General features: G+C 53.5%; 51 protein-coding genes, 6 tRNA genes, 1 rRNA gene, 1 pseudogene and 1 other annotated feature. Of the genes and pseudogenes, 54 read left to right on the plus strand and 5 right to left on the minus strand.

Features of this window, described 5'->3' with window-relative positions; genetic code table 11:
- Positions 1–21: 21 nt before the first annotated feature.
- The 3 genes from GX030_00530 (at position 22) to nagZ (ending at position 2,771) form a co-directional block, all read left to right on the plus strand.
- Positions 22–96, plus strand: a tRNA-Asn gene (locus GX030_00530).
- A gap of 159 nt (positions 97–255) precedes the next feature.
- On the plus strand, positions 256–894 hold the full coding sequence (locus GX030_00535) for a DUF1648 domain-containing protein (protein NLV90870.1): 639 nt from the start codon (positions 256–258) through the stop codon (positions 892–894).
- A gap of 161 nt (positions 895–1,055) precedes the next feature.
- The gene (gene nagZ, locus GX030_00540) at positions 1,056–2,771 is read left to right on the plus strand and encodes a beta-N-acetylhexosaminidase (protein NLV90871.1); all 1,716 of its coding nucleotides are present in this window, start codon (positions 1,056–1,058) and stop codon (positions 2,769–2,771) included.
- Positions 2,772–2,836: 65 nt separating this feature from the next.
- Here nagZ and GX030_00545 read toward each other — a convergent pair whose 3' ends face one another.
- On the minus strand, positions 2,837–4,141 hold the full coding sequence (locus GX030_00545) for a helix-turn-helix domain-containing protein (protein NLV90872.1): 1,305 nt from the start codon (positions 4,139–4,141) through the stop codon (positions 2,837–2,839).
- Positions 4,142–4,312: 171 nt separating this feature from the next.
- On the opposite strand from GX030_00545, the gene GX030_00550 reads away from it, so the two are divergent.
- The 7 genes from GX030_00550 to GX030_00580 all read left to right on the plus strand — a co-directional run bounded on the left by GX030_00550 (position 4,313) and on the right by GX030_00580 (position 11,255).
- Positions 4,313–5,827 (plus strand): aminotransferase class I/II-fold pyridoxal phosphate-dependent enzyme, encoded by a 1,515-nt coding sequence (locus GX030_00550; GenBank protein NLV90873.1) that lies wholly within the window; start codon positions 4,313–4,315, stop codon positions 5,825–5,827.
- Positions 5,828–5,904: 77 nt separating this feature from the next.
- Positions 5,905–7,578 carry an AAA family ATPase gene (locus GX030_00555; GenBank protein NLV90874.1) on the plus strand — a complete coding sequence of 558 codons (1,674 nt, stop codon included), beginning with the start codon at positions 5,905–5,907 and terminating at the stop codon, positions 7,576–7,578.
- 34 nt (positions 7,579–7,612) lie between these two features.
- Positions 7,613–8,242, plus strand: a complete 630-nt coding sequence (gene tmk / locus GX030_00560; protein ID NLV90875.1) for a dTMP kinase — start codon at positions 7,613–7,615, stop codon at positions 8,240–8,242.
- A 72-nt stretch (positions 8,243–8,314) separates the two neighbouring features.
- The gene (locus GX030_00565; GenBank protein NLV90876.1) at positions 8,315–8,644 is read left to right on the plus strand and encodes a hypothetical protein; all 330 of its coding nucleotides are present in this window, start codon (positions 8,315–8,317) and stop codon (positions 8,642–8,644) included.
- Between the two features lie 108 nt (positions 8,645–8,752).
- Complete coding sequence (locus tag GX030_00570; GenBank protein NLV90877.1) at positions 8,753–9,133, plus strand: YaaR family protein; 381 nt, start codon at positions 8,753–8,755, stop codon at positions 9,131–9,133.
- A 74-nt stretch (positions 9,134–9,207) separates the two neighbouring features.
- Entirely contained in the window at positions 9,208–10,191 is a 984-nt protein-coding gene (gene holB, locus GX030_00575; GenBank protein NLV90878.1) for a DNA polymerase III subunit delta', read from the plus strand.
- A gap of 35 nt (positions 10,192–10,226) precedes the next feature.
- A complete protein-coding gene (locus tag GX030_00580; GenBank protein ID NLV90879.1) occupies positions 10,227–11,255 on the plus strand; it encodes a stage 0 sporulation family protein in 1,029 nt (342 codons plus the stop codon).
- Here the strand turns inward: GX030_00580 and GX030_00585 are convergent.
- Positions 11,245–12,750, minus strand: coding sequence for a UDP-N-acetylmuramoyl-L-alanyl-D-glutamate--2,6-diaminopimelate ligase (locus GX030_00585; GenBank protein NLV90880.1), 1,506 nt, complete (start codon positions 12,748–12,750; stop codon positions 11,245–11,247). The two genes, GX030_00580 and GX030_00585, sit on opposite strands and share 11 nt — an antisense overlap.
- 34 nt (positions 12,751–12,784) lie before the next feature.
- On the opposite strand from GX030_00585, the gene rsmI reads away from it, so the two are divergent.
- From rsmI to GX030_00675, 18 genes are all read left to right on the plus strand, one after another.
- Entirely contained in the window at positions 12,785–13,840 is a 1,056-nt protein-coding gene (gene rsmI / locus GX030_00590; protein ID NLV90881.1) for a 16S rRNA (cytidine(1402)-2'-O)-methyltransferase, read from the plus strand.
- Positions 13,841–13,881: 41 nt separating this feature from the next.
- Positions 13,882–14,640, plus strand: a complete 759-nt coding sequence (locus GX030_00595; GenBank protein ID NLV90882.1) for an MBL fold metallo-hydrolase — start codon at positions 13,882–13,884, stop codon at positions 14,638–14,640.
- Between the two features lie 78 nt (positions 14,641–14,718).
- Positions 14,719–14,999, plus strand: a binding site (T-box leader).
- Between the two features lie 56 nt (positions 15,000–15,055).
- A complete protein-coding gene (metG, locus tag GX030_00600; GenBank protein NLV90883.1) occupies positions 15,056–16,999 on the plus strand; it encodes a methionine--tRNA ligase in 1,944 nt (647 codons plus the stop codon).
- Between the two features lie 16 nt (positions 17,000–17,015).
- The gene (locus tag GX030_00605) at positions 17,016–17,774 is read left to right on the plus strand and encodes a TatD family hydrolase (protein NLV90884.1); all 759 of its coding nucleotides are present in this window, start codon (positions 17,016–17,018) and stop codon (positions 17,772–17,774) included.
- Positions 17,775–17,896: 122 nt separating this feature from the next.
- Positions 17,897–17,972, plus strand: a tRNA-Glu gene (locus GX030_00610).
- Positions 17,973–18,064: 92 nt separating this feature from the next.
- A tRNA-Val gene (locus tag GX030_00615) sits at positions 18,065–18,141 on the plus strand.
- Between the two features lie 233 nt (positions 18,142–18,374).
- The gene (locus GX030_00620; protein ID NLV90885.1) at positions 18,375–19,400 is read left to right on the plus strand and encodes a Gfo/Idh/MocA family oxidoreductase; all 1,026 of its coding nucleotides are present in this window, start codon (positions 18,375–18,377) and stop codon (positions 19,398–19,400) included.
- Between the two features lie 76 nt (positions 19,401–19,476).
- Entirely contained in the window at positions 19,477–20,253 is a 777-nt protein-coding gene (gene hisF, locus GX030_00625) for an imidazole glycerol phosphate synthase subunit HisF (GenBank protein ID NLV90886.1), read from the plus strand.
- Positions 20,254–20,333: 80 nt separating this feature from the next.
- A tRNA-Gly gene (locus GX030_00630) sits at positions 20,334–20,408 on the plus strand.
- A gap of 18 nt (positions 20,409–20,426) precedes the next feature.
- Positions 20,427–20,502, plus strand: a tRNA-Thr gene (locus GX030_00635).
- A 129-nt stretch (positions 20,503–20,631) separates the two neighbouring features.
- Complete coding sequence (locus GX030_00640) at positions 20,632–21,327, plus strand: DUF421 domain-containing protein (protein ID NLV90887.1); 696 nt, start codon at positions 20,632–20,634, stop codon at positions 21,325–21,327.
- 107 nt (positions 21,328–21,434) lie between these two features.
- Positions 21,435–21,510 (plus strand) — tRNA-Arg (locus tag GX030_00645).
- Between the two features lie 186 nt (positions 21,511–21,696).
- The gene (locus tag GX030_00650; protein ID NLV90888.1) at positions 21,697–22,668 is read left to right on the plus strand and encodes a sugar phosphate isomerase/epimerase; all 972 of its coding nucleotides are present in this window, start codon (positions 21,697–21,699) and stop codon (positions 22,666–22,668) included.
- A gap of 197 nt (positions 22,669–22,865) precedes the next feature.
- On the plus strand, positions 22,866–23,714 hold the full coding sequence (locus GX030_00655; protein NLV90889.1) for a sulfide/dihydroorotate dehydrogenase-like FAD/NAD-binding protein: 849 nt from the start codon (positions 22,866–22,868) through the stop codon (positions 23,712–23,714).
- Positions 23,702–25,114, plus strand: coding sequence for an NADPH-dependent glutamate synthase (gene gltA / locus GX030_00660; protein ID NLV90890.1), 1,413 nt, complete (start codon positions 23,702–23,704; stop codon positions 25,112–25,114). Before GX030_00655 ends, gltA begins: the two co-directional genes overlap by 13 nt.
- Before the next feature lie 18 nt (positions 25,115–25,132).
- Positions 25,133–25,978: a bifunctional methylenetetrahydrofolate dehydrogenase/methenyltetrahydrofolate cyclohydrolase FolD gene (gene folD / locus GX030_00665; protein NLV90891.1), complete on the plus strand. Its 846-nt coding sequence runs from the start codon at positions 25,133–25,135 to the stop codon at positions 25,976–25,978.
- Between the two features lie 13 nt (positions 25,979–25,991).
- The gene (locus tag GX030_00670; GenBank protein NLV90892.1) at positions 25,992–27,833 is read left to right on the plus strand and encodes a DUF4445 domain-containing protein; all 1,842 of its coding nucleotides are present in this window, start codon (positions 25,992–25,994) and stop codon (positions 27,831–27,833) included.
- Positions 27,834–27,943: 110 nt separating this feature from the next.
- A complete protein-coding gene (locus tag GX030_00675) occupies positions 27,944–28,579 on the plus strand; it encodes a cobalamin-binding protein (protein NLV90893.1) in 636 nt (211 codons plus the stop codon).
- A 112-nt stretch (positions 28,580–28,691) separates the two neighbouring features.
- Here GX030_00675 and GX030_00680 read toward each other — a convergent pair whose 3' ends face one another.
- Positions 28,692–29,972, minus strand: a complete 1,281-nt coding sequence (locus tag GX030_00680; GenBank protein ID NLV90894.1) for a hypothetical protein — start codon at positions 29,970–29,972, stop codon at positions 28,692–28,694.
- Between the two features lie 168 nt (positions 29,973–30,140).
- Here GX030_00680 and GX030_00685 point away from each other — a divergent pair, with 168 nt between their 5' ends.
- From GX030_00685 to GX030_00695, 3 genes are all read left to right on the plus strand, one after another.
- Positions 30,141–31,277: a trypsin-like serine protease gene (locus GX030_00685; GenBank protein ID NLV90895.1), complete on the plus strand. Its 1,137-nt coding sequence runs from the start codon at positions 30,141–30,143 to the stop codon at positions 31,275–31,277.
- Positions 31,278–31,311: 34 nt separating this feature from the next.
- Positions 31,312–31,794 carry a 23S rRNA (pseudouridine(1915)-N(3))-methyltransferase RlmH gene (rlmH, locus tag GX030_00690; GenBank protein NLV90896.1) on the plus strand — a complete coding sequence of 161 codons (483 nt, stop codon included), beginning with the start codon at positions 31,312–31,314 and terminating at the stop codon, positions 31,792–31,794.
- A gap of 177 nt (positions 31,795–31,971) precedes the next feature.
- Complete coding sequence (locus GX030_00695; protein ID NLV90897.1) at positions 31,972–32,232, plus strand: hypothetical protein; 261 nt, start codon at positions 31,972–31,974, stop codon at positions 32,230–32,232.
- Between the two features lie 90 nt (positions 32,233–32,322).
- On the opposite strand, the gene GX030_00700 is transcribed toward GX030_00695, so the two are convergent.
- Positions 32,323–33,495 carry a hypothetical protein gene (locus GX030_00700; GenBank protein ID NLV90898.1) on the minus strand — a complete coding sequence of 391 codons (1,173 nt, stop codon included), beginning with the start codon at positions 33,493–33,495 and terminating at the stop codon, positions 32,323–32,325.
- A 144-nt stretch (positions 33,496–33,639) separates the two neighbouring features.
- Here GX030_00700 and GX030_00705 point away from each other — a divergent pair, with 144 nt between their 5' ends.
- The 7 genes from GX030_00705 to GX030_00735 all read left to right on the plus strand — a co-directional run bounded on the left by GX030_00705 (position 33,640) and on the right by GX030_00735 (position 39,136).
- The gene (locus tag GX030_00705; GenBank protein NLV90899.1) at positions 33,640–34,110 is read left to right on the plus strand and encodes a GAF domain-containing protein; all 471 of its coding nucleotides are present in this window, start codon (positions 33,640–33,642) and stop codon (positions 34,108–34,110) included.
- A gap of 29 nt (positions 34,111–34,139) precedes the next feature.
- Positions 34,140–34,877: a redox-sensing transcriptional repressor Rex gene (locus GX030_00710; protein ID NLV90900.1), complete on the plus strand. Its 738-nt coding sequence runs from the start codon at positions 34,140–34,142 to the stop codon at positions 34,875–34,877.
- Positions 34,878–34,940: 63 nt separating this feature from the next.
- Entirely contained in the window at positions 34,941–35,642 is a 702-nt protein-coding gene (ubiE, locus tag GX030_00715) for a bifunctional demethylmenaquinone methyltransferase/2-methoxy-6-polyprenyl-1,4-benzoquinol methylase UbiE (protein NLV90901.1), read from the plus strand.
- Positions 35,614–36,645 carry a polyprenyl synthetase family protein gene (locus GX030_00720; protein ID NLV90902.1) on the plus strand — a complete coding sequence of 344 codons (1,032 nt, stop codon included), beginning with the start codon at positions 35,614–35,616 and terminating at the stop codon, positions 36,643–36,645. The genes ubiE and GX030_00720 overlap by 29 nt, the downstream gene beginning before the upstream one ends.
- A gap of 82 nt (positions 36,646–36,727) precedes the next feature.
- Complete coding sequence (locus tag GX030_00725) at positions 36,728–38,398, plus strand: formate--tetrahydrofolate ligase (protein NLV90903.1); 1,671 nt, start codon at positions 36,728–36,730, stop codon at positions 38,396–38,398.
- Positions 38,399–38,492: 94 nt separating this feature from the next.
- Entirely contained in the window at positions 38,493–38,897 is a 405-nt protein-coding gene (ndk, locus tag GX030_00730; GenBank protein NLV90904.1) for a nucleoside-diphosphate kinase, read from the plus strand.
- A 47-nt stretch (positions 38,898–38,944) separates the two neighbouring features.
- On the plus strand, positions 38,945–39,136 hold the full coding sequence (locus GX030_00735; protein NLV90905.1) for a hypothetical protein: 192 nt from the start codon (positions 38,945–38,947) through the stop codon (positions 39,134–39,136).
- A gap of 17 nt (positions 39,137–39,153) precedes the next feature.
- Here GX030_00735 and GX030_00740 read toward each other — a convergent pair whose 3' ends face one another.
- Entirely contained in the window at positions 39,154–39,885 is a 732-nt protein-coding gene (locus tag GX030_00740) for a hypothetical protein (GenBank protein NLV90906.1), read from the minus strand.
- 199 nt (positions 39,886–40,084) lie between these two features.
- Here GX030_00740 and GX030_00745 point away from each other — a divergent pair, with 199 nt between their 5' ends.
- The 16 genes and pseudogenes from GX030_00745 to GX030_00820 all read left to right on the plus strand — a co-directional run.
- Positions 40,085–42,520 (plus strand): SpoIID/LytB domain-containing protein, encoded by a 2,436-nt coding sequence (locus GX030_00745; protein NLV90907.1) that lies wholly within the window; start codon positions 40,085–40,087, stop codon positions 42,518–42,520.
- A 106-nt stretch (positions 42,521–42,626) separates the two neighbouring features.
- Entirely contained in the window at positions 42,627–43,469 is an 843-nt protein-coding gene (gene speE / locus GX030_00750) for a polyamine aminopropyltransferase (GenBank protein ID NLV90908.1), read from the plus strand.
- 55 nt (positions 43,470–43,524) lie between these two features.
- On the plus strand, positions 43,525–44,394 hold the full coding sequence (gene speB / locus GX030_00755) for an agmatinase (GenBank protein NLV90909.1): 870 nt from the start codon (positions 43,525–43,527) through the stop codon (positions 44,392–44,394).
- Between the two features lie 4 nt (positions 44,395–44,398).
- Positions 44,399–46,075, plus strand: coding sequence for an arginine--tRNA ligase (locus GX030_00760; protein NLV90910.1), 1,677 nt, complete (start codon positions 44,399–44,401; stop codon positions 46,073–46,075).
- Between the two features lie 138 nt (positions 46,076–46,213).
- Positions 46,214–46,903 (plus strand): YesL family protein, encoded by a 690-nt coding sequence (locus GX030_00765; protein NLV90911.1) that lies wholly within the window; start codon positions 46,214–46,216, stop codon positions 46,901–46,903.
- A 193-nt stretch (positions 46,904–47,096) separates the two neighbouring features.
- The gene (locus tag GX030_00770; GenBank protein NLV90912.1) at positions 47,097–48,710 is read left to right on the plus strand and encodes a CTP synthase; all 1,614 of its coding nucleotides are present in this window, start codon (positions 47,097–47,099) and stop codon (positions 48,708–48,710) included.
- Between the two features lie 44 nt (positions 48,711–48,754).
- On the plus strand, positions 48,755–49,258 hold the full coding sequence (locus tag GX030_00775) for a bifunctional nuclease family protein (GenBank protein NLV90913.1): 504 nt from the start codon (positions 48,755–48,757) through the stop codon (positions 49,256–49,258).
- A gap of 81 nt (positions 49,259–49,339) precedes the next feature.
- A complete protein-coding gene (locus GX030_00780; GenBank protein NLV90914.1) occupies positions 49,340–49,891 on the plus strand; it encodes a hypothetical protein in 552 nt (183 codons plus the stop codon).
- Between the two features lie 328 nt (positions 49,892–50,219).
- Complete coding sequence (locus GX030_00785) at positions 50,220–51,491, plus strand: transcription termination factor Rho (protein NLV90915.1); 1,272 nt, start codon at positions 50,220–50,222, stop codon at positions 51,489–51,491.
- 231 nt (positions 51,492–51,722) lie between these two features.
- Positions 51,723–52,925, plus strand: a complete 1,203-nt coding sequence (locus GX030_00790) for a M23 family metallopeptidase (protein ID NLV90916.1) — start codon at positions 51,723–51,725, stop codon at positions 52,923–52,925.
- A gap of 92 nt (positions 52,926–53,017) precedes the next feature.
- Entirely contained in the window at positions 53,018–53,233 is a 216-nt protein-coding gene (rpmE, locus tag GX030_00795; GenBank protein NLV90917.1) for a 50S ribosomal protein L31, read from the plus strand.
- A gap of 220 nt (positions 53,234–53,453) precedes the next feature.
- Complete coding sequence (gene dusB / locus GX030_00800) at positions 53,454–54,374, plus strand: tRNA dihydrouridine synthase DusB (GenBank protein ID NLV90918.1); 921 nt, start codon at positions 53,454–53,456, stop codon at positions 54,372–54,374.
- Positions 54,375–54,466: 92 nt separating this feature from the next.
- Complete coding sequence (locus GX030_00805) at positions 54,467–54,997, plus strand: transcriptional regulator (GenBank protein NLV90919.1); 531 nt, start codon at positions 54,467–54,469, stop codon at positions 54,995–54,997.
- A gap of 18 nt (positions 54,998–55,015) precedes the next feature.
- Positions 55,016–55,924, plus strand: a pseudogene (locus tag GX030_00810) (quinate 5-dehydrogenase).
- Positions 55,925–56,222: 298 nt separating this feature from the next.
- Entirely contained in the window at positions 56,223–56,693 is a 471-nt protein-coding gene (greA, locus tag GX030_00815) for a transcription elongation factor GreA (GenBank protein ID NLV90920.1), read from the plus strand.
- Positions 56,694–57,044: 351 nt separating this feature from the next.
- Positions 57,045–57,163: ribosomal RNA gene (locus GX030_00820) — 16S ribosomal RNA — on the plus strand; the annotation flags it as partial.

Below are 57,163 nucleotides of genomic sequence, written 5' to 3' on the forward strand. Positions count from 1 at the left end.
ACGTTGCCGAATACCTTTTAATCCTCGGTAGCTCAATGGTAGAGCACGCGGCTGTTAACCGTGTGGTTGTAGGTTCGAGTCCTACCCGGGGAGCCATAAGCATCGACCTTTGCGGTCGGTGCTTTTTTTATTGTGCTTCTCGAAGCCTTTGTACCCGGTAGAGCAGGATGCAACTTCGGGATGGGGTAATAATAAGTATGGTGAAGGGAAAGTATTGCTTATTCAACTACCACGTAGGGACAGGAGGTGAAAGATGTGAAGAAGCTGACGGGAGTGTTGTGGGCACTGATGATAGTATCAATAGTAGCTACCGCACTGATTTACTCCCGATTGCCGGAGGAAGTTCCCCTCCATTGGAATTGGGAGGGTGAGGTGGATCGGGTTGGCGCAAAAAGCAATGTGTGGATGACTGCTTTTCTGCCCGTCGCCATCTACTTGTTGATGCTGGTAGTCCCAAGGATTGATCCCCGCCGAGAGGCCTATCAAAAGCATCGAAGGGCTTACAAGGTTGTGATGGCGGCCACAGTCCTCTTCTTAATTGGGCTGCACTGGTTGACGATAGCTGTGGCCAGTGGGTTGCCGGTAGATGTGTCGACTATAGTTCGGATCGCCGTTGGTCTGTTGCTGATCATCATAGGATGGTATATGCCCCAAGTGCAGCACAACTATATGTTCGGAATCCGAACACCATGGACCTTGGCCAGTTCCACTGTCTGGGAAAAGACCCATAAACATGGGGGATATGCCTTTGTGGTAGCTGGGGTGATCTTTGCCGTTACCGCCCTGATTCCCAGTAAAATCGGAGCTATAATTTCCTTCGGCGTCCTAATGCTGGTGACCATCGGTATTATGGTCTATTCCTATCTTCTCTATCGTCAGGAACAGAATCGGTAGGTGCCAGGACTAAGAAAGGCATATCCTTGGCAGGCTACAAACATCAGCATCGGGTGGGTTATACCGATGCTCTTTTTACGATTAAACCAGGAAGTAGCAGAAGCGCAGACAAGAATTGAGGAAATTCCTTAGCGGTGCTAGTAGGTGATGGAGTGAGGCGGTTGGGTATCAATAGGCGGATGATCCTAGCGGTGTTCTTGGTTTGTATGGTAGTGGGAGTTGGACTGGGAGCCTGGGATGCCATCAAGAGATCGGGCTCAGGCGGCTTAGTAACTCCTTTTCCTCCCGATATGGCAGGTCCGGTGCAGGAGCTAATGGCGGAAATGACTGTTGAGGAAAAGGTTGGTCAGCTAATGGCCATCGGGATCGGTGGTCGGGAATTTGATGAAGCCACCCGCCGTATTCTCTCCCAGATCCGTCCCGGCGGAATAACCTTATTCTCACGGAACATATCCGATTCCCAACAGGTGACGGACCTAATTCAGCAATTGCAGAGGGAGTCTGACATTCCCCTATTCATCTCTGTGGACCAAGAGGGTGGCAGGGTTTCGAGGCTGCAGTTCGATGGAGTAGTCATGCCCAGCCAGATGGCAGTGGGCGCCACTCGCTCCCCGGAGCTTTCCTATGAGGTGGGCGGTGCCGTGGGCGCACATCTGCGCAGCCTGGGGATCAATATGAACTTTGCGCCGGTAATGGATGTTAACAACAACCCTCGAAATCCTGTAATTGGAGATCGCTCCTACGGCGATACTCCTAGCTTAGTTGCTGAGTTGGGAACCCAGTACATAAGGGGATTGCAGTCTGCCGATGTGTTGGCAGTGGCGAAGCACTTTCCCGGTCATGGCGACACCACCGTTGATTCCCATATAGGGTTACCTAGTGTTCCCTTTGACCGAGAACGACTGGATACCGTCGAACTGGTGCCCTTCAAAGCCGCTGCGGAAACCGATATTGGGGGGATCATGTCGGCCCATATCGTCTTTTCTGCCCTGGATTCCAGCCGTGTCCCGGCAACGGTCTCTCGGCCCATCCTTACGGGAATCCTGCGAGAGGAATGGGGATACGATGGTTTGATTGTCACCGACGATCTGGAAATGAAGGCAGTGTCGGAGCGATATGGGGCCATGGCTGGGGTGAAAGCAGTTGAGGCTGGCGCCGATCTGATCCTGGTCTGTCACACTCCTAGCTTCCAGACCCAGGTGTATGAACAACTCCTGGCTGCTGTTAGGGAAGGGCGCATTAGTCAGACGCGACTGAACCAGTCAGTGGAAAGGATCCTTCGGGCGAAGGAACGGGTGGGATTGTTGGCAGAGTCTGGATTTAGCCCAGGGAATGAAGCCCAACAGAAACGTACCTGGCACCAGGTGCAGGCAGTGGCCCAGAAGGTGGCCGATCATAGTGTAACGGTGGCCAAGGATGAGGCAGGCTTGATCCCCTTGCAGAGGGGACAGAGGGTTTTAGTTATTTCCCCTCGGCGCAACCCGCCCTTTGATCCCAGCCAGTTGGGCAGTAGACTGAGACAGTACAGCCAACAGCTGGGAACCCAAATGACTATTACCCCCCAAGTAATCGATGAGACGGTGGCGATTAGTACTCTGTTGGGACAGGCTAAGGCTTGCGATGTCGTGGTTCTAGTCACCGACAATGCCATTGGCTCAAGGTACCAGACCCAGCTTTACCAGAGCCTTCGGGATGCCGGTGTACCCTTGATCCTGGTGGCAACGGGAGCGCCCTATGATGGTAATTACCTCTGGGGATTGAAGACCTTTATTGCGATGTACACTCCGACGGCGGAGGCTGTGGATGCCACCGCCAGGATCTTGTTGGGGGAGGCTCCTGCAAGGGGGAAGCTGCCGGTTTCCCTAGAATTTCCGTGATCTAGAAGGCAAAAGCGGCGATTTGCACCAGGCAGATCGCCGCTTTAGTTATTGGCTGCTATAGATTATGGAGTGATACTTCGATACAGCTCCAAGGATTTACGCAGGTACTCGGCGGCTGTCTCATCCTGGCCCAAGGCGGTGTAGGTGTCCGCCAGTTCCGAGTACAATTCTGCTTGCAATTGCTTTGAAGTCTGAGTTGAGTTCTCATCGCCTTCTAGCCCCTGCAGCACTGTTAGGCTGTCGGCGGTCTTGCCAGCTAGTCTTAGGTATTTACCCACCCGGACTCCAGCCTGGAGGGTTTGCTCGGGACCTTGGGCAAATTCTCGGGCCGTTTCCATCAGCTCTAAGGCCTCGGTGAAGTTCCTGTGATTGGCCGCGATTTCCGCCAGGAGCAAATGTCCCAGATAGGTTTCTTGGGGATACACCCAAAACTGGAGGGTATTCAAGGCATCCCGCAGTTGGCTCTCCATTCCCTCCACCGCTCCTAGGCGAATGCTGATATCCACCGAGAGAATTTGACACCTAGCTTCTTCCTGCTGATTGTCGATACCTTGATAAAAGGCTGCTGCCTTCGACAGAAAGCTCAGGGCTCGGTCCAAATCCCCTTCATCCCGATATAATAGGCCTATCTCCGTTACGACCTGTCCATATCTGACAAAGGTCTTGTACTGCAGACAGGTCTCCCAGGCCCTTTGCAGGCTTTCTAGGGCCTTGGCTGGTTCCTGTCTTTGGCGGTGAATTAGTCCCAAATGGAGCTGGGCAAAGACGCTCCAAAAGCCAGTATCGCCCTCTGTAGGCTCCAGCATGTCATTGGCCTTACTTAAGAGCTCTATAGCCTTGTCTAAGTGGCCTTGGGTATAATAGAGGAGCCCCGCTTCAATTCCTGCCTTCGCGGCGCTGTGGCGATCACAGACTGAAGCAAAGCCATCCATTGCTCGCAGATATTGGTCCAATGCCAGCTGGTAATTCTCCATCGCCGCCGCGGTACGAGCGATATAGGTGAGGATTCGACACCGCAGGTGGGTGGATTCAGTAGCGACTAGTTCCAGCGCTTCCTGGTAATATTGGTGCGCGTCCTGCGGCAGTTTGTTTTCCTCAAGTTTTTGGGCTAAGGTAATGAGATGGAAAACCTTTTCTGGAATTTGCGGAGTGGTAGTTGGTGTTGGGTCTTCGAGAAAATAACTAACGGGCTTTCCCAGTCGTTCTGCCATGATTTGCAGGCTCTTGAGAGAAGGTTTGGCGCTGTCCTTTTCAATCTGACTGATGAAACTTTTGGTAAAGTGCGGTTCAGCCAACTGCTGTTGCGTTAGTCCCTTGGCCTTGCGTAAAGCCCTTATTTTCTGTCCCAGTGTCTGTCGGGCCGACATAGCGTGTTCCCCCTTAATGGACAGCTATCGTTATATTTCACATTACCACATGGTGGGAAAGTGGTCAATTTGCAATGGATTGTTTTCCCTTCCATGTTAAGGTAAGATTAATTGGAATTAGCATACCGTTGACTTTTCTGGTAAAAAATTCAGTTGGAAGATGTGAGCTAGATGACTAGAGAGCTAAAACCAGATCAAAGCCAAGCACCCCTCTATGATGGGATTGTTGCCTATGCCAATTCCGCTGTCATCCCCTTCCATACCCCGGGACATAAATTGGGAAGGGGTCGGCAGATGCCCAACCTAATTCAGGCCCTGGGTACCAAAGCCTTGGCCATGGATGCCTCCGATGAGGTGGAGGCGATTGGGGTCGACCATGAGGTGAATGCTTTGCGGGCTGAGGCGGAGCAGTTGCTGGCAAAGGCCTATGGTGCTTCCCGAAGCTTTTTCCTCGTCAACGGGACCAGTCAAGGGATCCAGGCGGCCTTCTTAGCCCTGGGATCTGTCGGTGGGGCGGAGAAGTCCTTCCGAAAGGGTCATCGGGTATTGGTGCCTCGTAACAGTCATGTCAGTGTGTATCAAGGGCTGCTGTTGTCGGGATTAGAGCCGGAGTTCATCCCCTTTCGCTATGATGCTCAGTGGGGAATCACCTTGCCGCCGACCCCGGAGACAATTACCCAACGGTTGCAGGAAGGTGGCTCCTATCAAGGGGTTCTGGTCACCAGACCGGACTATGTTGGGCTGTGTCTGGATTTGGAACCTGTGGTGTCAGAGGCTCATCAGAGGAGAGTGCCGGTAATTGTCGACGAAGCCCATGGCCCCCATATGGCCTTTAGCTCGCTTTTACCGTCCCAAAGCCTTGATTTGGGAGCAGACCTTGTGGTTCAAAGTCCCCATAAGTTGGGCGGAGCCCTGACCGGCGGCTCCTACCTGCATGTTCGAGGGGGATATATTTGCCCCCAAAGGGTGGCCGATGCCCTGGCATTGATCACCAGTACCAGTCCCTCTCATCTACTCCTGGCTTCCTTGGATGAAGCTCGGAGGCAGTTGGCTACCACTGGCTCTCAGTGGCTCAAGGAGACGATAGAGTTGGCGGAATATGCCCGCCAGGCCATCAATCAGACGGGGGACTTGCGGTGTATGGATAGCCACCAGGCTCGCGCCTTGGCCGTGGACTATGACCCGACGAAGTTGTTGGTGGATGTCTCTGCTTTAGGTCTAAGCGGCAGCAGAGCCGAGGAAATACTGCGCCGGGAATTTGGGATCCAGGTGGAGATGGCTACCACCAATTGCATCCTGGCGCTAATCACCATTGGCGATACCCCAGAGACCGTTAACCAGCTGATCACTGCGCTTGGAAAGTTAAGGGGCTACAGGGCTCTCGGAGAGGAGGGCTCCCAAAGGCTCCAGGAGCAGACTCTGCAAAGTTGGCCCCAGCCCCAAGCCAGTGAGCTGTCGGCCCAGGGGGCATACTGGTCTGACAAGGAGCCGGTGGAGTACATCGCCAGTGTAGGTCGGATCGCCGCGGAGTGGGTGATTCCCTACCCTCCAGGGATTCCATTGTTGGCTCCAGGGGAACTGATTACCGTCGAGATTGTCGATTATCTCCAGGAGCTTCAGGCCTGTGGGGTGAGCATTAGGGGCCTATCGGGTCCTGACGGCAATTTGCTTCCAGTGGTTGTCTAGGGTACCATGGGTTGAGAAAGAAGCTTTTGGGGAAAATAATACCAAGTATTTCAGGAAAGGGCCACTATAGGGGGTGGATGTCGTTGCCGGAAAGGGAAGGACAAAGGGAACAAAATCTTGCGGAAACAAGGTCCTCACAGCAGCAGTGGACGACCACCGACAATTTAGTCGAGATGTTTGACGTTCTACCCCGAGAGATTAGGGAAAGACTGCAGGAGCTTCCCCGTCGGGAAGAGCTGGTAGAAATAATCTTGGATCTAGGGCGCAAACCGGAGGCCCGTTGGGCCGATAGCTGGGAGTACTTATCGGATACCGAGGTGACCAAAGCCGATTTGGAATACGTCCTGCAGCATATCGGTGAATTTGGCTCCGATAACCGGGCCGGAATTGAGCGCACCTTGCATAGAATATCATGCATTCGTAATCGTCAAAATGAAGTGGTGGGACTGACCTGCCGCATTGGCCGGGCAGTCTACGGTACCATCGATATCCTCCGGGATGTGATTGAAACGGGAAAGAGTGTTCTGTTGCTGGGGCGGCCCGGTGTGGGCAAGACCACGATGCTGCGAGAGGTGGCTCGGGTCTTGGCGGGAGAGTTTCAGCGCCGGGTAGTGGTGGTGGATACTTCCAATGAAATTGCCGGTGACGGTGATGTACCCCATCCTGCCATCGGCCGGGCCCGGCGGATGCAAGTGCCCTACGGCAAGGAACAGGCCAGTGTGATGATCGAGGCGGTGGAAAATCATATGCCGGAAGTGATCGTCATCGATGAAATCGGCACGGAATCGGAAGCTCAGGCCGCCAGAACTATAGCGGAGCGAGGCGTACAACTGATTGCCACAGCCCACGGCAACACCCTGGCCAACCTGGTGATGAACCCCACCTTAAGCGACTTGGTCGGGGGAATCCAAGCGGTGACTCTCGGTGATGAAGAGGCACGAAAACGGGGCTCGCAGAAAACGGTGTTGGAACGCAAAGCCCCTCCTACCTTTGACGCTGTGGTGGAGATTCAGGATAAGGATACTCTGGCCATCCATCCCGACGTGGCCTTTACCGTCGATATGTGGTTGCGGGGAGTTATGCCAGAACCAGAGGTGAGACAGCGGACCGCTGACGGGGAGTACGTGGTGGTACAAGGGGCCCACGAGGTTCCGGTCCTGTCCGATGGTGACGACGACACCAACGGTATTCTTGAACCAAGGGCCAGTAGGCACCAAGATTATGTCGTGGATGATCCCGTTGGTGGGCATCTGGTTGACACCATAGATTTGGGATGCGATGGTCCCAAAGTTAGGATCTTTCCCTATGCCGTGAGTCGAAACCACTTGCGGAGGGCCTTACAGGGTCTGGAAGACAAAATCCAAATAGTTAATACCCTAGATGAGGCAGACCTGGCTTTGACTGTTAAAGGACAATACCGAAAGATGCCGAAGAAGTTAAAAGAAATGCACAACCATGGCTTGCCCGTGGAAGTAATTCGCAGTAACACCTTTGCGCAAGTTCAGGAGTTTGTGCGTCGATTGCTTCATGACAGAGGCTCTTCCGCGGAAACGGAAGCCCTGGTGGAAGCCGAAAGAGCGGTGCATCTGGTTCAGCTGAAAAATGAACCCTTGGTGTTAAGACCGCAAAATGCATATATCCGTCGGTTACAACACCAGCTAATCGAAAGGGCTCAGTTGGCCTCCACCAGCGTGGGTGAGGAGCCCCATCGAAGTGTGAAGGTACTACCCACTTCCATTGCAGATTGGTAGTCGTAGTTGCGAGAGTAGGAAGGATTGGACGACGTTGTTTATTACCTTTGAAGGACTCGATGGTACCGGTAAGACGACCCATGGTCAGCTGTTGGTTGGGTGGCTAAATTCTCTGGGAAAGACTGCCCTATATACTCGGGAGCCGGGGGGGACCAAACTGGGGGTCAGCCTGAGGCGAATTCTGTTAGACAGTCAGGAGTATCAAGTGGTGCCGGCAGCCGAGGTGCTGTTGATGGCAGCGGATCGGGCGCAACATGTCCAAGAGGTCATCGCTCCGGCACTAGCCCAAGGACAGATCGTGGTCTGTGATCGGTACGTGGATTCCAGCCTTGCCTACCAGGGTTTTGGCCTGGGCTATCCGCTGGAGTCTGTGCAAAGGGTTAACGTTATTGCCACCGAGGGGTTGGTACCGGACATAACCTTTTGGCTCGATGCGACCACAGAGGAACTTACCGGTCGCTTGCAGAGAAGGGAGTCAGGAGCCGACAAGATTGAAGACCGAGGCCGAGGATTTCACGAGCGGGTACGAGCAGGATACCATCACTTGATCGCCCAAGAGCCAGAGAGATTTTGTGTGGTCAATGTTGGTAAGAGAAAAGTCAGCGACGTCCAAGAGGAAATTCGAGCAGTTGTCAAAGAACGCCTCGGTTTGAAGTTAGAATAAAGTGTCTGCACCTTTTACACCGGTCATCGTCGAGGTTTCCGAGTGTAAGATTCTAAAAGGGAGGGTGCCAAGGTGAAGCTAATTGTAGCGGTGGTTCAGGATCAAGATGTTAATCGGTTGGTGGAAGAATTGTTGGAAGCGGGTTTCGCGTCCACAAAACTGGCCAGTACAGGAGGATTTCTCAAGGAAGGTAACACAACTCTATTGATTGGTGTGGAAGAGGACCAGTTAGATCAAGTCATGGATATCATTCGCCAGACTTGCAAGGCTCGAAAACAACTGATTACCCCATTAGCTGCAGTAGGACGTTCCATTAGCGCCTTCATTCCTCGCCCTGTGGAAGTAACCGTTGGTGGAGCTACGATCTTTATTCTCGACGTAGACCAGTTTGAAAAGATCTAGCCGGAAGCTAAATCAAAATGAGGCGATGAGCGGTAGATGAAAGTAGGCAAAAGTGCAAGGCAAGCTACGGAGAGGGGAAAGGGGCGAAGTACACGCCCAGCAGGCCGAATGGTCCAAGGGAGAGGGGTCTTTTTTGCCACCCTGGAGGCCGTTGAGGAAAAAAGGGTGGAAGAGGCATTATCCGTAGCTTTGGACGAGGTAGACAAGGCAGCGCAACACTTTGTTAAGTCGCCTACCTTCGCCAATCTGCGGCGATACCGCACCCTAGTTCAGCAGTTTATTGGCACCGCGGTTAAGGTGAGTTATCGTGTCCAGCGGCAGTCTACCTTTGACCCTTACGGCAATAGGAGAGTGTATAGGATCGTCCAGATTGTCAATCAGCAATTGGATGAAATGACGCAGATGGTTTTGCAGCGTCATGCGCCGATTCTTGAATTAGTAAGAAGGCTTGATGAAATCAGAGGCCTCTTGTGTGACATATATCAGTAGATGAGATTTCTGGGCGGGACCCCTATGGTCTCGCCTTGCTAATCTCCGGAGACAAATTTTGGGGTGAATGTGCCATGGGGTTAAATAGTATTGTCGGACAAAGCCACGTGGTGACTTCGCTGCAGCGCAGCCTGCGCCGAGGTCGCGTTGTGCATGGCTATCTCTTTGTCGGCGCCGATGGTTTAGGCAAAAGGACCACTGCAGAAGCCTTAGCCATGGCCCTGTTTTGTCCCATTCAGCCCATGGCGGGTTGTGGCAAGTGCCCCACTTGTCTTAAAGTGCGGGAGGACAAACATCCCGATTGGCATCGGCTTCGGGCTGCGGGCACGCAAATTGGCATCGATGAAATCAGACAGCTAAGACAGGCCCTGAGTTTGGAGCCCTACGAGGCCGACTACAAGGTTGCCCTGATCGAAGAGGCAGAGAGGATGACGGTCGCGGCAGCTAACTCCATCCTCAAATTCCTGGAAGAGCCCATTGGAGAGGCGATAATCATCTTAACGGTGAACAATATGGCCCAGGTGTTGCCGACCATTGTTTCCCGATGTCAAGTTCACCGCTTTAGCCCCGTTCCAGGACCAGAACTGGCGCAGGCTCTGATTGACCGGGGAATTCCGGAAACAGAAGCTTGGAAGCGGGCTTTTCGGGCACGGGGCATCACCGGTTACGCTCTAACGGAGGCCTCAGACGAAGCCGATTGGGACTTAGCCAAATGTGGGGCCCTCTGTGACCAGCTAATCAATACCGGTGCCGACTGGCTCTTTAAGCAGACCAATGACTGGGGCTATGATGCCCTTGAGGCCGAGAGGTTAGTAACTGGATTACAGGAGTGGTTTCGACTTATTCTAATCTACAAGGCCACCGGTGAACTGGAAATCTCTCAACCAGAGGTAGCAGAGCAGTTGGAAAGACAGGCAAATAGGTTTACACTAAAGGAGATAGCAGCAATTCAAGAACAACTGGCGACGGCACGACATGCGCTGTCCCTTCATGTTAATACTCGATTGACAATCGATGCCCTATTGGTACAGATTCATTTCCTCGCGACGGTTCGGTGATGAAAAGCCGATGTCGATAAAGGAGTTTTTTATAAATGGTTAAGGTGGTAGGGGTACGCTTTAAGAAGGCCCGAAAGATATATTATTTCGATCCCAATGGTTTGGATCTCGATATAGATACCGACGTGATTGTTGAGACTTCTCGGGGTTTGGAGTATGGTCTGGTGGTGGTTCCCCCTAAGGAAGTACAGGAGGATGAAGTGGTTCAGCCCTTGAAGCCCATCATTCGACTGGCTACCCCCAAGGATCGGGAAGTGGTAGAAAACAACATTAAACGGCAAGAGGAAGCCTTTGCCATCGGTCTTGAGAAGATTGCTAAACACGGCTTACCGATGAAACTAGTGGATGTGGAGTACACCTTTGATAACAGCAAGCTGATCTTCTACTTCACCGCCGATGGGAGAGTGGATTTTCGAGAACTCGTTAAGGATTTAGCGGGAGTTTTTCGGATGCGCATCGAACTGAGGCAGATTGGAGTCAGAGATGAGGCCCGGATGCTCGGTGGACTCGGCCCCTGTGGACGAGAGATGTGCTGCGCGTCCTTCTTGGGGGAATTTGCTCCGGTGTCTATCAAAATGGCCAAGGAACAAAATCTCTCCCTTAATCCCACCAAAATATCCGGGATTTGTGGTCGATTGATGTGCTGCCTCCGCTATGAAACGGAGGCTTACAAGGCGGCCAGGGAGGAACTTCCCTGTGTCGGGGACTGTGTCTGCACCGGGACGGGTCACGGCACAGTGGTTGAGGTGAACCCTGTCAAGGAATCGGTCATTGTCGATGTTCCCGATTCCGGCTTGATTGAGGTCAAGGCGGAGGAGATTGCTGAGTCCTGTGATGAACTGGAGGCCATTACCCCTGAGGAGGCTCAAGAACAGGCACCGGAGCAAGGGCAAGAGCAAGCTGAGGAGACAACTCAAGCGGAAGGTCAAAGTGAATCCCAGACTGAAACCAAGGCCGAAAAGAACAGCAAACCCAGGCGTCCCCGTCGTCCCCGGCGGCGTCGGGTGAAAAGGAACAAACAGGGTCAAAAAAGGCAAAATCGGGATCCAAAGACTACCCAGTAATCGGGGCTAATTCCCCGAGCATGGCAAGGAGCATGTCAGCCCCAGGGTCCATTCCCTGGGCTCCCAAGAGAAGAATTAGGTCCTTAGCTTGAGCCAGCTGTAACGCTTCCTTCAGGGCAGCATCTAACCTATCGTGGACCGATATGGGGCAGGAGAGTGTCTGCAATGCGGCAACGAAGGCCCTTTGTTCTGGCTCTGTAACTCGATCTTTGGCGGCAACCACTTCACTGCTGGCGGTGACGATCACCCTTCGCACATTGGGCCAGGAGTTGATAGCGTCAGCCAGTGCCCTTCCATTTTCCCAGTTTACCTGCTCCCCCCGGCTTCCCCGAACTGCTACCACCAGGGTGATCCCCGGGTATCGGGGGGGAGCAATGGTGGACAAAGCCGCGGCGATACTCCCGGGATTGTGGGCGTAGTCGTCGATGACGGTAATCTCGGAGCGGCACACGGGATGGAGTCTTCGGGGCACACCGGGAAAGGTGTTCAGCCCCTGTTGAACTGTTGCCGGATCAACGCCTAGGGTGAAGGCTACGGCAGCGGCAGCCAGTGCGTTGGAAATGTTATGCCTTCCCGGCAGCGGGAGGTGGCACTCCAATCTTAACAACTGGGCTTCATTGGGCAGTACCAGCTGGAACCGGGAGCTATCATCAAAATCCCTGATCTCCAGGGCCTGAACCTGGGGGGAGCCGGTTAATCCATACTCGACGATCTGGGCCTTGGTTTGGCGGCGAATCTGCTCAGATAAGGGTTCATCCCCATTGAGCACGGCAGTCGCCGCAGCTGGTAAGGAGGCAAAGAACCGGAATTTGGTTTGTACGTAGGCCTCCTGACTTTTGTGTAAATCCAGGTGATCCGTCGAGATGTTGGTGAGCACTGCCAGGTCAAATTCAACCCCTGCAATGCGTTCCAGTTCAATTCCATGACTGGAGACTTCCATCACCACGTGGGTACAGCCCTCGTTGACCATCTGGCTGAGCAATTGCTGCAGCTTCAGGGCATCGGGAGTGGTCACCTGTGAGGGTTCTCGGTGCTCTCCGATTTTAGTTTCCGGCGCTCCAATCAGCCCCGCGGGGATTCCAGCTTGACAGAGGATATGGTGAATCAAACTGGTGGCTGTGGTCTTGCCGTTGGTTCCCGTTACGCCAATGACCTTCAGCCTACGGCTGGGAAAGTCAAGAATGGCAGAGGCTAACAAGCCCAGGGCTCGGCGGGTATTTTTCACCAGGATCACTGGAACGGAAGGCAGCGGTGAGACCATGCGTTCCACCACTACCGCCCGGCATCCCTTGCTCACCGCGGAGGCCAGGTAATCGTGTCCATCGACTTTGAATCCGGTGATGGCTACAAACAGTGCCCCGGTCTGACCCTCTCGGGAATCGGCAGTAATTCTCTCAATCTCGATCTCTTCGAAGGCGCTGGTTTCAAGGCCCTGGGCTTGAATTTGCAGAATTTCTCCCTGAATCTCAGCTAGCAATTGGGCTAGTGGCATCATGATGGCGTCCCTCCCACTGTCAGCAGTTTAACCGATGTCTGACAGGTTTATCCAGCTATCTCACCGGTGGCAATGGCCGGCACTTTGTGTTAGCCTGCGTCGTTGCTGTACCAGTTATTACTTGGGGAACTGGGCTGGGGTACTGACATCGGGATTGTGGACAAGATACAGGATAGGGACAGCAAGTGGGTGGATTGAAGGGAAGGTAGGCGAACCTGTGGGTGTAGTTAATCCCGGTCACCTTTATGTGGTGGCTACTCCGATTGGAAATTTGCTGGACATTACTTTGAGGGCATTGGAAGTGTTGCGGCAGGTGGACTTAATCGCCGCGGAAGATACCCGCCGGGCTCGGGGACTTTTGACACACTACGAGATCAGTACCCCCTTGGTGAGTTATCATGAACATAACGAAGTAGAGCGCACGGAACAATTGCTGGCGAAACTGGAGCAGGGAGTTAGTATCGCCTTGATTTCCGATGCCGGCACGCCGCTGGTGTCGGATCCCGGGTATACCTTGATTTCCGCCGCCACCGATCGGGGGCTGACGGTGGTGCCAATTCCCGGCCCCTGCGCCGCGATCACGGCCTTGATGGCTGCGGGACTGCCGTCGGATCAGTTCGTTTTCTATGGGTTCATCCCCCGCAAGGCCTCCCAACGCCGGCAGTTGTGGACAGAGCTCTTGACCGAGACAAGGACGGCAATCTTTTATGAATCACCCAATCGGCTGATGTCTAGTCTGAGGGAAATGGCCACCCACTTTCCCAGCCGCCGGGCAGCGGTGGCAAGGGAACTGACTAAGGTGCATGAGGAGTTTGTCTCCGGCACCGTGGAGTCCATTGCCGAGGAACTAGGGCAGAGGGAGAGAATCAGAGGCGAGATTGTGCTGGTGTTGGCCGGTGCCAATCGGGATACTGCTAGGGACCATGGGGTGTATAACGATGCCGAGATTAAACAGATGGTTGCCGATCTGATGGCAATGGGAAGTACCAAGAAGCAGGCGGTGAAAGAGGTTGCGGCCATGGTTCAGCGGCGCCGACAAGAGGTTTATGCCTTAGCCGTTGACCTAGTAGTAACAAAGCCAGAGGACTAGTGTGTACAGCGGAACAGAAGCAAGACTTGGGAGGGAGTAGAATGCGGTTAAGGATCGTAGGGTGTCATTCTCCCTTTGCCCTTGCCGGGCAGGTGACACCGGGTTATTTGGTGGAGAGTGATGGGACAAGGATCTTGCTGGATTGCGGTTTCGGTGTTGTATCTGGGCTATCAAAATACATAGCTGTGGAGTCTTTAACGTCCGTTGTTATCTCACATTTGCATCCGGACCACAGTGCCGACCTGATTCCCCTAGGTTTTGCCTTGATGGTGGCTAAGTCGGAAGGGAAACTAGAGCCACCGATGAAGGTTTTCGTCCCCCAGGGCGGCAGCGAGATATTTCACAGTGTGCTGCAGGTACAGGGGAATCTGGCCCGGGAAGTTCTCAGTGGAATGGAACTGATTGAGTATCAAGGGGAAACCATCGAAGTGGATAACCTCACCCTGCAGCTAGCTCCCACAGGGCATAGGATGAACTGTCATTGTGTTCGGATCTCCACTGGGACGAAGAGTTTGGGATACACCGCCGATACCGCGTACCAGGAGGAGCTGGCGTCGATTTTTGCCGGAGTTGATCTGCTCTTGGCGGAAGCTGGAGCAGTCAGTGAAGAGCAAGCCAAAGCTGCCAGCCACATGCTGCCCGAAGAGGCCGGAAAACTAGGGGAAGAGACGAAGGCTGGCAAGCTGGTGTTGACTCATTTCCTGCCGGGAACGGACACCGAGGATGTTGCCAAGCGGGCCAGAACCACCTATTCGGGAGAATTGATCATAGCCGAAGAAGGGCTGCTTGTTGAGGTGTAGCGGCGGCCAGATCCTTCTGATCTTTGGGTTGACGGAAGCCCGCGGAATAGGTAATATGGTAAATGACAGATTATTAGATTAAAGGCGATGAGGAAGAGGAGTAGCTGTCAGGGTACTGGCCCAGCGAGCCGGGGAGGGTGGGAGCCCAGCGCAGGAGATGACAGTGAACATGGCTTTGGAGCCGTTGCCCGAAGGCCAGTTTGGTTTGTAGGGTAAGACGGGAGTGCCCGTTACAGCACTAGGGTATTAAAGCAATGCCGTAGGGTTTGCTGCGTACCCGAGAGAGGCCGTTGGTGGGCCAATTGGCGGCATCAATGGTGAATTTGGGTGGTACCGTGAGAAGACCTCTCACCCCAATGGGGTGTGGGGTTTTTTGTTTATTCGGCAGGCAAACTATTGGTTGGAGGGATGAAATATGGGAAAGGGCAAGTTTTACATCACAACGCCGATCTACTATCCCAGTGCCGATTTGCACATCGGGCATGCCTACACAACTACCGTGGCCGATGTCCTGGCCAGATGGCATCGGTTTGAGGGCGACGATGTCCTGTTTCTGACGGGATCCGATGAGCATGGACAAAAGATTCAGCGGGCGGCGGAGGAAAAGGGAACCAGTCCCCAGCAGTACGTTGATGAAATCGTGGCCGGATTCAAGGAGCTATGGCAGCGACTAAACATTACCTACGACGACTTTGTCCGGACCACACAGCCGCGGCACCAGAAGGTAGTCCAAGATGTTTTTCGGAAGCTGTATGAAAAGGGCGACATTTACAAAGGTCATTACGAAGGCTGGTACTGCACCCCCTGCGAAACCTTTTGGGTGGAAAGCAGGCTAGAAGACAAGAATTGTCCCGACTGCGGGCGGCCGGTGGAATTGGTGAAAGAGGAAAGCTACTTCTTTAAGCTCTCCCGGTACGCGGACCGGCTGCTGGCCCACATTGAGGCTAATCCGGAGTTCATTCAACCGGAGTCCCGGCGCAACGAGATGGTCAGCTTTATCAAGAGCGGACTCGAGGATTTGGCGGTATCCCGCACCACCTTTAGTTGGGGAGTTCCTGTTCCCCAGGATGAAAAGCACGTGGTCTACGTTTGGGTAGATGCCCTGCCAAACTACCTCACCGGTGCCGGCTACCTGTCGGATCTTGAGAAATTTGCCAAGTTTTGGCCGGCGGATCTGCATCTTGTGGGTAAGGAGATAATGCGGTTCCATACCATTATCTGGCCGATTATCCTGATGGCTCTGGAGCTACCCTTGCCCAAGACGGTATTTGGTCATGGATGGCTGCTCTTTGATCAGGAGAAAATGTCCAAGTCCAAGGGCAATGTCGTCGATCCCCACGCCCTCATCGATGAATTTGGCAGCGACGCCCTGCGTTACTTCTTAATGAGGGAGATTTCCTTTGGCCAAGATGGCAATTTCTCCCGCCGAGCTTTGATGGAGCGAATTAACTCCGACTTGGCCAATGACCTGGGCAACTTGCTGCATCGGACTTTGTCGATGCTGGAGAGGTACAGAGATGGTGTTATTCCTGAGCCTGGGGTGCAGACGGAGCTCGATGGGGAAGTTGTCCAACTCTTTGAGGAAACGGTGGCCAATTTCCGAGAGCAGCTAAACAGCTACCAGCTGAACACTGCAGTGGCTACCCTTTGGCGCTTCGTGGGGAGAATGAACAAGTACGTCGATGAGACGGAACCCTGGACCCTGGCTAAGGCCCCCGAGAAAAGGGAGCGCCTCGATACGGTATTGTACAATTTCTTTGAAGCCCAACGCCTGATCTGTCTGCTGATTCAGCCCATTATGCCGGAAACCGCGGCCAAGATGTGGCAGCAGCTTGGCATCGAGGAACCCCTGTCGGAACAAACTTCCGAGGCTCTGACCTGGGGACTGCTGCCGGCGGGAGTAACTACCCAGAAGGGTGATCCCCTCTTCCCCCGCCTAGACCTTGATGCGGAGTTTGGCAAGCCGGATGGGAAGCCGCAGAAGGCTCCGGCCAAGAAGAGCAAAGACCAGGGCAAGGAGCAGGAGACTGGGGTTAATCTAGTGGATATCAGCCACTTTGGCCAGCTAGAACTGAAGGTTGCCGAGGTTCTGCAGGCAGAGCCGGTGAAAAAGGCCGACAAACTTCTCAAACTGCAGATTGATCTCGGAGGTGAGACTCGGCAAATCGTGGCCGGGATCGCCCAGCATTACCGACCGGAAGAGCTGGTCGGGAAGAAAATCGTGGTAGTTGCCAACTTGAAGCCGGCAAAGATCCGGGGCGAGGTCTCCCAGGGAATGCTCTTGGCTGCCTCCACTGAGGACCAATTGAGCTTGGTTACCGTTGAAAAGGACCTGCCGGCTGGAGCTAGGGTGAAGTAGGTTGAGTCCAGTGACTGTGGTCGATACCCATGTCCATCTCGATGATCGCCGGTTCGACGCCGATCGGGATCAGGTCTTGCAGCGGGCTTGGCAGGCAGGCGTAGCGTTCGTAGTTAACGTCGGTGCCGACGCTGCCTCCTCTCAGGCGGCGGTGAGGCTAGCCCAGCAAGAGGCGAGGGTCTATGCCGCCGTTGGGGTCCATCCTCACGATGCCAGTTCCTACTCACCACAGGTGGAAGCCCTTCTGCGTCGTTTGGCCGGTGAGCAAAAGGTGGTGGCTATCGGAGAGATTGGTTTGGACTATTACTACGACAACTCTCCCCGAGACCGGCAGCGGGAGGTCTTCGTCGAGCAAATCGAACTGGCCCTGGAGCTGGATCTGCCCATCGTGATTCACAGCCGGGATGCGCAGCAGGATACTCTGGAGATTCTCCGTCGCTATGCAGGAAGAGCGCGGGGATTGATGCACTGCTTTTCCGGCAGCTATGAGACGGCCAAGGTGTGTTTGGATCTGGGGTACTATCTAGCCTTTGGTGGCAGTATTACCTTCAAGAACGCCCGTCGACTGGCAGAAATCGTCAAGCAGGTTCCCCTAGAGCGCATGCTCCTGGAGACCGATTGTCCTTACCTGACACCGGTACCCCATCGTGGCAAGCGCAATGAGCCCTGCTACGTGACCTTTGTAGCAGAGAAGGTAGCGGAACTGAAGGGAATTGACGTAGCGGAAGTGGCGTCTGTGACCACCCAAAACGCCAAGGATGTCTTTGGGATTTAGTGGTAGTTTCCTTAGGTGCCGTGGTTCCAAAGGGGCCTGGCACCTAGGCCATTTTTTGGGGAAATTGTCCTTGACGACTGCTAAGTAGCTGTGGTAGACTAATCACTGTCCGTGGCAATTACGCCCCCATCGTCTAGCGGCCTAGGACACCGCCCTTTCACGGCGAAGGCACCGGTTCAAATCCGGTTGGGGGTACCATTATTTGAATTTGTAACACACTCTCTTTACAATCCTCAGGGAGTGTGTTACAATTTTCAGTGCAAACCTAGCTAAAAGCTAGGAAGGCGATTGGTCGCATAGCTCAGCTGGTTAGAGCGCTACGCTCACATCGTAGAGGCCTCTGGTTCGAATCCAGATGCGACCACCAGGCAAAAGCCCCACCGAGAATTAGTTTCCGGTGGGGCTTAGTTCTTGTTCGGAGTGCCTCGTGCAGCAGTACCACCAACCTGTGCCAATCCTTTGGGCAAGGAAATCTCCCCCTGTGAGCTTGTTTGGGTTGGTGAGTATTTCCGGCTCCAGGAAGGATTACCAGGTTTTTAGTCTAAATATCAAGATTTGAATGAAACTTTGGGCACTGAATTTCGCTGGAGGGATAGGTACATGCTTAAGGTCGGATTAGTTGGTATTGGGTTCATGGGGCGAGGGCATCTAGATAATTACATACGGCTGGAGGCGGAAGGATTTCCCGTTAAGTTAACGGCAATCTGTGATATTGATCCCGACAAATTTAAGAATATATTCATCAAGGGCAATATCGATGTCGGCACCGGCACCTATGATTTCAGTAAGTACAACTGCTACACCGATCTCGACGAAATGCTGGAGAAGGAAGATCTCGACTATGTGGATATCGCCCTACCTACGTATCTACATGCCGAAGCTTCAGTTAAAGCGATGAACAAGGGCTTCCATGTCCTGTGCGAAAAACCGATGGCCCTTAACTCCGAGGAGTGTCGGCAGATGATTGAGGCCTCGGAGAGGACCGGTCGCAAGTTGATGATCGCTCAGTGTCTGCGGTTCTGGCCGGCATATGAGTATTTGAAGGAAAAGGTTGCATCCGGTGAATGGGGCAATGTCACCTCCGCCTACTTCTTCCGTGGAGGTGCTCCGCCACAATGGTCCTATGAGAACTGGCTGTTGACCAAGGAAAAGAGCGGCGGTTGCTTGTTGGACCAGCACATCCATGATGTCGACACCATCAACTGGCTCTTTGGTAAGCCGGAGAAGGTGTCCACTCTAGCAAAGAATGTAATTCCGGGAAGCGGATATGACATCGTGTCCACCAACTACTACTTTGCCGATGGCAAGGTGGTCAACGCCCAGGATGACTGGACCTTGATGGGTGATTTTGGTTTCGACATGGTATTTCGGGTTAACTTTGAAAAGGGGAACCTGGTCTTTGAAAAGGGCAAACTGACGGCCTATCCCAACGATGGAGAGGGGTTTGAGCCGGAGCTGTCCCCGGAACAGGGGTATTATCGCGAGATTAAGTATTTTGCCAATGCCATCCTCAAAGATACTCCCATCGAAATAGCTACTCCCACCAGTACCATGGAGACCATTCAGATCGCTGAAGCCGAATTAGAGTCCGCCGACAAGGGTGGAATCATGGTAGCGGTAAAATAGGATTGAGAAGTTAGCGACGAAGGAGACGGTCATCTGGAGAGGCTAGATGACTGTCTCCTTTTTAGGGGGTAAATCGATGAAAGCTAAGCGCATTATCCCCTGCCTCGATGTTGCCGAGGGGCGGGTAGTCAAGGGAACGAAGTTCTTAAACTTGCAGGACGCTGGAGATCCCATCGCATTGGCGAGGTTTTACGATCGGGCCAATGCCGATGAACTGGTGGTCCTGGATATTACCGCATCCCAGGAGGGGCGGAAGACTTTACTTGAGGTGGTGCAGGGTATTGCGGAAGTGGTAACCTTACCCTTCACCGTGGGCGGAGGCATAGCCTCTCTGGAGGACATGGAGCGAATTCTCTCAGCAGGGGCCGATAAGGTTTCCCTGGGTTCAGCGGCGGTGAAGAATCCAGAGTTGGTTCGTGCCGGCAGTGAGCGATTTGGCAGGCAGCGGGTGGTGGTTGCTGTGGACGCTAAGCGAGTTGCCGATGGTTCGCCCCAATGGGAAGTGTATATTCATGGAGGCCGCAAAGCTACGGGACTGGATGTCGTGGAGTGGGTGCAGCGGATGGAGGACCTGGGGGCAGGGGAGATTCTCCTGACCAGTATGGATGCCGATGGGACAAAGGACGGCTATGACAATGAGCTCTACCGGACTGTAACCCAAAGGCTTGGCATCCCTGTGATTGCCTCCGGTGGAGCGGGAACCTTGGAGCACCTGCGGGATGCCCTTCTCCTGGGTGGAGCCGATGCGGTGCTGGCGGCATCGATTTTCCATTTTGGCACCTATACCATCCAAGAGGCTAAGGAATTTCTGGCAGCCGCGGGTATCCCGGTGCGGTTAGAACCAAGGGTTTAGGGGTAAACTACCTTCCAGATGAGGTGGGATTTGTTATTGACTTTCCCGGGAACGTTATGGTATCTTATTTAAAGAAACGGGCGGATGTGGCCCAGTGGTAGGGCATCGGCTTCCCAAGCCGAGGATCGCGGGTTCGAATCCCGTCATCCGCTCCATTTCTTTGCCACTAACTTGCCGACGTAGCTCAATAGGCAGAGCAACGCATTCGTAATGCGTAGGTTAGCGGTTCGATTCCGCTCGTCGGCTCCAGAGAAACCCCGCCGGATTTTTCCGGTGGGGTTTTTGCATACTCCAACGGGAATCACCTAGACTAATTGATGCGCCCTTTCGCACCAATGTCCTTCGTGAAAAGGAGTGTGATGACGCGGCGTGAACCCGTTGGCTCAACGAATTCTTCGCACCCTGATCTTCTACGTGGCTATGCTGGTGATTGTTCGGATCATGGGAAAACGAGAGATGGATTCCCTCTCTCCCTTTGACTTAGTGGTGGCGATCATGGTTGGTGAGATGGCCACCATTGCCGTTGAGAACCTGGATATCCCGGTATCGGGGATTCTGATCCCCATGTTTTCCTTAGCGGTAGCCGAGCTCTTGGTTTCCTTCGTCCTGCTGAAGAGTGATCGGTTACGAAGCGTAATCGACGGCTCACCAACTTTACTGGTAAAAAGCGGAGTGATTCTGGAGAAAAACATGGTTGCGATCCGCTACAACCTGACGGATTTGCTGGCTCAGCTGCGGCTGGCAGGGTATCCCAATGTGGAGGATGTGGAGGTTGCTATTCTAGAAACCAATGGCAAGCTCAGTGTTTTCCCCCGCTCCAAGGAGACCAGCCCCCTGCCCAGAGATCTGGAACTGCCCCAACGTTTCCAAGGTCTCTTGGTTCCCTTGGTGAGGGATGGGAGAGTGATCTCGAGAAACTTGGCGGAGGCGGGCCTGAGTGAGGCTTGGTTAGAGGAGAGGCTCAAAGAGCATGGTTTGGACGGCCCTAAGGATGCCTTCCTTGCCACCATCGACGGTGATGGCAGGTTCTTTGTGCAAAAGAGGGTCAATCGCAGCGGCGACGTGCCTTCTTAGCATGGTCTTCCAAAAGGGTGGACAGAATCCTTAGTAACAAACGGAAAATATCTTCATAGGGGTTGCGCTATCTGTATCGGGATGATATAATTATCTCTGTCAGTTGAGCGCCTATAGCTCAGCGGATGAGAGCACCGGCCTCCGGAGCCGGGAGCGCAGGTTCGAGTCCTGCTAGGCGCACCAAGGATTAAGTCCGAACTTTTTTCTGCTAAGGAAAAGGGTTCGGACTTTTTCTATATAACGGTATAAGGGAGGAACCTGGGGAAAGATTGTTGAAACAAATGGCGATTGGGTATATTACCCATTAACGACTGCAACCTATTGCCACACATAGGGTGTGAACATCTTTACAACGGGGGGATATTTGAATTGAAGATCGGAGTACTTACAGTTCTGTATCAGAACCTTCCCTTTGCCGAGGCTTTGGACAAGATCAAATCCTTTGGTATTGATACGGTGGAGATTGGCTGCGGTGGTTTTCCGGGCAAAGCACACTGCAATCCCGAGGAGCTGCTGGCCGATGAGGCAAAGCTGAACGAGTGGAAGAAGCAGCTTGACGACCGGGGCATGAGCATCAGCTGTCTGAGCGTTCATGGTAATGCCGTTCATCCCCAAAAGGAAATCGCCGAACAATTCCATAAGGACTGGCGTAATGCTGTGTTGTTAGCTGAGAAGCTTGGTGTTGAGATTATCACCACCTTCTCCGGTTGTCCTGGAGACTCTCCGGGCTCGAAGTATCCCAACTGGGTAACCTGTCCTTGGCCAGGAGACTTCCTCGAGATCCTCGACTATCAGTGGAATGAAGTGTTGATTCCCTACTGGAAGGAAGAGGCCAAGTTCGCGGCTGAGCACGGGGTTAAGAAGATTGCCTTTGAGATGCATCCCGGCTTCTGTGTCTACAGCCCTGAAACCTTGATGAAGCTCAGAGAGGCCGTTGGACCGATGATCGGTGCCAACTTCGACCCCAGCCACTTGATTTGGCAGGGTATCGATCCCGTCCGGGCTATTCGTTACTTGGGTGAGAACAACGCCATCTTCCACTTCCACGCTAAGGATACCTATATCGATCCTTACAACACCGCGTTGAACGGTGTCTTGGATGTCAAGCCCTACACCGATATGGCCAACCGGTCCTGGTTGTTCAGAAGTGTGGGTTACGGCAACGGTGAGAAGCTGTGGAAGGATATGGTCAGTGCCCTGCGCCTAACGGGTTATGACTATGTACTGAGCATCGAGCACGAGGACGCTCTCGCCTCCATCGACGAGGGCTTCGGCAAGGCCGTGGAGATGCTAAAGAGAGCTGTCTTGGAAGAGACTCCCGCGGAGGCTTGGTGGGTCTAGGTCCCTGGGGCTTAGGCAAGCTCGTTGATAAAACTAACCTTAAGTAATCAGCGACGGCGAGGAATCATCTCACGGGATGACTCCTCGCCCTTTTTGATCATAGGTTGAAGAAGGTAAGTAGGCCTAGAAATTGAATATAGGCGGTATTGATCGGCGGTCAGGTTATTACTGTGATGCCGCCGCAAGGGGGAAGGATCTTGTTTGAGATTGTGGCTAAGAAGCAGTTATCTAATCAAATTTGGCAGCTGGATATTCATGCACCGCTGGTGGCAGCTAAGGCTAGACCGGGACAGTTCGTGGTGGTCCGAGCCCACGACAAAGGAGAGCGGATTCCCCTTAGTATCTCCGACTTCGACTCTCAAGCTGGTCACATCACCTTAGTTGTCCAAGCAATCGGACATAGTACCACGGATCTTGTTTCCCTTGAGGTGGGGGAAAAGGCAGCTGACCTGTTGGGGCCCCTCGGTACTCCTGCCGAGATCGACAACTTTGGTACAGTGGTTTGTGTCGCTGGAGGAGTAGCGACGGCCATTATTTATCCCGAGGCTCGGGCTTTTCAGCAAGCCGGGAACAAAGTGATCACGTTGTTGGGAGCCCGGAGTGCCGACCTGTTCTTTTACGAAGATGAGCTGCGGCAATGCAGTGACGAAGTGAGATACGCTACAGAAGACGGCAGCCGGGGAAAGCAGGGGTTTGTGACGGAACTCTTGCAAGAGCTGATCGATGCCGGAGAGCAAATTGACCGGGTGGTCGCCATCGGTCCAGTCCCGATGATGCGTGCCGTCTGTGAACTAACTAGGCCTTATCAGATTAAAACCGTTGTCAGTCTCAATCCCATCATGGTCGACGGTACCGGAATGTGTGGTGCCTGTCGGGTCGAGGTTGGGGGAGAGACTAGGTTCTGTTGTACCGATGGTCCAGAATTTGATGGACACCTAGTGGATTTTGCCGCCTTGCAGAATCGCTCTCGGCAATACCAAAACCTAGAGGAGAAAATTCCCCATCATCATTCCAATGGAGGGTGTGCAGGCCAATGTCAGCAGTAAGAAGAGCTTTGTCGGCACAAACAGGGAGAGCGATCATGCCAACGCAGGATCCCAATCAGCGAATTCATAACTTCGCTGAGGTTAATCTGGGGCTCACCGCTGAGCAAGCCCAAAGGGAAGCCGGACGCTGTCTTCAGTGCAAAAACCCTCTGTGTGTGCAGGGCTGCCCTGTAAATGTCGATATTCCAGGCTTCCTCCATTGGGGTGCTCAGGGTCAATGGGAAGGGGCCCTGGAGGTAATTTTGGAGACTAACCTGTTTCCCGGCATCTGTGGTCGGGTCTGTCCCCAGGAGCATCAATGTGAAGGCCGGTGTATCCTGGGGCGCAAAGGAGAACCCATTGCCATTGGGTCTCTAGAACGCTTTGCCGCAGACAGCGGTGCCCAGGACTCCTTCTTTCTGGATAAATCTACCCTTGCCGGGGAGACCGGTGATGGTGAGAAGGTCGCGGTGATTGGCTCTGGACCTGCCTCTATGGCAGCCGCCGCGGAGCTAGCCAGATTGGGTTATCGCGTTGAGATGTTTGAAGCTCTGCACGAGACCGGAGGGGTTTTGAGCTATGGAATTCCAGAATTCCGATTACCCAAGAGTATCGTTGCCCGGGAGTTTGCTAACCTAGCCGAGCTGGGAGTGAAGGTCCACACCAACGTTCTCTTTGGCCGAACCCTGGACCTGGAGGATCTGTGGGCCCAGGACTTCAAAGCGGTCTTTGTCGGTGCCGGTGCTGGGTTACCGCGCTTCCTGGGCATCGAAGGGGAGAACTTGAATGGGGTCTTCTCCGCGAATGAGTTCCTCACCAGGGTCAATCTCATGGGTGCCCACCAGTTTCCCGAGTATGAGACTCCCATAACCATGGGTAAGAAAGTTGTCGTGGTTGGTGGGGGCAACACCGCCATGGACGCAGCTCGCACAGCCCGTCGCTTGGGGGCCAAGGTAACCGTGGTTTACCGGCGCTCCCTGGAGGAGATGCCCGCTCGGGCGGAAGAGGTGCGCCATGCCCAGGAAGAAGGGATCCACTTCACCATCCGCAGCAATCCCGTCAAGGTTCTGGGAAGGGATGGTTGGGTTAGTGGTGTATGTTGTCAACGGATGGAGCTGGGCGATGCCGGGCCCGATGGTCGCCGTCGGGTAACAGCGGTTCCCGATAGTTTCTTCGATCTACCCGCGGACACTTTCATCGTCGCCATCGGCCAGAGCCCCAATCCCATCCTGCGCCAGGGCTTACCGGAGCTGAAATTTACCGACAGAGGCGTGATTGCAGTCGATGACAACTATGCCACCAGTATTCCCGGCGTCTTCGCAGCAGGGGACATCACCACCGGCGGGGCTACGGTAATTAGTGCCATGGGAGGCGGGCGGGGAGCAGCCCAAAGCATCCATCGGTATCTGCAGGGAAAATAATTCCGAGGAGGGCAAGAGATGGCAAGGGTGATCGATGGCAAGGCATTGGCCGCCAAGGTGCGCCAAGAAATAGCCGATGAAGTGGCGGCACTGAAACTTCGGGGAATTGTACCGGGCTTGGCGGTGATTTTGGTGGGAGATGACCCTGCCTCCGAAGTTTATGTCAGAGGTAAGCAACGGGCTTGTGAGGAAGTTGGGATTTATTCTCGGATTCTGCGACTGCCGGCAACGACGTCCCAGGAGAAATTGCTGTCTCTCATCTACGAGCTCAACACCGATCCCGCTATCCATGGAATTTTAGTGCAGCTTCCCGTTCCCGAAGAAATCGATCCTGCGGTGATTCAGGCAGCAATAGCAGTGGAGAAGGATGTCGATGGATTTCATCCTGCCAGTATCGGGCGCCTCTGGGCCGGGGAGCGGTCCTTTGTTCCCTGCACTCCCTTGGGAATCATGCGGATGCTGGAGGAATACGACGTCAAGCTCCAAGGGAAGAAGGCAGTGGTTGTCGGCCGGAGCAATATCGTTGGTAAGCCAATGGCTGCCCTGCTGCTGCAGCAGAATGCCACGGTGACCATTTGTCATTCTCGGACCGAGAACCTGGCTGATGAATGCCGCTCTGCCGATGTTTTGGTAGTGGCCATCGGGCGTCCTAAGTTTATTCCAGGAAATTGGATCAAGCCCGGGGCCGTAGTCATCGATGTGGGGATTAATCGCGTGGAGGGTAGGTTGGTGGGGGATGTGGATTATGAGGGCGCCAGCGCCGTGGCCGAGATGATCACCCCCGTGCCCGGTGGAGTGGGTCCGATGACCATCGCCATGCTGTTGGCTAATACGGTACAAGGAGCAAGAAACCTAGCAGGCTAGAGGAGAGACAACGGTGGCAGAAGTACTCTTTTGTTGGTCAGAAACCAGAGGCGGCCAGTCGGGACAAGAGCAGCGACGGTTAACCGGCGACGGAAGCCAATCCTTGCTAAATCTTGCCCTGGCCGGTCAAGTGCCCATTGAGGCTAACTGTGGTGGTCGGGGACGATGCGGCAAGTGTAAGGTCAAGGTCCAGGGAGAGGTAAGTCCCCTAGACGAGGTTGAGAGGCAAGTATTGTCTGAGAAGGAGCTTGCCCATTCCACTCGTCTGGCTTGTCGCTGCTATCCCCGGGGAGATGTTACCGTTTCCTTCGTGACAACTTCAGAGCTGGAGATTCTCACCGATGGTGTGGCGGAGGTAGTGTCCCTGGAACCCGATGTGCAGGCCAAGGCCATTTACGTCGACGCCCCGACCTTGGAGCAGCCTACGGCGGACTGGACCCGGGTGGCCAGGGCAGTAGGTGTCAGTGAAGGGTCTACGAGCTTACCCCTTGAGGTTTTGCAGGAGCTGCCGGCAGCAGTGCGGTCTGAGGGGGTCTTGCAGGCCGTATCCTATGGCTCTCAGATCCTGGACGTTAGGGTCACGTCGGAGCCCATCTATGGACTGGCCATTGATGTGGGAACCACTACCGTCGCCGTTGGGTTAAACAATCTCTGGACGGGAGAGGAAGTGGCCGTTGCCGCCGCAATGAATGGGCAAGCCAATTACGGCGCCGATGTGATCTCTCGGATCGACTACGCCTCGGATTCCACAGGTCTGAAGCGACTGCAGTCAGCGGTCTTGGATACGATTAATACCCTGATCAGCCAGGTGTGCCGGGAGGTAGGTATTTCGCCGCAGCGGATTTACCGGGGGATTATCGTCGGTAACACCTGTATGCAGCATTTGATCCTGGGGGTTCCTCCTAAGTACCTGGCGGAAGCACCCTACGTGCCAAGCTTTGCAAACACCATAACCTACTCCGCTCAGGAGGTGGGATTAGAGATCTTCCCCAGTGCTCCCGTGTCCCTGCTTCCCTCCATCGCGGGCTTTGTCGGAGCTGATACCGTGGGGATGATTGTGGTCGCGGACTTAGCTGGCCTGCCGGGAAGTCACCTGGCCATCGATATCGGCACCAACGGTGAGATCGTTTTGGCCAAGGACGGGAAGCTGTACGCCTGTTCCACCGCCGCGGGTCCAGCCTTTGAAGGCGGGCAGATCCAGTGGGGAATGCGAGCCGCTCCCGGTGCTGTCGATCGGGTTGATGTGGTAGAGGGGGCGCTTCAGTGGCGCACCATTGGCAACCAACGGGCCGTGGGAATTTGCGGCTCCGGTCTCATCGATTTGATGGCGGCCTTACTTCAGGTAGGTGTAGTCGATGATACGGGAAGACTGTTGACCCGGGATGAGTTTGCTGGACCGCCGGAGTTGAGACAGCGTTTGGTGGACTCGCAGTATGGCCCGGCCTTTGTCGTCGTTCCGCCTGAGGCAGCCAAGGGTGGGGATCCGGTCCTGTTTACCCATAGGGATGTGCGCCAGGTACAGCTAGCCAAGGCAGCGATTCAAGCCGGCAGCCAGGTGCTGGCGGACCACGCTGGAGTGGAGTTGTCCCAGTTGACCAGTGTTCACCTGGCTGGGGCCTTTGGTAATTACATCCGCCCAGAAAGTGCTGCGGCCATTGGTCTTTTGCCCCCCGACTCCCCTGGAAAGGTTCGGTCCTTGGGCAATGCTGCCCGGATGGGGGCCAGGATGGCACTGCTGTCGGACAGGATCCTCCATGGCTGTCAAACCCTTAGCGATGGGGTAGAGTACATTGAGCTTTCGACTTCTCCGGATTTTCAGATAGCCTTTATGGAAGCGATGATGTTTCCCGGCTAGATAGGTGAACATTGATCTCGGAAAAAGTGAGAATTGTATGAGCTTTTAGCAGGTACGTAGGAGCTTGCGGTGAACTAGATAGGCAGACTGCTTCACAAGGAGGATGGCAAATGTCTGTGTTACAGGAAATAGCTGATGCTGTAATCGCGGGAAACGCGAACAAAGTCAAGGAACTGACGGAGTCCGCATTGGCTGATGAAATCGCGCCAGGAAATATCATCAAGGAAGGTTTCGTTCCCGGCATGGCAGTCATTGGTGAACGGTTCAAGAATAACGAAATCTATGTACCGGAAGTGTTGATCGCAGCTCGAGCTATGAAGACCGGATTAGGTATAGTTAAGCCGTTGCTATCGGAAGCTGAGTCCCAGGACCATCTCGGGACAGTGGTCATTGGTACTGTCAAGGGAGACTTACACGACATCGGTAAGAACCTAGTGGCAATGATGCTGGAAGGGGCCGGGTTTGAGGTCATCGACTTGGGCGTGGATGTCAGTCCTGAGCGGTTTGCCGCCGCGGTTACTGAGCACAATGCCCAGTTTCTGTGCCTGTCTGCCCTGCTGACCACCACCATGGTGCAGATGGAAGATACCATCAAGGAGCTGGAGGCTCAAAATATTCGTGACCGGGTAAAGGTGCTTGTCGGAGGAGCCCCGGTTACCGATCATTTTGCTGAGGAGATTGGGGCCGATGGATATGCCCCCGATTCCAGCACCGCGGTGGAGGTCGCCAAGAGTTTTCTGAATTAGTTGGGCGCCCTTAAGACAATGGGGAATTTCGGCCAAGGAATGTCACCTTGGCCTTTTCTTTTTTCTTCTTCTAATACTCCTTCTCTGGCAGTACCCACGCAGATACGAGTTCTTAGCTATGGGCTTGGATCCTTGCTGCTACAAACTGGGCGAAATCCAGGAAAGTCCCATTGGTCTTGGTCCCCTTGGGAAGTACAATCAGCTGCAGGTCCCTACGCCACAGGGCGTCCTCCTCCCACAGGGGTAAGATGATGGGTTTACCATCTTGTCCCTGGGCTACAGCCTGGGTGTATTCTATCGCTTGGGTGTCTCCTAAGAGAACATCGGGTAGCGCGTTGGCCATTCCTGCTTGCAGCAGCACCTGATTGAGATTACTTATATTTTTGCCCTCAACCCACAGGTCCCTCTGCGCTTGATTAAACTCCCCGATGACCTGCTCGATAATCTCCGCTTCTTGGGACGTTGCTTGGTACCAAAAGACAATTTTCCCGGCATCAACTATAGAGCTTGGTACCGAGACCGACTTGCTCCAGGGAAAGGCATGCCCAGCGAACAATCTGTACCCCAAGCCGACGCCTAGAACCAACATGAGGCACAGGACCAGGGGAAGGCAGTCCATACCCTGGGCCCAAGGGTGGGTTTCTTGCTTGTTGGGACTGGCTTCGGTGGACCTGGGCAGCAGGTCTTGGCTGATTCCCCCTTGCCTAAGCTCCCGTTGGCGCAGGACCTCCTGCTTGAGTCTGAGGAAACGCTGCTGTTGTCGGAAAGTGCTCTCCCTTTGCCGTGGAACTTGGGTCTCGGCAATGATCGACCAGATATCAACTTCGCCTCGAGTCTCTAGAGCCCAGAGCAACGCCCGCCACCAGAGGGCCCAGGCCAAGTAGACCAGTAATCCGGTAACCAGCACAATCCCCCAGAACATTCCCGGCAGAAGGATTGGTGCGGGAGTAAACACCGGGTTGCTCTGGGTGTCCAGGGGCACCGGGAGGGCGGTGAGTCTGTGAAGCAACTGGGAAACCATCAGGGGTAGGACTATGAGGCCAAGGAAGCAAAAGGGAAGCAGGCTTAGGGCTCGCCCAGAGCGACGCCGAGATTCTGCTGCCTTGGCCAGGGCTGCAGCCCCTAGGGACAGCACCAGGGTTAGTCCCAGCCAGGGAAGAAGCCCGACAAGGATGGAGACCATGCTGGCCAGTGTCCTACCACTCCGCCAAAGATAGAGCCCAGCCAGGAGCACCAGAACTCCCAGAATCACTTCCGTAATCTCCAAGGAGGTCATCAGGACTTGTTTCCAGCTGTTTCTGGTGAAGAGTAATCTTATGTAGTAATCCGGCTCCTGGGCCAGAACCCTTCGGCGCAGGGCTGCCTTGGTTTTGTGGTTATCTGCCGATGCCATCATGTATCTCACCTACTGGGAATTTACTTGTTTTCCTTATTTTGCTCCCCTTAGGGGCGGGGATACAGGTAAACTTTGTCTTCTCGGCCGTCCTTTGCATAGCTGTCTAGCGTGCTTCCGATACTAACAAGGGAGCAACCAGCGCAGGTAGAGACGGAGGCAGAGGCAGTGAAGGGTACATTTAGGACTCTGTTGCTCATCGTGGTCCTTGCCGTGGTAGTTGGCTTAGGATTTACGTACATGAATGATCTCGATCAGCCCGAGCCACGCCGCCGGGAATCCATGGAAGAGCGGAGTGAGCCCCTGGAGCGATTGCGTCTGTCCCGTGGTTCCTCACGGGGCTCGGAAAGGGAGCTCAGTGATGCCACTATTCAAGTGGTAAAAGCCGTGGGACCGGCAGTGGTTAAGATCACCACCAGGGAGGAGCAGCTGATTGATGATTTCCTGTTGGGAAGATTCGTGCAGGAGACCGAGGGAATCGGTTCCGGGGTGATCTTCCACGAGTCGGGACTGCTCCTGACTAACAGTCACGTAGTTACTAACGCCAAGGAGATTCGAGTCTGGTTGCCCGGCAGGCCCGACCCCTATGTCGGTCGTCTCGTCGGTGACGATCCCTATACGGACTTGGCAGTAGTGAAGATTGAGGGAAAGGATTTACCCACTGCTCCGTTGGGAGATTCGGACAAGCTGCAGGTGGGGCAGACGGTAATTGCCATCGGCAATCCCTACGGCTTTGAAAACTCCGTTACCCGAGGCTTGGTCAGTGCCCTGGGACGGGGACTGATGATTGAACCTCGGTCCAATCTTCAGCTGGAGGGGGTAATCCAAACCGATGCTTCGATTAATCCGGGAAACAGTGGCGGCCCCCTGCTCAACTTGCAGGGTGAGGTAATTGGGATTAACACCGCGATTATCAGTGAGGCTCAGGGAATCGGGTTTGCCATCCCGATTAATCTTGCCAAGGCGGTGGCTGCGGACCTGATCGAGCATGGACAGGTGGTTCGCTTGGGAGTATTGGGGGGCACCATCACTCCGGCCTTCGCGGTGGCCTATCGGCAGCAAACCGGCGATGACCTTCCGGTGGATAGAGGCGTTTTTGTAACAGAGATTATCCCCGATTCTCCGGCAGAGAGGATCCAGCTGCAGCCCGGTGATATCATTACTGAGATCTCTGGTAAGAAGGTGGAAGATATCTCTGCCTTGGCGCAACGGATCAGAGAGGCAGGCTTTGGAGCCCGGATTCAGATCACTGTGTATCGCTCTGGAAGTCGGACCCCCAGCAGGATTCAGGTGACACTGCGCTGAAACAGTTGACACTAACTTTGTTGGGGAGGCTTCTATGTATTTGAAACTTGTTGCGGTGGGAAAGCTTCGGGAGGATTACCTGAGGCAGGGTGTGGAGGAGTACCGCAAACGATTGGGTGCCTGTTGTCGTTTTGAAATGATTGAGGTGAAGGATGAACCCCTACGCAAGAAGGGGGATTCGCCGGCCCAAAGGGAGCAAATTTTGCGGAGGGAAGCGGAGCGAGTGCTCAAGTCCGTGGCGGCCAATACCTATCTGGTTTTGCTGGATCTTGAGGGACAGATGGTCACATCGGAGCAGTTGGCTGACCGGATTAGTGATTTAGGACTACGGGGAAAAAGCGATATCACCTTTGCTATCGGCGGTTCCCTGGGTGTAGGTTCCGCTTTGAAGCAGCGGGCCGATTGGCGGCTGGCCCTATCTCCCATGACCTTCACCCATCAGTTGACTCGGCTGATCTTGATGGAACAACTGTACCGTGCCTTCACTATTATCCGCAATGAACCCTATCATCTCTGATTGGGGCTGAGGATTGATTAGGAAGCTGAAGGATCAGGCAGGGTTGTTAGTGCTTACCTTAGGGGGATAACTGTGGAGATGCCGGTTACCATTACATTTGCCCCTGGTATACCGGTCTGATATCCTGAAGGAGACCTATTCTAGCGGAGGATTATCTACCTTCAGGAGGTGCCTGTAATGAAGAAAGTCACACTATTTGCCCTCGCAGCTCTCGTCCTATTGACCGCCACTGCTCCGGCAATGGCTGCTTCAGCTTTGGAAGAAATCGGTGCTTCCGCTCGTTCTTTGGTTTCCGGGGTCGTTGACACCGGGGCCAGCACAGTGGATGTCCTCACCGATCGCCTGAGTGATTCGGTGCCGGCAATTTCCGATTGGATTAGCACGATTGCTGCCTTCCTTGAGACCTACTTTGGCGACCTATTTAGCTGGCTGTCGTAAGAACCTAAGGATCGAGGGGAAAGGGGACATTTGCCGATGGAGACGTACTCAGCCACTGGCGGCGGAGTACGTCTCCTTTGTTTTTAGCAGCTAATAAAGCCGAAAGCGCATCGAGAATCGAGGGTTCCACTGGTTGGAGGGAGTAGCGACAAATATCTCCAACAGACCCGAGGGGTTAGGCAAGTTGAGGCCGAATCCAAGGCTTTTCTTCACATTGGACCGGGACAGGCTGGACAGGGAATCCCCGATCTGGCTAAACTCCGCGAGAAACTTGAGTTGGAGGGACTCCGGGATCAGTTCGTATCCTACTTCGAACTTGTAACTGGCCAGGGAAAGCCCCCAGAAGGACTTCTCCGGGTAGCCTGGCTGAATCTCTTCGCCCCCAAGGTAATACCGTTGATCCGGTGGGGTATCGGCCGATGATGTGCCCAGCCGAGCCTGAAGGTGGAGATTATAGGGTTTGTTCTTGAGGAGAAGACTGATATTCCCCTCCCGTTTTTCAAAGCTGGTCTGGTGGGAGGAAAAGCCCACTAGATGAGTGTACCCCAGGCGATAATCCACCTCGGAACTGGAATAGCGGTAGGGAATATTCATTTCATACAACCACCAGGTGGAATCGGAATGGGGCGAAGTCGAACCCGGTGATTCCCGGTGGGAGTAGACCAGCTTGCCACTGGGGCGCCAACCCGGGGCGGGAATGTAGCTGACCTGCCAATACCCTTCTTTCTTGTCGATCCATAGGTCTTGGTGGTCTGTGGGGTAGGTGTCCTCGTGGACATGATAACCCAAATCATGGTAAACTGGCAGTAACCAGCCGGGGGTTTGTATCCCGTAGTAGGCTTCGTCGGTCGATAGGTTGTAGTTGATGTAGGGGTTTATGGCATATCCGAAGAGATTATGATAGACAAGCTTGAGATTGCCGAGCATTAGGTTGATCAAAGAACTCACGGTAAACTCTAAGGGCTCGACAACAAAGCCCTGGCCGTCGGTGATCCGGACCAAGACCCGGGAATCTACTCGACTAATATTGGTGGAGGCGGTCACGTTGAGGGCGTCGATCCGTTCTTGTGCCAGGAGTAACTGCGCGGTATTAGTCGGTTCACCTACATTTATGGGTATGTAGCGCTGAAGGAGGTCGGTATTGGTGTAGGTGGGTCCAAGGATCACCAGCTCGCTGACCGGGGACTGGGCGGCAGCCAGGTCCAATGCCTGTGTACTGAGCAGTAGTAGAACCGCTAGGATAGTTAGTACCCTTGGTTTCATACTTAATCACCTACTAGTAGGTCATACTTACCCCTACACGTTCCAGGCCTGCTTGATATTTCCTGCTTGTCCCGGGCAGGCTTTGGGGAGCAGGTCAAACCTAAGGAGGAATCCGCTGTGTACAGAGCAGAGAATCTTGTTGGCCTGAATCAAGGGGCCTTCTACCAAGAATTGTTAACGATATATCAGGCACTTATCGCCGGTGAAGACAATTGGTTAGCCAACATGGCTAACCTGTCGGCAGTCTTGTTTGATCAGATGGATGAAATTAACTGGGCAGGTTTCTATCTCTGGGATGGACAGGAATTGGTGCTTGGACCCTTTCAGGGCAAGCCGGCCTGTGTTCGCATCCCCAAGGGCAAAGGAGTCTGCGGTACCGCAGTGGAGAGGGCGGAGCCGATACTTGTGCCCGACGTTCATCGGTTTCCCGGGCATATCGCCTGTGATGCCGCTTCCCGCTCAGAAGTAGTGATTCCCTTTTGGCACTCAGAGCGGCTGATCGGCGTCTTGGATATCGACAGTCCAGTTCTGGAGAGGTTCGATCAACAGGATGCAGAGGGGTTGTCCCGGCTGTTGGATGCGCTAGTTGCCGGAAGCAACTGGCCCGATGCTTGATTTTGCTTCTGAGGTGGAAGACTAATCTATTGGAGGAAGTTTCATGGGCCCGAGGGGTTCAGTTACCGGTATCCCTTCGGGCTAACCCTCTGGGCGGAGCGGAAGAGGATCTTCTTGAGAAGGGGAGCTTAGCTATGCGCTGGAAACGAATTAGCGACGCTGTAGTCAGAAGGTTACCATTGTACCTGCGGGTGTTGGAGGAAGCCCATGATCAGCAGTTGATGTCCTCCCAGGAATTGGGGGCCAGAGCTGGGGTTAGTTCTGCTCTGGTACGGAAGGACCTGGCCTGGTTCGGCGAGTTCGGGAAGCAGGGAGTGGGATATGAGACGGCTTACTTGAAGGATGAATTGCGTAAGATTCTCAACTTGGACAAACCATTACCGCTGATTCTGGTGGGAGTGGGAAGTCTGGGCCATGCCTTGGTACGCTATTTCCGTCGCCGGTTCTTGGATGATCCTAACTTCACTCTGGAACTGGTGGGCCTCTTTGATATCGATGCCGACGTGATCGGACAAGAGGTAGAAGGAATTGTTGTTCAACCCCTTTCGGAGATGACGGAGATGATTGAGCAGCACCAGGTAAGAATGGCGATCCTGACGGTGCCTGCCGACGCCGCTCAACAGGTGGTGGATTCCATGGTGGATGCGGGGATTAAGGCCATCCTGAATTTTGCGCCGGTGAAATTGACGGTTCCCGAGGATGTAGAACTGGCCGATGAAGACTTGTCCCTTGAGTTACAGCGCCTGGCCTATTACGTATTGGATTAACAACGCCGGTGGTGGGGAATCCTAACCATCATGACTTAATGCGAGGAAAGTAGGAACCAGTGTATGTCCCAGGCAGGCTATATTTGTAGACTGTTTTGCCGGATCGCACCTAGATACGATCGGATGAACCGGATTATGAGTTTTGGGCAGGATCTAAAGTGGAGACGGCTGACGGCGAGATGGGTGGTATCCGGCGGTGAACAGGTGCTGGATGTTGGGACCGGTACCGGGGATTTAGCCTTAGCCCTGGCCCAGGAAGTTGGGCCCACTGGTGAAGTGGTCGGAGTGGACTTCTGTTCTCATATGTTGGACTTGGCACAGCAAAAAGTCCAGGGTTCTACCTTGAACACCCGCTGCCGGTTTTTCGAGGGCGATGCGATGCAACTTCCCTTTCCCAATGAAAGCTTTGATGTGGTTACCATGGGCTTTACCCTTAGGAATCTGCCTGATTACAGCCAGGCACTGCAGGAGGCCCATCGAGTGCTGCGCCCGGGCGGGGAAATTGCCGTGCTAGACCTGGGGCGACCTCCCCTCCTGCCTTTGCGGTTGCTGTATTATCTCGCCTTTTTTCTTGTAGCCCCTTTGGTTGGTGTTTTCAATCGTGGTAACGTCTCTGCCTACTTCTACTTACCTCGCTCTTTGATGTCATATCCACCCCAGGATCAGCTGGCTAGTTTGCTGCAAGCGGCAGGTTTTCTGGGGGTGGAGTACAAAAACCTATCCGGAGGCATTGTTTGTGTCCATCGTGGTTTCAAGGCAAGATAGTCTTGCCAGAGAAAATGGTTTCCCCACCTTACAGGATGAGATTAATTTGCATATTGGAGATTCCCTGGTGGCCGTTGAGGGACAAATTCAGGATGTTCTTATCGAGGAGAGTAACGAGGCCATCCGTGAGGCTGTCTTGTACGCGGCTCGGGGCGGAAAAAGGGTACGGGCCATCCTCACTTTGCTCAGTGCCCGTCTTTTTGCGTTGGACTTGACCCCAGTAGTGCCGGTGGCTGCGGGAGCAGAGATGATTCATCTGGCGACTCTGCTCCATGACGATGTCATCGATGAGTCTAACCTACGACGCCATCGTCCCACGGTGAATGCCCGGTGGGGCAACAAAGTAGCTATTTTGGCAGGTGATTCCCTGTGGGCCAAGGCAATTGAACTGCTGACCAATCATGCCACCGGTGAAATCGTCACCATCATGATGCGGATGATCCAACAGATGTGTGCTGGGGAGATCATGCAGTTGGACTCCCCAAGTTCGTCAAAGGCGACAGAGGATACATACTTAGAACAAATCGAAAAGAAGACCGCCGGACTCTTTCAGGCCTGTTGTCGGTGTGGAGCGCTGGCGGTCAAGGCGTCGGGGGAACAGGTGCAGGCAATGGCGGATTTTGGTCGCAACATCGGGATCGCCTATCAGCTAGTCGATGACTTACTGGATCTCGTCGGAGACGCGAAGAACCTGGGCAAGCCCGTTGGTGCAGATCTGAAGGCAGGACTACTCACCCTACCATTGATCTATTGTCAGCGGGTTTATGGTGTTGATCCATGGCAAGACCTAGTCACCGGACCGGTGACCCATCAGGACTTGGCCAAGTTGGCCGATTTGCTTCGGGAGTATGGAGCCATCGATTACACCCTGAAAACCATCGATGAATACGGGGCAAAGGCTAAGGCGGCACTGGGCCAAGTTCCCGACAACTCAAGCCGTCACCTATTGCTGGCCTTTACCGATCACCTACTGGACCGGCCGACATTACCGGGCAGGAACTGAATCTGCCATGGTGAATGAGTTAAGGAAAAACCAGGGATTTCCGGTAGATGAAGGGGCCGGCGCCCGGTAGGGGGGTAATACGTTGCTCAGTGATATTGAGATTGCTCAACGAGCTCAACTCAAGCCCATCGGAGAGGTTGCATCTGCCATCGGTCTTGCCGAGGAGGATCTGGAGCGCTACGGCAACTATAAGGCCAAGATTGCCGGTCACGTTTACCAGCGAGTTCAATCTCGACCCTCCGGTAAGCTGATTTATACTACGGCGATCACCGCCACTCCGGCAGGGGAGGGAAAAACCTGTACTTCCATTGGGTTAACCCAGGCCCTGGGGTATTTGGGCAAGAAGGTTGCCGTTTGTTTGCGGGAACCGTCTTTGGGTCCGACCTTTGGGATTAAGGGCGGAGCCGCCGGTGGTGGGTATGCGCAAGTGCTGCCCATGGAGGATATCAATCTCCATTTCACAGGGGACATCCATGCAGTAGGAGCGGCCCACAACCTGTTGGCCGCGATGGTCGATAACCATCTATATCAGGGTAATGAATTGGGTCTTGACCCGAAACGAATTCTGTGGCGACGGGTCGTCGATATGAATGATCGTGCCCTCCGTGAGGTTGTGGTGGGTCTTGGCCGGAAGGCAAATGGCGTGATGCGAGAAGCGGGCTTTGATATCACCGTTGCCTCGGAAGTGATGGCTATCCTGTGCCTGGCCACCGATCTAGTAGATCTGAAGGAGCGGCTGGGGCGGATGTTGGTGGGATATACCTTTGATGGACAACCGGTTTTTGCCCATCAGCTTAAGGCCGAGGGCGCCATGGCAACTCTGCTGAAGGACGCCATCAAGCCCAACCTAGTGCAGACCCTAGAGGGGCAACCGGCCTTCATTCATGGTGGGCCCTTTGCCAATATAGCCCACGGCAACAACTCGGTAATTGCCACCCGTCTAGCCCTGAAGCTCGCGGACTACATTGTGACCGAAGGCGGCTTTGCTGCCGATCTGGGCGCGGAGAAGTTCTTTGATATCGTCCATGGATACACCGGACTTCGTCCCGATGTAGTGGTCTTGGTGGCAACGGTCCGCTCCTTGAACATGCATGGCGGTGTATCCTTGGAGCAGGTGAGGGAGACGAATCTTCCCGCCCTGCGGGCAGGGTTAGCCAATTTGAAAAAGCATGTAGAGAACCTGCGCAAGTTTGGTCTGCCGGTGGTTGTTGCCATCAACCGCTTCCCCACCGATACCGAGGAAGAGCTGGAGTTAATTCGGGATTATTGTCGGGATTTGCAGGTACCTGCGGCGGTATCGGAGGTTGTGGCCCGAGGGGGAGAGGGTGGTGTCGAGTTGGCACAGACCGTTCTTGCGGTGTTAGATTCCCAAGAAGCAGACTTTCGTCCTCTGTATGATTGGAACCAGTCGGTGCAGGAGAAGTTAGAGATTCTGGCGACGGAAATCTACGGAGCCGATGGTGTAGATTACAGCGAGCAAGCCCAAAGGGATCTGCGGGATATCAAGGCGCTAGGAGTGGAGAATCTGCCGCTGTGTGTTGCCAAGACCCAACACTCCCTGTCCGATGATCCCAGTCGCAAGGGAGCTCCGGTGGGTTGGCGGTTGCACGTGCAGGAGATTCGACTATCCCTGGGGGCTGGATTCTTGGTTCCCTTGACGGGAAGCGTGTTGACGATGCCCGGTTTGCCCAAGAGACCCGCGGCGGAGGCCATTGATATTGATGCCGAGGGTAACGTCACCGGTCTCTTCTAGATAGTTGAAGGAAGGTTCAAGATAGGTTTCCGGTCTGTTTCAAAGCCAGGGAAGTTGCATTAGAATTGAAGAAGGGATGTTGTTGCACATGGCCGTGGAAAAAACATTGGTAATTGTCAAGCCCGATGGTGTTCGACGGAGATTGACGGGGGAAATTTTACGGCGATTTGAGCAAAAGGGCTTGGATATTGTACGGCTTAAAGTCGGCCGGATTAGTGAAGAGGTGGCCAAGGAGCATTACAAGCATCATGCCGATAAGCCCTTTTTCCCGGGTTTAATCGAATCTATCACCTCGGGTCCCGTGGTCTTTGCCGTGCTCTCTGGTCCCGACGCCATCGCTCAGGTGCGCAATCTCATGGGTGCTACCAATCCAGTAGAGGCGGCCCCGGGAACGATTCGGGGAGATTATGCCTGTGAGCTGCCTAATAACTTGGTTCACGGGTCCGATTCTCCCGAGGCAGCGGAAGAGGAGATCCAACGGTTTTTTGGAGCGGACTAAGGGGCCGACGGCGGAAGCCTTGGTCTTGGAGAAGGGAAGGTTTAGCCATGACTAACATCAGCCCAATGGAAAAGGCCTTAGTGGGCAAGGTTATTGCCCGTGCTAACTTGGAGAATGGCGCGGTGGTTCTAACCTTCACCGATGGAACTAGTTTTGAGAGAGACAAGACCTATGAGGGAGTAATTACTGCTACTTTGCGTCAACGAGATGGAACGGTATTAATGACAACGAGAATCTAAGCAGGGCATAGTGTCCCCTAGTTGGATGCGGTGTCATCGAGGACAAAGGTAAAATCCTTTGCCGACCAGATGTACCGCATCTTTTTTGTTTCTGTACCCAGTGCCTGGTACGCTCCGTCGGGGGAGTCTCTTTGCCAAGTGGTGGCGGTTTCGTAGACTAAAATCCGATTCGGCTCCATCTGGAGCTGGGCCCTTTTGGTTACCTTGGTAGACAAATCTGTCGTTATGTCGTAGGCCTCAATTTCCGTCGGGTACTCCCAGATTTGTACCAGCCTTTTCTCTGTATCGGACCACTTGAAGATGGAATGGACGGTGATTTTGAAAAAGGCTCCGACCAATTGATCGAGGGTTTGGCTTACCGCCAGCTCCGGCGCTGCATCGCCGATGGCCTGAACCTCTGACACTTCATCAATATGGGCCATGTCGGTGACAACGTCGAGAAGTAGGTAGCCTTCAGGAGACCTGGCCGCAAAAACTGAGAGGAAGCCATCGTGGGGCAGTATCGTGCCAGCCAAGACCAATTGGCCATGAGTAGAATTGGGTATCAACGCGGAATCCAGCCACCTTACCTCCAGTGGTTGTCCCCGGTCCGGTTGGTAATTGGGATAGGCGCTGGCCAGGGCCAAAACTAGTGCCTCTTCCTTTGAGGCTGCCTGCTTGGGCTGAGAAATGGCGGGCAGCTGGGATAGGATAGCCATCACCACTGCCAGCCCTGCGATGATTGCCGCCCAAGTCCACCGCTCTCTCATGTTGCTCACCTCTTTGGCTGTTCTCAGCCGAGATTAATTGCCGGTGGTACAGTTTACGCAACGCTGCCGGTAACCAGACCTTTTCCTGGCTGTCAGGGGGAAAGGAGTTGATGATAGTGGTGTGGAAATGGATTGAGGATATGGATCTAGAACTTGGTATTAGTAGTGGTTGCAGCAGCTTCCGAGGGGAGGATAAGGCATGGTTAAACCACTTCATGGACTCATAACTATCGTTATTTTCTTGTGTGTGGTGGCAGGAGCCGTCGAGGCTGCTACCCCACAGCAGGTGATGGAGTTTCTTGCCTCAGGGGAACGCATTCGTATCGGCCTGGCTCAGTCCCAGGAGTCTGTGGCTGTCAAGGCCCAGGGTAGTTTGCAGTTGCTGACCACCGATGGGAAGATTCTCGGTGAACTGTCCTCGGGCGAAGAACTAGTGGTATCTCTGGTGAGATCCGCGGGTGCCCGGGGCCGGCAGACGGTCTATCGCCTTCAGGTGCAGGCTAACCGGGACAGGGAAGCCGCGGAGGCGATGGCAGCTCAGCTGCAGAGAAGGGTATCCTGGCCGGTGGATGTGGTTGTTGCTGAACCCTGGTATAAGGTGCAGGTAGGGAATTTCCCCACTCCGGAACAGGCTGAAAGTGCCAAGCCGCCTTTGGCTGAACTGGGATTTCCCGATGCTTGGACTGTCAGTCATCACTACACAGCCCAGGGTAGGGCAGCCATCACCGCGGCGGGATGGGACTTGCCTGAGGACTTGCAGGAATTGCAGGTAGTTCCCCAAGATCCCCAATCCCGGGTTGTGGTGTCGGGACGGGCTTACCGTGGTGACCTTCACATCTTTGTCGATGGTGATCTGGCTCTAACAGTGGTTAATGTCATTGCCCTTGATGACTATCTCTATGGAGTTGTTGCCGCGGAGATGGGGAACGCTACCCCCGAGCAGATGCAGGCCTTGATGGCTCAAGCCGTCGCGGCCCGGAGCTATGCCATCAATCATCTGGGGCAATACGGGGAGAAGGACTTTGATTTGGTGGGGACAGTGATGTCCCAGGCCTATTATGGATCCCAAAGGGAGAACCCGGCGATTCGTCAGGCGGTCAAGGCTACCTCGGGACAGGTGCTGGTTTTTGGCGGAGAGATTGTTGGGGCGTTGTTTCATTCCAACGCTGGGGGGCATACGGCCTTTCCCCAGGAGGTCTGGGAGGGTAATGTTCCCTACGTCCTGGGCCGGCAGGAAGTGGCTGACGAAATCGAGGGCACCTTGGGGACCAGCCATAATACCTATCGGTGGCAGAGGGAATTCACCCAAGACCAGCTGCTGCGGATCCTGCAAACTGCAGATCCTGGGCAAGGGGCTCGGCAGGTTCTCGACGTTGTAGTCGCCGCCCGGGGTCCCTCGGGTCGGGTGACGGAATTGGTCCTGGTAACGGATCAGGGGAGAGCCGTGGGCACCAGGGACAGGATTCGCCAGTTGCTGACCACCGACGGTACCCTATTGCCCAGCACTCGTTTTACTATCGATAAGATCTATCGGGAGGGAGAGCTTTCCCAGGTCATCCTCCGAGGTTGGGGCTCGGGGCACGGACTGGGATTGTCCCAGGCCGGCGCGATGGAGCTGGCTTCGGCGGGTTGGTCCTATGACAGGATCTTGGCCCACTACTATCCCTATGCTGCCCTACAGGATCTCGATGTCTACCGTACATATGCTGAGGAAGACGCTAAGTTGGCCCCGGTGGACTTGATGAAGGCCCAGTGGGACGCCAAGTTCCCCGGGGAGGGCACTGTTACCCATTTGAGCTATTCTCCCGATGGAACCCGTTTAGCCTGGCTGCATGCTGAGCAGGGATTGTGGGTGTGGGATGGGCTGGAGGCGAAGGCAGTGGTGCCGGCGGAGTCGGCGGTGAAGGCCTATTTGTGGCTTACGCCCCATCAGCTCGTCTACATTCAGGCAACGGAGACTGAGGATGAACTGGTTTGGTTGGATCTTGCCTCGGGAGAGCAACGGGCCTTGGGCAAGGGTAGGTTTTCCGGTGGGCTCAGCTATCAGCGGGAACGAGACATTCTGTACGCCCATCGAGACGGCATGATCTGGGCCTATCTGGGCTACGCCGATGTTTGGCTGCCTATTCTCACTGATGCTCGAGAACCGGTGATTTCCCCCGATGGAAGTCAGTTGGCATTTGTTCGAAAGGAACGGGCTTGGGTATATAATACTAAGACGGGACAGGCGGTGGGCATCAAGGGTGACGCCCCCGTGGAGACTTTGGCCTGGGCCCCTTCCGGTGATTACTTGGCCGTACAAACCAAAGGGGCAATTCAAGTGTATGAGACAGAGGGCTTTCGGGAGGTATTCTCCGCGAAGGGTCAGGCGATGCAGTGGTCTGGGGATGGGAGATTCCTCAGTTATTGTCGCCCCTATGGAGATGAGGAGCATCTCGATGTCTTCGTGGTTATTGCCGGGGAGTGGTATGAGTTCAACTTGACCCACACCCAGGCCGCGACGGAGTCCCTAGCAGTCTGGCACCCCTCGGGTTGGGGGATTGCTCTGCATTCCCATCAATTGAACCTGCTGCAGGGAGATGGTTCCCACCCAGTTCCGGTGATATGGCAGGTGCGATTACGGGGAAAGGAGTAGCCCGTGCCTTTATATTCATTTTGCTAGATTTTAGTGATATACTAATCACTGGGTTTTTGGCAAGTCCAAGTCCCAGATTACTTGGATGGATTGGGGGCTGATCGTCATGCAACTGTGGGTAACAGAGAAGCAGACCGATTCGCTGTGTATTTCATTTAAGGTAAAGGAAATATTGCACCAAGAACAGACGGAATTTCAGCATCTAGCTATAGTAGATACAGAGCAGTACGGGAGAATGCTGCTGCTAGACGGAGTGGTGCAGACCACTATCGACGATGAGTTCGTGTATCATGAGATGATGGCCCATGTGCCAATGCTTACCCATCCAGAACCGAAGAAGGTAGCGGTAATCGGCGGTGGAGATGGTGGCTCGATTCGGGAACTGTTGAAGCATCCTTCGGTGGAGGAAGCTACTCTAGTGGAGATTGATGGCCGAGTGATTGAAGCTTCGAAGGAGTTTCTGCCGGAGATTGCCGCTGGGCTTTCGGATCCAAGAGTCAAGATCATCGTCGGCGATGGCATCGCGCATATCGCTGAGATGGAAAACTACTACGATGTGATTCTCATCGATTCCACGGATCCCGTCGGGGCTGCCTTTGGGCTGTTTACCGAAGAGTTCTATGCCAATGTGTACAAGGCTCTGACTGCCGAGGGGATTATGGTAGCGCAGACGGAGTCTCCCTTTGTCAATCAGGACATCATCGAGCGGAGCTTCCGGGGTATCTCCCAGAACTTCCCAGTTACCGAGCTGTACCTCGGATGTGTCCCCACTTATCCCGGTGGGTTGTGGAGCTTTACCTTGGGTTCGAAGAAGCACCATCCCCTCGAGGCTAACTGGGAGCGAGCTGATCAGTTGAAGACCAAGTACTATACCAAAGAAGTACATCGCGCTGCCTTCCAATTGCCGCCCTTTGTGCAGGAGCAGCTGGACCGTATAGTACAGAAATAGTTGACATAGGTAGCGGGGGTGGTGGTTCAAACTGGAGGTGGAGGAGTTGGAGAGCATCAAGGGCTATCTAGACCGACCGATGACTTACATGCTAAGTAGCGATAATTATCAGGGTAGTGAAGTTGTCATCTTTGGCATCCCCATGGATTTTACAACCAGTTATCGGCCCGGGGCTCGGTTCGGGCCTCAGCGGGTGCGGGAAGTGGCCGACGCCTTGGAGACCTACAGTCCCTACCTTGATCGGGATCTAGCCGAGGTAACCTTTTACGATGCCGGTGATGTTGAAGTCCACTATGGCAACGTCGCAGCATCCTTGGACAAGGCCCGCCAAGTGGCAAACCGATTGTTCGCTGCTGGGAAAAAGCCTCTAATGCTAGGTGGCGAACATCTAGTATCTTTGCCGGTAATCGAGGCGGCACTGGAGCAATATCCTGACTTGGTGTTGCTTCATTTCGATGCCCATGCCGATTTGCGTGAGGAATACATGGGAGAGCGGCTGTCCCACGCTACCGTCATTAAGCAAGCCGTTGGTTCTCTGGCTAACCCGACTCGCTTGTACCAATTTGGGATCCGCTCCGGTGAAGCCCAGGAGTTTGCTTGGGCCCGTAAACATAGTAACTTCCACCCCTTCGACGTTCTGGAGCCCTTCCTGAAGGTCCGGGAAGAATTGCAGGACAAGCCCCTGTACGTGAGCATTGATATCGATGTAGTGGATCCCGCCTTTGCACCGGGTACGGGAACTGCAGAACCCGGGGGCTGCAGCAGTGCCGAAATTTTAACGGTAATTCGCCATCTGCGGGGGCTCAATGTAGTTGGGTTAGACATCGTTGAGCTGGCTCCAGATCTGGATAGCAGCGACATTACGGCGTTCTTGGTAGCGAAGATGGTGCGTGAAGCTGTTTTGGCAATTTCTAAAGATGGGTGATTGTATGGGAGTAGCAGAGGAAGTCAAGGGGAAATTGACGGAGGGCATCGCGGCGGCTTTGAACCGGGCGATGTCCGCAGGTGAACTGGAATTTGCTGAAATCCCCGAGTTTGTAATTGAGGTTCCCAAGGAGCGGGAACACGGGGATTTTGCCACCAATGTGGCTATGTTGTTATCTCGATATACCAAACTACCGCCCCGCAAGAATGCCGAGATTATCGTTAACTACTTGCAGCTCGATGATCTAGTGGAACGGACCGATGTGGCTGGCCCTGGGTTCATCAATTTCCATCTCAAGAAGAGTTGGCTGTATCAAGTGTTAACCCAGGTCGAAGCCCAGGATGATAAGTATGGTTGGCGCGATCTTGGGCGGGGTGAAAGGGTTCAAATCGAGTTTGTCAGTGCCAACCCAGTGGGTCCGATGAATGTGGTCAATGCTCGGGCCGCAGCCGTTGGTGATACTTTGGCTCGGTTGCTAAGGGCTTTGGGATATGATGTAACTAAGGAGTATTATGTCAACGACGCGGGTAACCAAGCTCGGATCTTTGGCAAGTCCATTGCAGCTCGGTATTTGCAGCAAAAGGGGCAAGACGTTCCCTTCCCAGAAGACGGATATCCTGCAGACTATGTGATTGATCTGGCCAAGACACTATTGACTGAACATCCGGAGTTAGATCAGTTGCCCCTAGAGGAATTACAGCAGTTTTGCACCCGTTGGGGTACCGATCACATGGTAGAGGGACAAAAACGGGACCTCGCGGAATTCGGGGTTGAGTTCGATGTTTGGTTTCGGGAGCGGGAACTCCATGAAGCCAAGGCCGTAGAGAAGGTCATCGAGGTTCTCGGGGAAAAGGGGTTGCTGTACGAGTCCGAGGGCGCAATTTGGTTTCGGAGTACCCAGTTCGGCGATGACAAGGACAGGGTCTTGGTGAAGAGCGATGGAAACCCCACTTATCTGACCCCCGACATTGCCTATCACTGGAATAAGTATCAGCGAGGCTTTGACAAAGTTATCGACATTCTCGGTCCCGATCACCATGGCTATGTCGGCCGGATGAAGGCGGCGGTCCAGGCTTTGGGCTACAGTGAAGACTCCTTGGAGATCATCATCCTGCAGTTGGTGAATCTACTCCGGGATGGGGAAAAGGTCAGGATGTCTAAGCGCCGGGGCGAGTTCGTGACGATGGACGAGTTAATTTCCGAGGTTGGCAAGGATGCAGCCCGGTACTTCTTCTTGATGCGTAGTCCGGAAAGCCACTTGGACTTTGACTTGAGTCTAGCAGTAGAGCAAAGCTCCGATAACCCGGTATATTATGTGCAATATGCCCATGCCCGGATCTGTTCAATTCTGCGTCAGGCAGAGGAACAGGAAGTCCAGGCGCGACCCTATCCCGGGATCGACCAGCTGCGCTTTGAGGAAGACGTTGAACTGGAGTTGTTGCGACGCTTAGCGGACTTTAGCGAAGAAATCGAGCTAGCGGGAACCCGGCGGGAACCCCATCGGATCGCTCGCTATGTTCATGAAGTGGCCTCGTTGTTCCACAATTTCTATACCCATTGTCGAGTTCTGGGTGTAGAGCCGGAGATTCAGGCTAGCAGATTGGCCTTGGCCGATGCTGTCCGAGTAGTACTGAGAAACGGTCTGTATCTGCTGGGCATCGATGCTCCCGAGCGAATGTAGGGGGCAGGCGAACATTCTTTTTCCACGGCAAAAGGCAGGAAGGTATTCTTTCTTAGTGAACTAACCCTATGACTACTGGCTTCAGACAGAGTCTTGTTGGGTTATTTAAGGAGAAGACTGCCAATAGGAGTGAAGCACATGGCTCGTCCGTCCCTGTCTATGTCGTGGAAGATTCTCAAACGCTCTCTGCGCCTCGCCTATGATCACATTGGAATGGTTTTGGTGATGAGCACCCTGTGGTCCTTTACCGCGTTTTTGCCTTTGGTCTTGGTCTCTGCCTTCGCCAATTTCATTACCAATCCCAATATCATTGGTGCTGCCCTACCTTTAACGGTGTTGACCTACGGACCGGCAACGGCAGCAGTTCATGGGGTGATGGCACAGATAGTCGCCGGCGAGGATGCCAGTGTGCTTGACTTTTTTCGGTATTGGCGACGGCACTTCGGTCGAGGACTGGTGGTTTTTCTGGTTACCATCATCTTGCTGCTCATAGTTGTGATTGACATCTATTTTGGAATGGTGACCACCAGCAAATTTTGGCAGTTACTGATGGGGCTATGGGTGTACTTTGGAGTTTTTGTCCTTTTGCTGAGTAATTACACCTATCCCTTTTTGGTTCATCAATCCATTGGGGTATTTCAGATCTTTCGCAGGTCAGCGTTGTTGGTGTTAGATAACTTGGTTGTCACCTTGCTAGTGGGATTGTTCTTGCTGGTTTTCACCGTGTTCAACTTTGTCATCGCTGCGGGGTTAATTTTGTTGCTCGGTGGAGTGACAGCCTGTGTTCAGAACGTGGCCTATGAGGAAATCATGAAAAAATACGACTAAGGCTTAACTGAAAGAGCGATTGCAGGTGATGAGAGATAAGACCGCTGCAGGCCCATTTTGTGGGCCTCTTTTTCGTGACTACCCGCTGTTTACGAAACAAGTCTTTTAGTTTAGAATAAAGCAGTATGCAATCGAGGGCTAGCTCGAAGAATTCAATGGAAACATTGTAGATAATTGCGAGGGGGGCCACTCCATGACGAAATACATTTTTGTCACCGGCGGCGTAGTTTCCGGTCTGGGCAAAGGACTGACGGCCGCTTCCTTGGGACGTTTGCTCAAGAGTCGAGGACTGCGGGTATCGATGGCAAAACTAGACCCCTATATCAATGTCGATCCCGGTACAATGAGTCCCTTCCAGCATGGTGAGGTTTTCGTTACCGAAGATGGTGCCGAGACAGATCTGGACTTGGGTCACTACGAACGGTTCATTGATATTAATCTGAACAAGGCCAATAATGTGACGACGGGGAAAATCTACTGGACTATCATTTCCAAAGAACGTCGGGGTGAATATCAGGGCGGCACCGTGCAGGTGATTCCCCATGTTACCAATGAGATCAAGGATCGGATTATTCGCATTGGTCAAGAGGGAGATTTCGACGTGGTAATCGTTGAAATCGGAGGGACCGTAGGGGATATTGAGAGCCTTCCCTTCCTGGAGGCCATTCGTCAGTTGAAGGCTGATTTGGGACGGGGTAACTGTATCTACATCCATGTCACCTTAGTTCCCTATGTACCGGCCTCAAAGGAACTGAAGACAAAACCGACTCAGCACAGTGTCAAGGAATTGCGGAGCATCGGAATCCAGCCCGATGTAGTTGTTTGCCGTAGCGAACAGCCATTGTCCGATGAAATCAAGAAGAAAATTGCACTATTTTGTGATATTGATGAGGAAGCGGTTATTCCCAATCTTGATGTGGAGACGATCTATGAGTTGCCCTTGATATTCCATGAGGAGAGACTCGATGCCATCGTTTTGGACAAGCTGGGAATTTCCGCTTCAAACTGTGATTTGGATGAATGGAAGGAATTGGTATATCGTATCAAACACCCGAAGTCGAAAACCCGCATAGGCATAGTTGGTAAGTATGTGTCTTTGCCAGATGCTTATTTAAGTGTAGCGGAGGCGCTGCGCCATGGGGGAATTGCCAACGACACCGAAGTGGGGATAGAATGGATTGACTCCGAGGGGTTAGAGTCAAAAAGCCAGGATGAAATTGCAGCCCTTCTATCAACGGTGGATGGCATTTTGGTACCCGGTGGTTTTGGGTATCGGGGAATCGAAGGGAAAATCGCTGCTGTCCATTACGCTCGGACCCATCGGGTCCCCTACTTCGGAATTTGTTTGGGGATGCATTGTGCGGTAATCGAGTTTGCCCGCAATGTTTGTGGTCTTGAGGGTGCTAATAGCTCAGAGTTTGATCACGAGGCTCCCCCGGTAATCGATCTTATGCCGGAACAAAGGGATATTGAAACCTTGGGTGGAACGATGAGGTTGGGATCCTATCCCTGCCAGTTAGCGGAGGGCAGTATGAGTCGAGAGGCCTACAATAGCTCCATCGTCTATGAAAGACATCGCCACCGCTATGAGGTCAACAACGACTATCGCGGGCAACTGGAGGAGAAGGGACTGTTCCTCGCGGGACTATCACCAGATCAGCGGTTTGTTGAAGTAGTAGAACTCAAGGATCATCCGTGGTTTGTTGCCAGCCAATTTCATCCTGAGTTTAAATCTCGACCTAACCGTTGTCATCCGTTGTTTAAGTCCTTTGTTAAGGCCTGTATGGACAGCAAGCAACGGCGATAGCTGGAGGAGCTAGGGCGCTGCCTTTGGGAAAGGAGGCTGGTGCAATGTTAGAAGTGAAAGTGGGATATGTTGGAGTCCATCGGGAAACGGGACATCCCTTGGTTTTGTTATCGGATCTTGAAGAGCTAAGGTACCTTCCCATCGTGATTGGAGCCTATGAAGCTGGAGCTATCCTTGCGAGCCTGGAAGGGCATAGTTTTAGTCGTCCGCTGACCCATGATTTGTTGCTTAATACCATTAACAGTCTGCAGGGCAGATTGCTCCAGGTGGTCATCTCTACCATAGAGAGTGGAGCCTTTCACGCTCTCTTGTATGTCTCGTCTCCCAGCGGCGTGGTTGAGATTGATTCCCGAGCCAGTGATGCGATAGCCTTAGCATTGCGAGCCGGCGTTTCCATCTATGTGACCGAAGAGGTGGCCAGTAGAGCAATGATTCCCGCAACTCGGGTTGAGTCTGTCGAGGACGTAGACGAAGAAAAGGAAGAGTTCCTTCGTTTCCTGGAAGATGTGAGGCCCGAGGACTTCCGCAGTAGTCTAGAACAGGATTAAGCTAGAATCTGAGATTGGAGAGACTTCTCCTGTATAAATCTCCTCCCACCGGTCAATACTGGCAGGTGGGAGGGGATTATCTTGTGCAAGCCTTGGATTCGATTCGTATCTATGCTGGTTTTTGTGCTGGGTGTATTGGGGATTGGAGCCGTCCCATCGGGGTGGGCGTCCCATCACAGTCTCGATGCCATAGTAGCTTTGGCCCATCGAGAATCAGGGGATTGCTATGAGATTGTAGCCGTAGATGGCAGCCGCCGAGAAGTTGTCCTTCGGGATCGGGATAGTCGGGAGAAGTACAGGTTTCCGGTCAGCGACGGCGCCACCATTACTCGCAACAGCCTGCCGGCGGCCTTGTCTGATCTCGAGCCGCCGTATCCCGGAGCCTATCAGGAGGGCATTGTGGTGTTCGGCTCCCAAGGCACCATCGCCGGGATTCATGCATACTATTATTCCATACCAGTAGAGGTCGTCGATGCGATGGAGGGAGTTGCTTGGCTACAAGACTTGAACACCGGGACCACTGTCCTGTGCCCAATTGTAGACCGAGCATCAGCTGACCTTATGCCCGGTGCCCAGGGCATTGGACTCTTTGGTGCTGGAGGACGACTCCGGCAGTTCATTCCCTACGAATGAAAAGGGATTAATTCCCCTGCGGCGAATTGTTCCAGTAAGTTGAGATGCATTGAGCCCACGAAAACGGCCACAGCACTGTAGCCAACGGGATCCATCATTCCTGCCAATCATAAGTGTGGCCTTTGTTTTTCCCGCCTGGCCCTTTTGAGTTGTGTAACGAGTACAGTCACTTCCCCGTACTCGTTTCTCAAGTCTTCTCGGCTATTTTCTATCGACTACTTGTCTATTCTCAACCATGTCCTTCGTCTTCCTGGTTTGTAAGGCTTATTACCCCATTTGTGAAACTTATCATGTCTGAATTACTTACTGATCGTAGAGGTGGTTGTGGGTGAATATTGAAGCTTTGGAGGGCAAAACTGCCCAACAATTGCAGGAGATAGCCAAATCCAATGGCGTAAGTGGCTACTCCCGCATGAAAAAAAGCGAACTGGTCTACGAGATTCTGCGGAAAGAGACGGAACAGGAAGGATTAATACTACAGGAAGGGATCTTGGAAATTCTCCCCGATGGCTATGGGTTCCTTCGGGTCGAAGGGTTTACCCCCGGCAATGAAGATGTGTACGTCTCTCCCTCCCAGATTCGCCGGTTCAATCTCAAAACCGGAGATTTGATTCTCGGTCAGGTTCGTCCTCCCAAGGATAATGAACGGTACTACGCCCTGCTGCGGGTTACGGCAGTCAACACGTTAGACCCAGACAAAGCCGGTAAACGGCCCTCCTTCGATGATCTGACTCCCGTTTATCCCAATGAACGTCTTCGCCTCGAAACATCTCCCGATGAGATAGCTACCCGCCTAATCGATGTGGTCACTCCAATTGGTAAGGGGCAAAGGGGTCTGATTGTGGCACCGCCTAAGGCCGGAAAGACCACGGTCCTCAAGAAGATCGCCAACAGTATAACTACCAACCATCCTGAAGTAGAGTTGATGGTGTTACTAATCGACGAGCGTCCTGAGGAAGTCACCGATATGGAGCGCTCCGTTAAAGGGATAGTGGTCAACTCTACCTTTGATCAACCTCCGGAAAATCACGTACGGGTGGCGGATCTGGTACTGGAGCGGGCTAAACGCTTGGTGGAGCATGGCAAGGATGTTGTGATCCTGCTGGATAGTATCACCCGCCTAGCCCGAGCCCATAACCTCGTTGTACCTCCCAGCGGTCGTACCCTTTCCGGTGGTGTAGATCCTGCGGCCCTCCATCGGCCAAAACGTTTCTTTGGAGCCGCCCGGAACCTGGAGGAAGGCGGCAGCCTCACCATCATGGCCACTGCTTTGATTGAGACCGGCAGTCGGATGGACGATGTGATTTATGAGGAGTTTAAGGGGACAGGCAACAGCGAACTGCAGCTGGATCGGAGATTGGCGGAGAGACGTATTTTCCCGGCAATAGATATCAACAAGTCGGGAACTCGAAAGGAAGAACTACTGCTGTCGGAAAGAGAATTGGAGATGATGTGGCTGCTTCGCAAGGCTCTGAGCTCCTTGGGCACTGCCGAAACCACGGACTTACTAATCGATCGTTTGACTGCTACCAAGTCCAACGAAGAGCTAGTTGACCTAGTGCTCAATTCCACCTTTGCCGAGAATGTGCGTTCCTCATAGAGCAATGGGTAGCCCCTGCAGGAGGCCTGTATGGGATCAAAGGTGGGGAGGGAGAATAACGGTGTCTGGGGTTAGTTAAATGGATCAGTTATTATTGGTTCGCTGTGGGAAATGGGGACAAGGTGGGCCTCTTTTCCTGGAAAAAGAGCAATAGGGAAAAGGGATCATCCCAGAGGCCGAGAAATCAGTACGAGGAACAATCATCGTTACGGCTTGGGTGGGGAGGATGGCATGGACTACTACCGACATCGAACACATCGCAAAAAACTTAAACTGACTAAATTCCTCCGGTTTAGCATTGTCACCGGCCTGTTTATTGGAGTAGTCTGTTTTTTAGGGCCTTTGCGCCATTTATTTCAAGGAACGCCGGTTTCAGGATTATTACATCGTGGGGGCCCCAACGGGGAAGCTGAGGCTAGTATCGGCTCCAATTTGCGGTTTTGGGCCTATACTGAAGCTGAGGGGACTGGCGGGACCGAGGCGACGACCCCGGTGGACGGTCTTAGCTCCGCGGCTGCTGTCGGAGGCGATGAGGTGGAAGCAGAGCCCAGCGGAGGAGTGCTAGCCACTTCGGACCTGGATGTAGAGGAGACTCTGAAATTACTCGGGGACGGGCTGCCTGAACCCGATGCTGAGCAGGAGTCGTCAGGACAAGAAGCAGCGTTAGCCGACAGTGGTGAATCTGAGAAAGCAGTGATCGCGGCCAAACCCCTTTTGGTGGATCACGTGGTCAAGTCCGGCGAGACATTGTGGGATATCGCTCGGAAGTATCAGGTCAATTTGGATACTGTCATTGTTGCCAACAATTTCGTTGACGCCAATCGGTTGCGAATCGGGCAGAAGGTTCGGGTGCCAACCCAGGATGGCGTTTTCTATCATGTCCAGCGAGGAGACAGTATCTGGAAAATAGCGCAGCGCTTTAATGTCGCCTCGACGGAGATAATTTCGACCAATGGTATTGATGATCCAGCCCGATTGCGAATTGGACAGGAGTTGTTTATTCCTGGGATGGAAGCCGTTCGGGCCAGCAGATATGTCCTAGTGGGTCCCGATGGGAAGCTAAGGCGGGCCTTTGATCGACCGGTGTCGGGAGGTTGGATCTCTTCCCGGTTTGGTCCGAGAGGGGGCCGGCTGCATGCGGGATTGGATATTGCTGTGCCGACGGGAACCATTGTTAGGGCTGCCGCCGATGGAATCGTTACCTTCTCCGGCAGTAACGGAGGTTATGGTTTGTTGGTTCGCATCGATCACGGCGACGGTGTCGAAACCCGTTACGCACATAACAGTCGGTTAGTAGTCAAGGCCGGACAGAGAGTGAAACGAGGACAGATTATTGCCTATAGCGGAAACACCGGCAACTCAACGGGACCTCACCTTCACTTTGAAATTCGACTGCGGGGTGTAGCTTACGACCCGCTGAAATATATCCGGTAACTGGTGGTAGACGATGGTTGCGTGATTTGGGATACTTGTGCTATAATCGAGAAGAATTTGGATAGGATGGGCGCGGGAAAGAGGTGACGAATGTGAAAGAGAATATTCATCCGCAGTATTATCAGACCACTGTTACCTGTTCGTGTGGGAACACGTTTGAGACTGGCTCAACCAAGGAAGATATCAGGGTGGAGATTTGCTCTGCCTGTCACCCCTTCTTCACCGGGCGGCAAAAGTTTGTTGACTCCGGTGGACGGGTTGAGAGGTTTATGAGAAAGTACAACCTCAAGAGCCAAGAGGAAGAGTAATAGGCGCAACAAGAGTAACCCTAGCTATATCAGGCTTTGAGCCGATAGACCTCAGCAGGCACTTTGCCTGCTGTTTTTCTTATCCCCACGCTAGGAACCCTATATAGACTAATCCGATGTTGACAGGATAACATGTATGTGACAACGGATAGTTAGGAGTTTACATGATGCAAAGGGATCTGTTACAAAAAAAAAGCAACCGATAGTGGGATTGGCACCAATGGCCGGGGTCACCGATCGGGCCTATCGCCAGATTGTGAAAGAATTTGGAGTGGATCTGCTGGTCAGCGAAATGGTGAGCGCCAAGGGTATCTGTTACGGAAGCGAGCGGACCCTTGATTTGTTGGACTTCGGCGAAGAAGAGCGTCCCATCGCCCTGCAGATCTTTGGTTCAGAACCTGAGACCATGGCTCAAGGGGCTATCGCGGTGGCGAAATTGCGCCCGGATTTTATTGATATCAATATGGGCTGCCCGACGCCGAAAATAGTGAAGAATAACGACGGTGCTGCCCTGATGAAGGACCCTGAGCTGGCTCGGCAGGTGGTAAGCGCCGTGGTGGAAGCAGTAGATGTTCCCGTATCGGTGAAGATCCGATTGGGGTGGGATAGTGATCACATTAATGCCGTTGAGGTCGCTTTGCAGGTGGAGGCGGCGGGAGCGGCCTTTGTCACCGTTCATGGTCGGACACGAGAGCAGTTCTACCGGGGACAAGCCGACTACGCCGAGATTGCCAGGGTGAAGCAAGCCCTGTCAATTCCTGTGCTGGGCAACGGCGATGTCGATAGTCCCCAACAGGCCCAACGCTTGCTAGAGGAAACTGGATGCGACGGGCTCCTGGTGGGGCGAGCCGCTCGGGGCAATCCCTGGCTGTTCCGGCGGATCAAGCACTATCTGGAGACAGGAGAACTGCTACCAGAACCTACGTTGTCGGATAAGCTGGAGATGATTCGGACCCACGGACGGTTGGCGGCCAAGTATAAGGGTGAAGCCGTTGCGATGAAAGAGCTTCGCAAGCACATTGGATGGTACCTGAAGGGAGCGCCTCACATCGCGGCCCTGCGCCCGCGGCTGAATCAGGTGGCGGCTTTAGCAGACCTAGACGAGATCCTACAGGAATATGCCACTCAAGTGCTGGATTGACAGGGACTGTATGCAAGGATAGACATGTGTGGTAGAATAGGGATGGGCACAATCATGTGCACGTTCTCCGGGGATCAAGGGGGCAGACGGAGTTGGATGTCTTGAGAATCGGAGATAAGTTGATCAGTCGCGGGAAGTTGAGACGAATCATCGACAGAATATTGGAAGCCCGGGCTGCCGGCAGTTCGCAGCAAGAGGTGGCCAACCAGATCGGCACCGATCGCACTTTCATTTCACGGTTGGAGACCCTGGGTGAAGTTCGCAAGGGCAAGAGAGTGGCTCTGATTGGTTTTCCTATCAAGAACAAGGAAGAACTCTTGGAAGTTGCCCGTAGCGAAGGCGTCGACTATAGTCTCATCTTTACCGATGACGAACGCTGGGACTTCCTCGACACCAAATCTAGTGTGGAGTTATTCAACCAGGTCTTAGAGCTAATTGGTCACTTTCGGGAGTATGATAGGGTGATTTTCCTCGGCTCCGATATGCGCGTTGAGCTCGTTGAAGGGATACTAGGTGCCGATTCGGTGATTGCAGTTACTTTGGGTCCTTCTCCGGTGACAAAGAGCGTGTACGTTGACCCGGAGGCAATCAGGGAAATTATCAGGCATGTTAAGGGACATTAGCTAACGGGAGTGGCGCTGGTGAAAAGGATCGTCAGTATCAGTATCGGATCATCCAAACGGAATCACAAAGCAGAGATGGAGGTTCTGGGGCACCGATTTTCCGTAGAGAGAATCGGTACTGACGGGGACCTAAAGAAGGCTGCACAGTTGATTCAGGACCTCGACGGCAAAATTGATTGTTTCGGTCTGGGGGGTATAGATCTGTATATTCAGGTGGGAAACCGCCGATATTACTTTCGGGAGGGAACCAAACTCGGTTCCTACGCGAAGAAAACCCCGATTGTCGATGGTTCTGGGCTGAAGAATACCTTAGAGCGCCGGGTTGTTTATCACATGAGGGACCGGTTAGGGATAGAACTCGAAGGCGCTAAGGTGTTTTTAGTGTCAGCTGCCGATCGCTTTGGGATGGCAGAGGCCCTGATGGACTGCGGAGCTAAGACTATCTACGGAGACTTAATGTTTGCCGTTGGGTTGCCCATTCCCCTTCACCGATTGCAGACGGTGGACGCCTTGGCCAGGCCCGTTGCCCCTCTGATCTGCAAGTTGCCCTTCTCCCTGGTTTACCCAACGGGGAGCAAGCAGGAGGTAAACAACGGTCGATGCCGTTATGGTAGGTATTACCAGTGGGCCGATGTGATCGCTGGAGACTGGCATTTTATCAAGAAACATCTGCCCCAGGATCTGGCGGGGAAAGTTGTGTTGACTAACACAGTCACGCCGGCAGATGTCCAGCTATTGAAGCAGCGCGGGGCTCAGTGTTTGGTTACGACCACTCCCAATTTGGGTGGGCGTTCCTTTGGAACCAATGTGATGGAAGCGGTATTGGTTGCTTTGGCGGGCAAGAGACCCGAGGAATTGCAGGTTAGTGACTATGAATATTGGCTAGATCAAATGGGGCTTGAACCCCGAGTAGAGTGGTTTTCCGAGGGCCAGCCTCTAGATGATATGATGGAAAAGGTTGACGCTGTGGAAAAGCGCGTCTATAATTGAATCACTACTTCAGGTGGGGGGATTCTCCGCTGCAAGTTTTTCAGCTGTGCCTTTTCGGAAATATACCCGGGAGGTACAGTTTTTGTATTGTCACGAAGATCCACCCCGTTGAAGTGATGAGGTTGATACCTGTCGTCTAGCAATATACTTAGTAGAATAAAGGGCTCTAGATCCACATATACTAACACTTGAATTTTGACGGGGAAAAGAATTGCTTGGATGGGAGAGAAGATCGGTGGAAAAGGAAGTTCTACTAACTCCGGAAGGTCTTGAGAATCTGGAGAAGGAACTGGAGTATTTCAAGACAGTGAAGCGACGTGAAGTGGCTGCTCGGATCAAGCAGGCATTGGAGTTTGGTGACATCAGTGAGAACAGTGAATATGATGATGCGAAAAACGAACAAGCCTTTATCGAGGGCAGAATCGCCAAACTAGAAAAGACCCTGAGAAATGCAAAGGTTGTCATCAATGAGGATGGTCCCAGGGATACCGTCGGAGTCGGTATTACCGTCAAGCTCAGGGATTTAGACCTTGGGGATGAGTTTGAGTACACGATCGTCGGCTCGACGGAGGCTGATCCAGCCCAAGCTAAGATTTCCCTGGAGTCGCCAGTGGGTGAAGCCCTCATGGGTAAGAAGGTAGGCGACGTTGTTGAAGTTAGGGCTCCCGTTGGCTTGATTAAGTACGAGATCTTGGAACTGCGATAACGGCGGTTTTATCATCGGCCTCATTCACCTATTGCTCATTGGTGATGAAGAACGTGCAACGGCCCGGCTATTCAGGTAGCCGGGCTGTCTAACTGCAAAATAGGCAGGCAGACAAAAATTGGTATTGTCAAAAGGAAGGTAACGTGATAAGATACATCTTGCCGCTCGAAAGGGTGCTGATGGGAAAGAAAAATTGGCACTTGCATCGGCGGCGAAAACATGCTAAGATAGTTTTTGCTAACGCCTCGGGCGTTGGCGAAAATTAGGACAAGAGGCTATAGTGCCTTTTAACTTGATCCTTGAAAACTAAGCAGTATGTCAGCACAGCTTGTGTTAAGGTTCTACTCAAAGATTCACGGAGAGTTTGATCCTGGCTCAGGACGAACGCTGGCGGCGTGCCTAATACATGCAAGTCGAGCGAAGCAGATTAGTGGAGCTCTTCGGAGTGAAGCTGATTTGACTGAGCGGCG

Source organism: Bacillota bacterium (genome assembly GCA_012727955.1).
Taxonomy (GTDB): Bacteria; Bacillota; Limnochordia; order DTU087; family JAAYGB01; genus JAAYGB01.

What these genes read in the sequence shown, in the direction of transcription:
- GX030_00545 (NLV90872.1), bottom strand. Translation starts at nt 4,141, where the DNA reads ATGTCGGCCCGACAGACACTGGGACAGAAAATAAGGGCTTTACGCAAG.
- GX030_00550 (NLV90873.1), top strand. Translation starts at nt 4,313, where the DNA reads ATGACTAGAGAGCTAAAACCAGATCAAAGCCAAGCACCCCTCTATGAT.
- GX030_00555 (NLV90874.1), top strand. Translation starts at nt 5,905, where the DNA reads ATGTCGTTGCCGGAAAGGGAAGGACAAAGGGAACAAAATCTTGCGGAA.
- GX030_00570 (NLV90877.1), top strand. Translation starts at nt 8,753, where the DNA reads ATGGTCCAAGGGAGAGGGGTCTTTTTTGCCACCCTGGAGGCCGTTGAG.
- holB (NLV90878.1), top strand. Translation starts at nt 9,208, where the DNA reads ATGGGGTTAAATAGTATTGTCGGACAAAGCCACGTGGTGACTTCGCTG.
- GX030_00580 (NLV90879.1), top strand. Translation starts at nt 10,227, where the DNA reads ATGGTTAAGGTGGTAGGGGTACGCTTTAAGAAGGCCCGAAAGATATAT.
- GX030_00585 (NLV90880.1), bottom strand. Translation starts at nt 12,750, where the DNA reads ATGATGCCACTAGCCCAATTGCTAGCTGAGATTCAGGGAGAAATTCTG.
- rsmI (NLV90881.1), top strand. Translation starts at nt 12,785, where the DNA reads ATGTCTGACAGGTTTATCCAGCTATCTCACCGGTGGCAATGGCCGGCA.
- GX030_00595 (NLV90882.1), top strand. Translation starts at nt 13,882, where the DNA reads ATGCGGTTAAGGATCGTAGGGTGTCATTCTCCCTTTGCCCTTGCCGGG.
- metG (NLV90883.1), top strand. Translation starts at nt 15,056, where the DNA reads ATGGGAAAGGGCAAGTTTTACATCACAACGCCGATCTACTATCCCAGT.
- GX030_00620 (NLV90885.1), top strand. Translation starts at nt 18,375, where the DNA reads ATGCTTAAGGTCGGATTAGTTGGTATTGGGTTCATGGGGCGAGGGCAT.
- hisF (NLV90886.1), top strand. Translation starts at nt 19,477, where the DNA reads ATGAAAGCTAAGCGCATTATCCCCTGCCTCGATGTTGCCGAGGGGCGG.
- gltA (NLV90890.1), top strand. Translation starts at nt 23,702, where the DNA reads ATGTCAGCAGTAAGAAGAGCTTTGTCGGCACAAACAGGGAGAGCGATC.
- folD (NLV90891.1), top strand. Translation starts at nt 25,133, where the DNA reads ATGGCAAGGGTGATCGATGGCAAGGCATTGGCCGCCAAGGTGCGCCAA.
- GX030_00675 (NLV90893.1), top strand. Translation starts at nt 27,944, where the DNA reads ATGTCTGTGTTACAGGAAATAGCTGATGCTGTAATCGCGGGAAACGCG.
- GX030_00680 (NLV90894.1), bottom strand. Translation starts at nt 29,972, where the DNA reads ATGGCATCGGCAGATAACCACAAAACCAAGGCAGCCCTGCGCCGAAGG.
- rlmH (NLV90896.1), top strand. Translation starts at nt 31,312, where the DNA reads ATGTATTTGAAACTTGTTGCGGTGGGAAAGCTTCGGGAGGATTACCTG.
- GX030_00695 (NLV90897.1), top strand. Translation starts at nt 31,972, where the DNA reads ATGAAGAAAGTCACACTATTTGCCCTCGCAGCTCTCGTCCTATTGACC.
- GX030_00700 (NLV90898.1), bottom strand. Translation starts at nt 33,495, where the DNA reads ATGAAACCAAGGGTACTAACTATCCTAGCGGTTCTACTACTGCTCAGT.
- ubiE (NLV90901.1), top strand. Translation starts at nt 34,941, where the DNA reads ATGTCCCAGGCAGGCTATATTTGTAGACTGTTTTGCCGGATCGCACCT.
- GX030_00735 (NLV90905.1), top strand. Translation starts at nt 38,945, where the DNA reads ATGACTAACATCAGCCCAATGGAAAAGGCCTTAGTGGGCAAGGTTATT.
- GX030_00740 (NLV90906.1), bottom strand. Translation starts at nt 39,885, where the DNA reads ATGAGAGAGCGGTGGACTTGGGCGGCAATCATCGCAGGGCTGGCAGTG.
- GX030_00745 (NLV90907.1), top strand. Translation starts at nt 40,085, where the DNA reads ATGGTTAAACCACTTCATGGACTCATAACTATCGTTATTTTCTTGTGT.
- speE (NLV90908.1), top strand. Translation starts at nt 42,627, where the DNA reads ATGCAACTGTGGGTAACAGAGAAGCAGACCGATTCGCTGTGTATTTCA.
- GX030_00760 (NLV90910.1), top strand. Translation starts at nt 44,399, where the DNA reads ATGGGAGTAGCAGAGGAAGTCAAGGGGAAATTGACGGAGGGCATCGCG.
- GX030_00765 (NLV90911.1), top strand. Translation starts at nt 46,214, where the DNA reads ATGGCTCGTCCGTCCCTGTCTATGTCGTGGAAGATTCTCAAACGCTCT.
- GX030_00770 (NLV90912.1), top strand. Translation starts at nt 47,097, where the DNA reads ATGACGAAATACATTTTTGTCACCGGCGGCGTAGTTTCCGGTCTGGGC.
- GX030_00775 (NLV90913.1), top strand. Translation starts at nt 48,755, where the DNA reads ATGTTAGAAGTGAAAGTGGGATATGTTGGAGTCCATCGGGAAACGGGA.
- GX030_00790 (NLV90916.1), top strand. Translation starts at nt 51,723, where the DNA reads ATGGACTACTACCGACATCGAACACATCGCAAAAAACTTAAACTGACT.
- dusB (NLV90918.1), top strand. Translation starts at nt 53,454, where the DNA reads ATGGCCGGGGTCACCGATCGGGCCTATCGCCAGATTGTGAAAGAATTT.